Raw genomic sequence first — 55,371 nt, forward strand, 5'->3', positions numbered from 1 at the left:
ACCCTGCCCAAGATCCACGAGCGCTTCGCCACCGGTGTCGACCAGCCCGCACCCCACCGCCCGGTCGGGCAAGGGCAACCGGACACGGTCCGGTACCGCGCCAGCACCACCGTCGACCACATCACCACCGTCATCGACGACGAGCCCCAACCCGGTCAGGTCGCCGCGGTGGTCAGCGGCACCATCGAGATTCTCGACACCCTCGCGATCACCAGCCCCGTCCTGTCACGGAAGGAGATCAACCAGGCCGCCCGAGCCCTGGAATACGCTGCGGTCGCCCGCACCCGAGCCGCCCGCACGGAGGTACGGGCGATGCGCTCGGCCGCCCGCGAACTCCTCTACGCCGGCCCCACCGGCAGCCGGAGTGGCGAAGAAGGCACGGCCGCCGCCACGGCCCTGTCCAGCCTCGTGCTGCTCGCGATCATCATCGCCAAGTGGCACGCCGCCCAAGGTCACCGCCACCAGGCCGACGCCGCCCGCACGGCAGCCGACCACCTTCGTGCCGCCTACACCCGGCACGCCGCCAAACCGCTCGCCCACCTGGACCTCGAAGGCCGGCGCCTGCCCGAGGCCATCCGGGACCGGCAGGAAACAGCGCTGCGCCGCGCTCTGCCCGCCGACCAGGCCAGCGGAGTGCTCGCCGAGGACAGCTGGGCAGCGCTCGCCGCCACCCTTGCCGAAGCCGAAGCAGCAGGCCACGACCCCAACGCCCTACTCGCCAACGCCGCCGGGCGACGCGAACTCGCTACCGCCGACTCACCCGCCGCCGTCCTCACCTGGCGGATCCGCCGCGACGCCCACCTCTCCACCCCCGCACCGGCCGCAACTCCCGACGAACTGCGCACCAGGGCCGCCCGCGCCCGCACGACCAGCCTCACCACCGGAACACCGGCTACCCCGGTCATCACACCGCCGGCGCCGGTCGCACCCGACCAGGTACGCCGGACGCGCTGACCAACCCAGGTGGGCGGGAACGGAGCCTCCGTCCCGCCCACCAATACCGCCCCCAGCGTGGCCGGAGCGCCACAACTACCCTGCAGCACGGCGACGGTGTCGATTCGATGTCCTTCTCACCGGGAGGGATCCATTCCGGCAGTGCACGTCGTATGGTCCCGTGCTGCCCCGCTGCCGACCCGAAGGGACCGCATGACCGACTACGACCACGACGCTGAGGCGCCGACCCGTGTGTTGGTCCCAGCGGTGTTCGGAGCCGTCGCCGCCGCTGACCACAAACACCCCCCGAACCCGCCTACCCGGCGGGCTCCCGCCCCAGCAGCAAGTGCCGCGGTGGTGCGATCGATCACGCCGCTGCAGTGAGTTCCCGCGCCCGCTCCGCGAAGTCCACCACCAGGCGGTGACCGCCGAACGGCTCCATACGGCGCTGGAGGTCCTGGACGGCTTCGATGGCGCGGGAGGACTGCACCTGCTTGGTGAGCGAGAGAGTCCGTACACCGGCAGCGTGCGCTGCTTCAAGGTCATTGCGCTGCAGGTGCGAGACGGCCAGCGCTGCCTGGGACATCGCGCCGCGCCGGGCACGCTTCTGCTGCCTGGCGTGATCGATGGAGAGGCGGGCGTGCTCGGCCGCGTGCTCGGGCTGGCCGAGGTCACGGAAGGTGTTGGCGTGCTCGCCGTGGAGGTAGGCGGCGTCGATGAACTTCGCCCACTCAGGGTCCTGGTCCGGCTGGACCCGCTCGAAAGCGGCCTCGGAGCGGATGATGGCCTGAGCGGCGCCGACCTTGTCGCCGAGCTTGGCGAGCGCGCGAGCTTCCAGCGCCCAGAGATCGGCGAGGCAGGCGGGCGAGGAGACCCCGGAGAGTCCGGCCCGTCCGGCTTGGGCGAGGCGGCGGCCCTCCTCAGGATGGCCGAGAAGGGTGGCCTGGTCGGCCATGCCGGCCAGCACGTGGGCGCCGAGTGCGGGGTTGTGCGACTCCTCGGCGAGGCGGAGGGACTGGATCAGGTAGCGCTGGGCAGTGCCGTGTTCGCCGTTGTCGTAGGCCATCCAACCGAGGAGGTACGTCTGCTCGGCAGCGGCCTCGCACAGCGCCTGCCGAACTTGTTCGGTGTAGGTGCGGCGGAGAAGCGGGTAGACATGAGCGTTCATGTACTGGGCGAGCGCGAGCCGGCCTGAGCCGCCGCCCTGGAAGATGTCCATCTGCTGGAACGCGCCGAACATGTTCCGAACAGCCGTCACGTCTTCCAGCCGTACCTGCGGTCCGGGAGTAGGGGACTGGTCCAGCGTGCTCAGCAGCCAGTCACGCGAGGGCCCGACGCCGGCGACAGCGGCGAACGGTGCCATGGCCAGGAACTTGCGACGGTCCACGTCAGCTCTCCCCAGGTTGGTGACGGCTTCCACGGTAGCCGCGTACGAGGAGTTGTACACCAGTGAGCGATCGGCGGACGGGGCGTCTGCGAGGCCGAGATCGTAGGTGGTGACCCGGTAGCCGAGTTCGGCGGAGAACACGTCAGCCAGGATGTCCGGCACCGGCTGGCGTGGAATCTCGCCTCCCACCCAACGACGGACGCTCGTCGTGTCCGGCGCGATGTGAGGCTGGCCCCACTCCTTCGCCTTCGCACGAACTCGCCTGCTCAGCTCGCCCCGGCTGATGCCGGACTGCTCCAGCAGCTGCTCGAGTTTGGTGTTCACCGGTTTCATCGCCAAGGCCCCCAGCACGATCGGTAGCGGAAGTAACACCCTTCGACACCCCCGCCGACATTACTCCCGATTACTCAACAGCGGTTACCTGGTTGCCCGAAGTGATCTGCACCGCTTGAGGAGTACTCAGTCATGAGGACCGAGAGCACAGCAACTGACGTAACGTCACTCGGTTCTCCGGATGCCTGTCTCAACGCAGGGGAATCGAGCGACCCGCCCGAGGCCGCGAAGTCGACCGAGGGGAGGTGGTACCGCATGGGCCTCCCCCTGGTCCGGCCCGAGCACATGGAACCGGTACGCGAGATCATCCGCGTGCACCTGCGGCTCTGGCGCAAAGCCGAGTTGAGCTTCATGGCCGAGCTCGGCGTCACGGAGTTGCTCACCAACGTCTACAAGCACACCCGCGGTGACTGCGAGCTTGTTCTGTCGGAGACGGACTCCGGCGTCTTCGTCGGGGTCAGCGACTTCGACGCGACCCTTCCGATCATTCGGGAGCCGTCCGACGACGAAGTAGGCGGACGAGGGCTGTTCCTGCTCGCAGCCATGGCGGATGGGTTCGGCACCGAGCCGTGCAGATCAGGCAAGCAGGTCTGGTTCCGGCTCGGCCCCGAGGCGTCAAGGCCCCGCCAGGGGGAGAGCGCCGCATGACGTCGGCATCCACCCTGCCTGTCGCGCCGCCTCTTGGGCTCGGCATGACCCAACCCGGCGTGCTCTACCGGTGCACCTCGTACTTCGACGTGCACGGCACCGAACTGGCCCAGCTCTTCGACTGGGAGGTGCTGCCGAATGCGGAGGCCGCGTACAAGCGCCTGCGGCGAGCCGCTGCCGGCGTCAGCCAAGCACTGAGCAGAGGCACGGACGCCGAGCTTCGAAGGTGGCTGGGCGACCACACCGTCCTTCCGTCCGTGGCCAGGGCGATCGACGGCGGCGGTGGCTACGAACTGGAGCTGTGCGGCACCGGAGTCCGCATGGTGCTCGCCGTTCATCGCATCACCCTGCTTCCTCTGCTGAGTAGACGTCACTTCAGCTGCCCGGCGCTCGCCCTGCGTGGGCGCCGGCTCTGGGCGGACAGCCGCGACAGCGCCGACTGACCCGGTCACCCCGCGTATCGCGGCGTGCGGCAGAGCTTGGTTCTGACGCCTGCGCGTGCTCGACGCTGCCTTCCACACCTCACCACTGAGTCAACGACGTGCCGGTATGCGCCCGAAAAGCCCCTAATGCCCTACGGGCAGCTGATTCGAATGGAGACCCCATGTCCGAGTCCGTGGTGAAGCCCGGTCTGCCGGACCCGCCGTCCGGCTACCGATACCTCGACTTCTTGGGCGGCCCCAGCCACCTTGTCCGCGAGGACACCTGCCGGGGCTGCTTCATGAACCTCGCCGAACGAGAGCTGCCCGACATCCTCGCCCCCGTGTACGACGACGGCGTCATCACCGTCAGGCAGGACGCGGAGTGGGCCGTGCCCGGCTTCATGGTCGTCGGTGTCCGTCCGCACATCGGTGCGCTCGACCAGATGGAACTGCCGCTGGTGGAACGGCTCGGGCGGGTGACGCACTCCGTCCGGCGGGCCATGCGCGAGCGGCTGGGTCTGGCGGCGGTGCAGATGTACCAGGAGGAGAAGCTCGACCGGCCGCATTTCCACGTGTGGATGCTCCCGCTGTGGCCGGACACCATGGCGGCCCACCGCATCAACCCGCGGATCTACGAGTCCAACATCGCCCGCTACCTCACCCTGTTCACCCTCGAATCCCACGAGGCGGAGATCCGCCGCTGCGCGGACGAGGTGCGCGGCTTCCTCACCGGCGTACCCGAGCTCGGCGCTGACACGCGCGCCTGAAGCCGAGCGCACCTCGCCCACAGCCGAACAGCCTGCGTTCCCGGCTCCCGCCCCACTGCAGCGGGCGGCCCGTCGCAACGGCGAGCCGCCGTATCGAAGGAGATCGAACGAATGCGCATCGCACATGTCGCCCCCTTATGGGAGAGCGTCCCTCCCCGGGGCTACGGGGCGGTCGAGTCGCTGGTCGCCGACCTCACCACGACCCAGGTCCTCGACGGGCACGACGTCACGGTCTTCGCCTCTGGCGACTCCAAGGTGGCCGGCAACCTCCACAGCATCGGTACGACGGCTCTGCACGCGGACCCGAGTGTCAGCGAGCCCGAGGTCTACCGGATGCTCCAGCTTCAAGAGGTGCGCGACCGGGCCTCCGAGTTCGACGTCATCCACTCGCACGTCCACTCCAACACCGGGTGTATGGCGATCCCGGCGCTCCACGGACTGCGAACCCCGGTGGTCCACACCGTGCACTGCTTCTTCAACGAGGACAACACGCCGCTCTTCCGCCGGTTCGCCGCCGAGCGCTACGTGGCGATCAGCAGAGACCAGCGCTCCCACCTGCCGGAACTCAACTACCTCCGCACGGTCCACCACGGCATCGACGTGGCAGCCTTCCCCTTCGGCACCGAGGCAGCCGACTCGTGGCCGTACCTGGTGTTCCTCGGCCGGATCCGACCCGAGAAGGGCGTCCACGTCGCCATCGAGGCGGCACGCCGTGCAGGACTGCGCCTGAAGATCGCCGGCCGGATCAAGCCTGGTGACCGGGCGTACTTCGAGCAGCAGGTCCAGCCGCACGTGGATGGCGACCAGGTGTCCTTCCTGGGTGAGCTCGACTTCCGGCAGAAGGTCGCCCTCCTCGCCGGCGCGGCTGCCACCCTGATGACCTCGCTCATCCCCGAGCCGTTCGGGCTCGTGCCGATCGAGTCGATGGCCTGTGGCACACCGGTTGTGTCGCTGCGGGCCGGTGCCGCCCCCGAACTGGTCCGAGACGCCGTCACCGGCTTCCTGGCCGACAGCGCCCAGCAGATGGCCGACGCGATCCACCGCCTGCCCGCGATCGACCGCGCCGTCTGTCGCGCCCACGTGGCCTCGGAGTTCTCGATCCGCCGGATGGCGGACGGCTACCAAGCCGCCTACCGGATGGCCACGCAGGGCTGATCCGCTCGGCTTCGCACTGCTCGACTCACCTTCCCACTAGCGCCAGTGAGGCATCATGCGCAGTGTCATCCTCAGCGCGGGCAAGAGCTGCTTCGTGGCCTGCCCCGGCTGCTACAACTACTTCGGCCGCACGATCACCGAGACGCCCCAAGTGCTCAGGTTCGCGGCCGGCTTACGCGACCGGTTCGGCATCGAGAAGATCACCGTTGGAGGCGGCGACCCGCTCACCCGGCCGGACATCGTCACGTTGCTCACGGGCCTCCACGACCTGGGCCTCCAAATCCACCTGGACACCGTCGGCACCGCCTTCCTCGGCGCGGCCCGGATCCGCTTCATGGGCACGGGCGCCGTCGAGCAGGTCGCCGCCGACGATGTGGCCGCCGTCAGCGACCTGATCGGCATCCCGCTCGACGGAAGCACCGACGCCGTGCAGCAGCAGTTCCGCCGACACGCGACCGTCGCCTCGCAGCTGGCGGTCTTGTCCCTCCTGGAGAAGGCCGGAGCCCGGATCTGTGTCAACACCGTCGTCCACTCCGGCAACACGGGTGACATCGCGGCGATCGCCGGGCTGCTCGGCGGATTCGTCGGCATCGTGGAATGGCAGCTCTTCCAGTTCATGCCGATCGGTCCCTTGGGTCACCGGAACCGCGAGCGCTACCTGATCAGCGAGGACGACTTCCAGCGCGCCGTTGCCATCGCCCGTGACAGTGCGCCCGGACACGTCAGGATCGCGGCCAAGAGCGCGGGCGGACGCAAGCACCGCTACCTGCTGATCGACTCCGCCGGCCTCGTGTGGACACCGGAACAGTCGCAGGAGACCGTCTGGCACAGCGAGGACGCCAATGACCGCCGGCACCTGATCGGCAACGTCGGCGATGCCGACATCCTCGACCGCCTGGCCGCGCTGGAGAACGCCGTCACGGAGGTCCCGGCATGACGGCCGCCGACCTGCTCGTCGTTGTCGCCCACCCCGACGACGAGACCCTGCACTGCGGCGGGCTCCTCCACCGCACCGCCCTTCGCCGCGGCACGACGGTCACCGTCACCCTGACCCGCGGAGGCGCGGGGAGGACCCTCGGCATGTGCACCGAAGAGGACCTGCCTGACGTTCGTGAACAGGAGCTGCGTCGCGCCGCCGAGGCGCTCGGAGTCACCTGCGCCGAAGTGCACGACCTTCCCGACGGCAGCCTCAGCGACCACGAGGAGACCGGGACAACCCTCGTTCTGGAGGATCTGCGTCGCTGGAAGCCCCGTCGAGTGGTGGCCTTCCCGCCGAACGGGATGAACGGCCATCCGGACCACCGCGCCGCACACCGGATCGCCCTCGCCGCGCTCGACCACTACGACGCCAGCCCGGACGTGCTCCTGGTGACCAGCACGACCCAGTACACCGAACCGGCCAGACCAGGCTTCCTGGACCCCAGGCAGGTCGAGGCGATGCGGCTGCCTCCGACCCTGCGGATGCAGCTGGGCGATGCCCTGGAGACGAAGCTGCGCGCCATGGGCCACTACGAGACCCAGGCGCGCAGCGTCGCGAAGATCCTTCGCTGCTACCCGGAGACGCTTCTCACCGAGGCGTTCCACCGGGTGTCCGGCTGACGAGCCGACGGCTCACACAGCGGCGGTCAGCAGCTTGCGGACGTGTTCCACCGCCTCGGCCACCGGCACGGACTGGGTCTCGCCGGTGGCCCGGGTGGTGACCTCGACCGTGCCGTCGGCCAGGCCGCGGGCGCCGACCGTGATCCGGTAAGGAATGCCGACCAGTTCGACGTCGCGGAACTTCACGCCGGGCCGCTCGTCACGGTCGTCCAGCAGGACGTCGACCCGCTCGCCCTGCAGCTGCCGGTACAGGCCCTCGGCCGCCTCAGTCACCTTCTCGTCGCCGGTGCCGAGCATGACGACGGCCACCTCGAACGGGGCGACGGCGACGGGCCAGATGATGCCCTTGTCGTCGTGGTGTGTCTCCACGATGGAGGCCAAGGCGCGTTCCACGCCGATTCCGTAGCTGCCCATGATCGGGACGACGCGCTCGCCGTCCCGGCCGAGCACGGTCACGCCGAGGGTCTCGGTGTACTTGCGACCGAGCTTGAAGATGTGGCCCACCTCGATCGTGACCACCACCTCCAGCGGTGTGCCGCACTGGGGGCAGGGCTCGCCGGAGGTCACCTCGCGCAGGTCAGCCCACCGCTGCACCGCGATGTCCCGCTCGACCGACACGCCGCGCAGGTGGACGCCGTTGGCGTTGGCGCCGGTGGTCATGTCGGTGCGGCCGCGCAGGGCTTCGTCCGCGAGGATGGGCAGCTCGGCGACGCCGACCGCGCCCAGGCTGCCGGGGGAGGCGCCGAGCGCCGCCTGGATCTCCTCGGCGGTCGCGGGCCGCACCGCCGTGGCGGCGAGGGTGTCGATGAGCTTCTGCTCGACGAGGCTGTGGTCACCGCGGACCAGGACCAGGGTCAACTGGTCGTCGACCACGTACACCAGCGTCTTGATCTGCCGTTCGGCCGGCACGTCGTGCTGGACGGACAGCTCCTCGATGGTGCGCGCGTTCGGGGTGTCGAACCGCTCGGGGGCGTCCAGGCCGGGGCCGTCCACCACGGCGGGCAGCGTGGAGGTGGCCTTCTCGGTGTTCGCCGCGTAGTCGCATCCGGGGCAGCGGACCACCAGGTCCTCGCCGGCGTTCGACGGGCTCATGAACTCGACCGAAGCGCTGCCGCCCATGCTGCCGCTGGACGCCTGCACGGGGATCGCGGGCAGGCCCAGGCGGGCGAAGATCCGCTCGTAGGCGGCCTTGTGCAGGTCGAAGGAGCGGTCGAGGCCGCCGGCCTCGATGTCGAAGCTGTACGAGTCCTTCATCGTGAACTCGCGTACCCGCAGCAGGCCGCTCTTCGGGCGGGCCTCGTCGCGGAACTTGGTCTGGAACTGGTACCACATCTGCGGCAGGTCCCGGTACGACTTCAGCTCCTGCGACAGGACGGTGAAGATCTCCTCGTGCGTCATACCGAGCGCCAGGTCCGCGCCCTTGCGGTCCTTGAGCCGGAACATCTCCTCGCCCATCACCTCCCAGCGGCCACTGCGCTGCCAGATCTCCGCCGGGTGGAGGGCGGGCAGGATGAACTCCTGGGCGCCGATCGCGGTCATCTCCTCGCGGATGATGTCCACGATCTTGGCGCGGACGCGCACGGCCAGCGGCAGCAGGGAGTAGTGGCCGGCCATGAGCTGCCGGACGAACCCTCCTCTCACCAGCAGGCGGTGACTCACCGCATCCGCGTCCGCCGGGTCCTCCCGGAGAGTGGGCACGTACAGCTGGGACCAACGCATAGGACCGGAGACCGTCCTCTCGGTGAAACTGCGGAGTGTCGCGGCGGCGCTCACGCCGACATCACGACGGGGAACGCATTCTAGTGGCGGAGCCCTGCCCGAATCGCTCCGTTTTGAGAAGCCCAGGTCAGAGGCTATCCGCAGAGCGGCAGCCCTGACGAAACGAACGGAGGCCGATGGCTGACACACCGGATGAGACGCCTCGCAGCGATCAATCCGTCGACGCCATCCGCCGCTACTACGACACCCTCGGTGAAGGAGAGCACGACCGGCTCTCCAAGGATGTCGCCGGCCGAGTCTCCTTCGAGATCCACCGCCGATTCCTCGCTCCGCATCTGACGAAAGATCAGCTGGTGCTGGAGGTTGGCGCGGGCCCAGGCCGCTTCACGACTGTGCTCGCCGAACACGGCGCCCGCGTAGTGGTCACCGATATCTCGCCCGTCCAACTCCATCTGAACGAAGCCAACGTCGCCGCAGCGGGCTTCGAACGCGCCATCGAAGCGCGCCATGAACTCGATGTCCGCGACACCAGCCGCTTCCCTGACGCCACGTTCGACATGGTCCTCGCTTATGGAGGCCCGCTCTCGTACGCCTTTGAGCAGGAACGCGAGGCCCTCGCCGGCCTCCTCCGCATCGTGAAGCCCGACGGCATCGTGGTCGCCTCGGTGATGTCCCTGTGGGGAAGCTGGCGAGCCCGCTTCCCAGGCACCACCCAACTCGCCATCCGCTACGGCACCGACGTCACGGACGCCGTCATCCGCACCGGCGACCTGCGCCACGTACCTGGCATGGCCCATGTCTGCCGCATGTTCACCTGGGAGCAACTCACCGCCCTCGTTACCGAGTGCGGCGGCGAGATCCTTGCGGGATCGGCGAGCAACTGGGCGAGCCTCGAAGACCCGGACGTCCTGGCGGGCATCGAGGATTCCCCGCAGCTCTGGGAGCGATTCCTCGCCTGCGAGACCGCTGCCTGCGCCAGCCTCGGTGCCCGAGATGGGGGCACCCATATCCTCGTCGCGGCTCGGCGACGCGGCTGAGTTCCCGGACGGGACAGTCACCAGGGAACCCATTGCTCGGGCACTCGCCCGGGCAGCCACACTGGCGGCGCGGCGTGGCAGGCACTCGACGTCGGTGCCACGGAACGAGCCTGGCGCCACTACGAACTGGGTAACAGGACGAGGCCATGAACCGCCTACGTCAGGCGCGGCTCCTGGCCACCCGCACGGGGGGCAGCCCGCCACCGCGCCCGAATCGACCAACTGGTCTGCCCAGCTGTCACTGCCTGCGGGACGCCAGGACATGCAGGAGCGCCACCAGGGTTCCCGAACCCATGAGCTTCCCCTCCGCCATGAGCATCGGGATCTCGGACATCGGCACCCACGCCACGTGGCCGGCCTCCTCACCGTCCTCGGGTGCGCCCACGAGGGTCGCCCCCTGGCCGACGAACACCTCGTGCGGCGAGTCCACCATGCCGACCATCGGCTGGAACGTAACTACGTGATCGAGGCGATCCGGCCGCCATCCGGTCTCCTCCTCGACCTCGCGCAGCGCAGCCCCCAAGCCGTCTTCCCCGGGATCGACGATGCCGCCGGGAAGCTCCCAGCCCCAGGACTGCGGCACGAAGCGGTACCGCCAGAGCATCAACACGCGCTCATCGGCATCCAGCACCGCGGCGATGGCCACGCGCTTCAACCTCACGACGTGATGCTCGAAGCGCTCCACGCCAGGCGGCTCGACGTCCACGAGCGCGAGTTGCACCCATGGGTTGTCATAAACCACGCGCGACCCGTAGATCTTCCACGGCTCGAGCCCATCGGCTTGAGTGCTCATCAGCAATCACATCCTGGGAAGGCGGCAGCGGCCATAGTTGACCACACCTGCCAAGTGGACAGCGCACGTTGAGCGCATGTGAAGCGGCTTCATTCATGGATGATCACTCTCACGCTGGTCGGCCCGAGCGCGCACGGCGCCGTCGATCGCGTCGCTGCCATACCTGGTCCCCTGGCGCCCACTGCCGACCCGATGCGGATGGGTGTCGCTCTGCGAAGCGGACGGGCGTCGCGAAGGTCCTCTGTTGATCTTGGACAACAGCGCGGTGTGTTCCGAGGTCTCCGTGTGCCGTGTCGGCATCGTCCCGGAACGGGACGGTCCAGCGCTCGTTGGTCTGAGCATGACGGACACGATCGGGAGGCATACGCCGCGGGGTTGTCACCGAAGACTCAGGGCGCCGTGCGGAGGTCGGAAACTGCCGTGCCACGGGCCGCGTGCGACCGACGTCAGGGTCAGGCCTGCGGCCGTCAGTAATTGGTCCGTCGGCCCGCCAGGAATTCGGCGTTCCGACTGAATAACGTGGCACCTCGTGCAGCGCCCCATGGATGATCTTGTCGGCGAGGCACGGTACACTGTCCGGCTGGGCACCCCTTGGACGTTGCGCCGGACAACGGCGAGCGCACAACATCCGCGGGCCCTTGGAGGCAGCGATCGACCTTGTTCTCCGAGGTAGACAGTAGATCACTTGATCCCGCCGGAAGATGTGTGATCTCCTGGTGCTCGTTCATCTCGTCTTACGGAGGTTCGCACTGTGCGCAAGCAGCACTACGGGGTGCCTCTGGAGCGGAGCGACTGCCTGGAACTCAAGCGCCACAGGAACAGCTGCACGCCCGAGAACTTCGACAAGTGGCTGAGCGGCTACGGAAGTGGCAAGCGCTTGGCCGTCGACCTGTTCTCCGGCGCGGGTGGACTGAGTCTGGGGTTGGAGCGAGCTAAGTGGACGGTCGCAGCCGCAGTCGACTTCGACGAGCGAGCCCTGCAGACGCACGCCGCGAACTTCCCGGGCATGAGCCTCAAGATGGACCTGGGCAACCCCGACGAGCGTGACCGCCTCGTGGAGCTGCTGGAACCAGCCAAGATCGACCTGGTGGCCGGTGGCCCTCCCTGCCAGCCGTTCAGCAGGGCCGGCAGGAGCAAGATCCGCAGTCTCGTGAGGCATCACGGGCGTGACCCCCACGATCGCCGCAAGGAGCTGTGGAGCGCCTATCTCGACGTCGTGAAGCGTCTCCGGCCGCGTGCCGTCCTCATGGAGAACGTGCCTGACATGGGCCTCGGCGACGACTTCTTCGTGGTGCGCACCATCGAGGAACAGTTGGAGGACCTCGGCTATGCGACGCAGGTGCGCCTGGTCGACGCGTGGCGTTACGGCGTTCCGCAGCACAGGAAGCGTCTGATCCTTCTGGCGAGGAACGACGTCGAGCGGTTCGAGTGGCGCCAGGAACTGGAGCAGGAGAACCGGACCACCCTCCGGGACGCCATCGGTGATCTTCCTGTCCTGCCTGTTGTAGCCACGGAGCGTGTCGGGGAGCGTGTGCTGCCGTACATCAGCCCGTCCAAGCCCTCCAAGTTCGCGCAGGACATGCGCAAGTGGGCCCGCAAGGGCGAAGTCCGGGACCACATGACCCGACGGGTCCGGAAGGATGACTGGGAGATCTTCTCCAGCATGGACTCCAAGACCCTGTACTCGGAGATCTCCCCGGACCTGCAGCGCTACAAGGCCGACCACTTCACGGACAAGTACAAGAAGCTCGACTGGTCGGACCTCAGCAGGTCGATCACCGCCCACATCGCCAAGGACGGCTACTGGTACATCCACCCGGAGCAGCCACGCACACTCACCGTGCGGGAGGCAGCACGGGTGCAGACCTTCCCGGACCGGTTCCGTTTCGCAGGCACGCGTAGTGACGCCTTCCGCCAGATCGGTAACGCGGTGCCGCCACTCCTCGGTGAGGCCGCAGCCGAAGCACTGCTGCCCGTGAGTGACGAGCAGCCGCCCGAGGGCGGACTCCAGCCGCGGTGGCGTACGGTGCGAATGGACCTGACGGCTTGGGCCGAGGGCCAGCGCGAGTCGGAGCACTGGTACCAGCTTCCGGGCGAGCAGGTGTCCGGATTGCAGGCGGCCGTGGTGGCCATACTGTCCGGGACGAAGATGCAGCCCACGCAGCTGGCCGGGATGCTCGAGGTTGTGAGGGGGCGGACGAGCCTGAGCAAGACCGCGCTCACGGCCCTCGCCGCAGCGGCACCCACCGAGGCGGCGAGGAAGCGGGTCGGCCGACTCGCCACCGTGGTCGGTAAGTCGGCTGTCTGGGGTGACGAAGAGAAGGTGCGCGAGCACTTGGAGCTCAAGCCGGCCGAGGCGAGGCTCTACCAGTTGCTCGTCGGTGAGGACCTCCTGTGGGTGGGGCAGGGAGCGCTGCGCGTCGCCGCACGTCTGCACGGTAGCGACTCGGACCGCACGAACAGGCTCAGCGACGGCCGCGTCGACCTTGTGAAGTTGGTCGGGGCTGGCGAGGAAGCGCCGCTGCGCATGGCAGCTCTTCGCCTCATCGGGAGCAGTCTCTGCAGAGCCAAGGAGCCGCTCTGCGACGAATGCCCCCTGAGCAAGTACTGCGTTGCCAGAGACAGCGTCTCGAGCGACCTGTTCACGGACGCGATGAGCGGGACTCACGGTCGGGGGATCGTGCCGGCTCAGGCCCGTGAGGCCGGTTGCACTGCTGAGCCACGCTGAGCGCAGCGTGTTCCGCGCTCTTCCGGATCTCGCACTCCCAGACGCGTACGACGGTCCAGCCAGCCGCTTCGGCGGCCTCGGTGTTGCGGCGGTCCCTCTCCTTGTTGGTCTCGATCTTCGATGCCCACAGGGAGGCGTTAGGGCCACGGAACGACTTCGGACCGTGGACAGGACAACCGTGCCAGAAGCATCCGTCGACGAACACCGCCACGCTGTACCTGGGTAGGACGAAGTCCGCGGTGCAACGGGCAGCCACCTTGCGCTGTAGGCGGAACCTGAGCCCGAGCCGGTGGACAGCCCGCCGGAGAGCCACCTCCGGCGCGGTGTTGCTCGTGCGTCGACCGCGTAGGTGGTTGCTCAGCTCGGTGCTGACCCACTCCGCGTTGATCGTGTCCTCACGTGGTGCCATGCCTCCGGCCAGCCATTCGTCAGCCCTACGAGTGTGAGGGTGCCACACTCGTCCCATGCTTCGGGAACCTGCAGAACTCCGTGTCGACGACCAGGGTCTGGTCGAGCTTCCCATCGGTCTGCTCGCGGAGGCGGGTATCGCCCCGGGGGGCGGACCTCCTCGCCTTCAGTGACGGAGACGGCCGGATCGTGCTCCGCCGCGCCGAGGACGCCGTAAGGGATCTGCTCGAACGCGGGGAGCTCTGAGGGCCGACAAGGAGTCGGGCTTACGGGCCTGGAACGAAGCCGAGGGACAGTGCCTCGTTCCGAGCGTGCAGCGCCTGTACCGCCTGTGCCTCGGGGATCGCCTGGTCCAGTTCGAGCCGCCTGCCGACGTACTGGGCGAGCTGGCGCTGCGACGGGTCGAGGTTGTGCGTCTCCTTCGCCCAGTGTTCGATGGCGAACCACTCGTCGGCGGGGATCGAAGCCAACTCGTCGCTCGCTCCCGTGGCGCCCTCCGCGCCTCCCGCGAGTGCCTGTTCGTCCAGAGGACGGTCACGCAGCTCCGCCTCCAAGTCGCGAGGCACGGACCAGGCCACGCGGGAGACGGCGTCCCAGCAGACGGCCTTCTTGGCCCATTCGCCCACGTGGTTACCCTCACGCGGCCTGGTCACCGCCCTCATGACCCTGGGGCAGAGGTCGTCGATCGCTGCCTCGAGGACCGGGGAGATCCGCTGCTCCCGCCAGATCCTGTCGAGGTCGATGCGTTGCTCCGTCGCGAGCGACAGGCGGGCCATGGTGTACGTCGTGATCATGCTCTTGTAGCTGCCGGCCTCGTGGTTCGCGGCGATGCGGTCGACTGCCTTGAAGAGGACGGCCATGGCGATCACGCGCTGGCAGTACTGGACGTCGACGCGGGGTGGCGCCTCGCCGATCTGGTCCATGAACACGGCGAAGTTCTTCTGCGCACCACGGCTGACCTGGAAGGGAAGGTGGTTCCAGGAGTTCACGTACTTCGCAAGGTCCGCCTTGGTGAACTTCTGCTTCGTCGGGTTGAGCTTCTTGAACGTGCGCTGCTTCGCGGGGGTCCGTGCCTTGGCCACCTCGTCGGTGTACTGGCCGCGTGCCCGCTCGTAGAACCAGTGGGTCTCCTGACCGCTGCCGTCAGTCGCCGGCGCCCACAGGGACCTGGTTATCCGCTGGAGGGCCACGTGGTACTCGTGGTTCGAGCTGAAGTCGACCAACGTCACGCGGTTCTGCGTGTTGGAGTACTCGGAGATCATCGGGACGATCTCCGAGAGGCGCTCCGGAGAGACCTCGGTCAGCTTCATCTGCACCATCACGTGTGACAGGTCGGCCTTGTCGCGGCTGGACGCGTAGTGCAGCGACGCCGTCGTCTGGCCACCGTTCACCACCTGGAGCCCGTGCACCCGGGAGATGCCTGTCGGCCTGCCGTCCGGACCGCAGGCGAAGTCGACCTGCGAGGCAGTTGCAGTGATGCCGTTGTTGTAGGCCAGGAACCTGCCTGGGGAGTTCAGCAGAGTCTCCCGGATACCGCGGTTGACCGACCCACGGGCCTGAAGGAAGGAACGGACGTTCAGTTCGAGGAGCCTCGTGCCGTACTCCCCGTACAGAGCCGCCAGTCTCTGACCGGGGATAACCGCCAGGGTCACCGAGTGGTCCGGCTCGCTGCTGGGTGCCGAGACGCAGGACAGCGGGGGGTCGAACGAGACCACGATGGGCTCGCTGATGCTGCCGGAGGTCGCGTGGCGGTGCAGTCGCGCCAAGTCCCAGACCTCGTGGGTCACGGGGAGCCCGTCGAAGTCGGTGGGCGGGACCACGGTGCCCGTGCCGACACGGTTGCTGAGGAGGAAGAGCCGTATCCGCTGCACCTCGGTGAGCGCCTTTTCCACCGCGGCACACATGTCGTAGACGTCGAAGGACTCGTCGATGTGCTGGCGCAGTCCGTCCCGGCATCGCCGGACGAACGTGAGGAGCCGTTTGAACGCGGTCTCGGTCTGCCCCTTTGTCAGCTTCGACTGCAGGGGGTCCAGCTCGAAGTCCGTGACGAAGAGGTCGAGGCACTCCCCTGAGTCACCTATTCCGTACCCGTGAACCAGATGCCCATGTGCACCGTGATACGCGGTGAACGTGTTGGACGCGATGCCGGCCTGCTCCAAGTCCTCGAACACTCGCCGCGTGAACGTTTCCGGGGTGGTGGTCCCCTCGGCGTCGGCGGTCGCTTGGACGTCCGCGACGAGGTCGCGGGCGTACTGGGACAGGTCGAGCTCAGACATCGATTCCCCCGATCAGTGCGGTCACCTCGTCGGTGCTGGCGCGGTGCTGATCCAGCCCCGAGGTGCTCACGTGGTACGTGCAGTCTCCGACACCTTCGGGAAGATCGGCCTCCACGATTCTCGGGAAGTTCTCCCGTACGTGCCAGAAGCGCAGGTCACGGAGGGTGTAGCGAGGTTCTTCGTACAGGTTGCGCTGTCCGGGGAGGTAGCCGGCCTGCACGAGTCGGCCGTCGAAGGCGGCACGCACGGCAGGGCTGGTGAGGCGCTCCCGAATCCGATCCACCAGGCGGTTGAGGCTCTCTCCCGAACCGCCCCGGCGTTCGTCGAGCATGGCCAACGACAGCAGGAGCGAGGGCGTTCCGGTGTCGTCCAGCTGGCGCTCGCTCGCGATCCGGATGCTCCGGGGTTGCCTGGCGGTGCTTGCCTTCGCCTCCACCGCGACCCCAGGCAGCTGGAAGTCCTGGTTGGCCCCACTCGGCCCTGTCCATGCCTCGACGGCCACAGCCGCGGCGACGACGGGCAGGATGCGGTCGTGCAGCACCAGAAGCTCACCGAAGAGTCCTCGGCGGGCCTCGGGACCGAGACCGTCACTGCCAACAGCACGCAGGAGGTCCTGCCACCGCTCGAACCTCTCCACCGCTGCCGTCAGAGCTGCTGCGGCCCCCGGGGCCTCTCTGACCGTGTCAGCGACGTCCGTGACGAGCGGGTTGAACACCTCCCGGAGCTCGTTGGCGGTGAGGACCACTTGGAGCTCGTACTCGAGACGCGACACAGCGCTCAGGCTCATCTCGAGACCGGCCGCACGGGGTAGCCTGCTCACGGACCGCACGATGTGCTCCGCTGAGCGGGCGTCGGCCCTGAGAACGAGCATGCGCTGCCGTGCCGGGTGGGAGACGGAGAGGTAGACGTCCAACGGGGCGTCAGGATGCAGGCGAATCCTGGACCGACCGGGAGCGTCCTGGGGAGCCTCCAGATCGTGCCACTCGGCCTCGGTGATCGTCACTCCCCGTCCTCCTCGTCGTCATCGAGGGCGTCAAGGCCCTCCTTCTGCCAGATGCTGTTGACGACGTACTCGGTGTCGGACTGGTGCTCAGACTCCGGGAAACTCAACTGGAAGCCCACCAGCGGTGACTGGGCCGGACCGTCCTCGGTCGCCGGCCGCTCGATCAGGTAGACGAGCAGCAGTGCTTGGTCGGGTCGGCGCTGCCAGCGGATCTGCTCGCCCGAAGGGGACTGGGGGACCTTCTCGCGCTTCTTGCGCGCCGCAGCCTCCCGTGTCCTCTCCTTCGCGGCCTCCACCTGCGGGTCGTCCAGATCACGGTATTCGTCGGGCGGACTGAGCAGACGGCGAATCGTGTATCGGCCCTCGGCCTTGACGTCGTTGAGCGCTGTACGCTCCACGGGCCCCACGTTGTAACCAGCGACGTTCTGCCAGTCCTTCGTGGTCCTCTTGCCGACCAGGCGAACTGTCCACTGTGGAAGCTCGCCCACAGCCATGCACTGTTCGATGTACTTGGCGATGAACCGGGGGCGGACTCGCTGTGCCATTCGATCGGTCTCATAGCCGGAGAGGAACTCGACGATGGGGTCGGAGGGCACCCGTCCCCACACCACGCTGGCGCCTGGTGCCTCCTGGCCGGCAGTCGTGAGACCGTCGAGCCTCTGTACGAAGTCTCCGAGGACCTTGAGGTTGTTCTCTACAACTCCGTCGGCCACATTGAAGATCACGGTCTCCGGCCCTTCACCGGAGTAGCTGAGCATCACCTTCGTGCCTTGGCGCATCTTGTTGGCCGCCGTGACCGCGAGGCCCAGTGAGGAGGCACGTACCTTCAGGCCGAAGAGTCGTGGGGTGAGGCCCACTGCAGCCATCTCCTCTACCTCACGCCGCAGTTCATCCGTCGCAGCGGTCACCTCGATGTACTTGGCCTGCAGGTCGGGAGTGGTGTAGAGACGGCAGAGATCCTCGTGCCCAGGCCGGTACCCGAACCAGCGGCCCATCTGCAGCAGGCTGTCGTACGTGCTGGACGTACGCAGGTAGTAGCTGACGGTCAGGCCATCCAGGGTGAGTCCTCGGGAGAGCTTCTGGCCGCCGACTGCGATGACGGAGAGGCCGGCCCTCCGGTGCTCGTAGTAGTCGAGCGCGTCTCGTGAGGTGCCGTTCACCGTCTTGACCACGATCTTGCGTAGTGCGGGAAGGAGCTGGCTGGACACCTCCTCCCAGGTGAGGCGCTGAGCCTCGTCCGCCGTGAAATGCCCCGTGGTCGGGACGAAGTCCCGCTCCCACAGAGCCTGAAGCTCTGCCATGCGCTGCGGAGCCTGTCCGTACCGGTCGCGGAGGGAGTCCACGAGGAGACGCAGGTGGTCGTCCACCTGGTCCTTGACGATCCCCTGGACCGCGGTGAAGCGGGTGACGTGGACCAGCATCGAGTTGTGGACCTTCACCTGCCCCCGTGCCCGTCGCGCTGCACTGGCGAGGACGAAGGAGGCAATCGCTTCGCGGAGGGAGGGAGGAAGGTCGTCGGAGGGGGTGTAGGAGGACTTGTGCTTACTGGGAATCCAGCTCTCCGCGTCTTCCACCAGGCGTACGAGCGGAAGAGGCGGCACGTCCTCCTCGTCGTCGGCGTCGACCTGGAGCCCGAACACCCGCTCTGGGCCGAGGTAGTTCGTCGGAGACGGCAGGGTGCGGATGAAGCTGTCGGGAAAGAGGTCGGCACCGAGTTCGGCGTGGTCGACGTCAGGGTCGATGTAGATGTTGGCGAACGGGGTGGCGGTGTACCCGACGTACGCCGACTTCTCGAAGCTCCTCATGAGTTCGCGGATCGCACCGTTGGTCTTGGTGGGATCCGCGTCAGGATCACGCTCGGTGTTGATGGAGGCGTTGTCCGCCTCGTCGTCGATGATGAACAGTGGGATGTCGCGTACGACCTTGTTCCCCGTCTCGTCCTCCGTCCCCTGGACCTCGGTCACCCACGTACGCAGGTACTCGAGGATCTTCCAGTGCTTCTTGACGACGAGAACCACGGGGAATCGACCGAGCGGGAAGTTGACGGCGTTCGCCGCCTGTCGGCCGAAGTCGCCCTTCTCCGAGCTGTTGGTGGGGGACGCGATGTCGAGCTTCTTGGCACCGGGCATACGGCCGGCGCCCATGAGGCGGGACTTGCCGTTCTGGTTGGACCGCTGCTGGTGTTGGGTGTCGAAGCCGAGCAGCCCCTCGTCGACGCGCAGCTGGGTCTGGCTCCGGAGGTCGTTGTGAATGCCGGCGAGGATCACCACGAACTGGTACCCAGCGTCCACGGCCTTCGCAGCGAGTCCGATGTACTGCCCGGTCTTGCCCGACTGGACCTGGCCGATCACGAGGCCGGTCCGGCGCCAGGAGCCGACCCGGCGCGGGTCCTCGAGCTGACTCAGGACGTCGTCCGTGCTCTGGTCCAACCGACGGACGACGAGCGGGGGAAGGTTGCTGACGTCCTCCAGGTACCGGCGGTAGCGCTCCCAGAAGTCCCAGGACCGGTCGTTCTTGGCCTCCGGTAGCCAGGGCTCGTGTCCGCTGCTGCTCTCCAGCCCGGAGGAGCCCTCCTGGAACACGGCGGTCAGGGCCTCGATGTCCTTGGCTAGCTGGTCACGGTCGAGCACCTCGCCCTGGCCGGCCAGCATCCCGAAGATGACGGTGACCGCGTTCTGCACCTCGGCTGGTGTCGGCTGACGGTCCTGCGACAGAAGTGCGAGAACCAGGCGACGGGCCTTGGCAAGGGACTCAAGGGAGTCCTCGGGGGTGGAACTCACGCTGGACCTCCGACTGGGCGGAAACGGCTGGGGGCGGGCTAGGGTCGGCTACTGACACATCATCCGGTTCACCCGGTCCAGAAGCCCTCCAGCTGGTCGAAGGGGGGCATCGTCCGAAGGCGTTCGCGAGCGGCGGCCGGCGAGCGGCCGTCGGAGACCAGCGCCTCGTAGATCCGCTGTGCGACCTCTGCTGCCTCTGCATCGGCGACTCCGGGGCCACCGAAGGGTTCGGGGTCGTCGCTCGTGTCGGTCTCGTGCATCACCCGTAGGGCGGTGACCGGCACGGTCTCCTCGAGCAGACGGATCAGTGCACGCACGTCGGCTGAGCTGGCACTGCCAGGACGCAGAGCCGCCTTCACCAGCGGATGCCCGCGGTTGATCCTGCAGGTGACCCGGTCGTCGGCACGACGGACGTTCCACGCGTACAGCAACGGGTCCCCATGCGTTCGAGCTGCGATCTGCCCACGGTGGCGAAGGACGTCAGCGGCCCTTCTCCTGGCCTGGAGGGCGATGCGGCGGAGATGAGAACGCAGGGCGACAGGTGGGACGACGCTGGACTTCCGGACATCGACCCCCCACTCGACATCCGTCTCGACAGGGATGTCGACAGCGATCCGCGCCAGGTTGTACTTCTCCTCGCGACGCAACCCGCGCTGCCCGAGCCAGTCGCCAGCCAGGATCAGACGGTCCCGGCGGTACACGTAGAACCCCTGCTGGTCGAGCCAGCCACGTGGGCCGCCAGCCTTCTCGTACTCGTCCTGACTGAGCCTCTGTGCGCTGGGGAGGACGAACGCCTCCACCCGCACGGAACCTGTTCCCAGTGGCAGACGCTCGACGGGAAGTGGCTGTACGGACGGGTGGCGGGACAGGAACGGGTCCCAGGGCTCGACGAGGCTGCCGGAGACCCGCAGGTTGCGGCGTCGACCTCCGGTGAGGAAGCGGGCGAAGACCATGCCCAGATGCGACTCCGTTCGGGTGGCCTCCGCGTAGAACTGCTTCTGGGTCCGCTCGTCCTCCATCGCCACCGCATCGGTGTGGTAGCCGTTGAGACGTCGCCAGAGCACGACGGTGCCGTGCTCTGCCGTACCCCGGATCGTTTCGAGCAGCTCGGTGGTCTCCTCATCCGCACCGTGCAGCAACCGCCACTCTCCGGTCTCCTCGACGACGTCGAGGTCCCACGTGCGCACGTGCCACATACCGGAGGTCGCGGTGGCGACGGTGAGCTGGCGGGCCTGCGAGAAGGAGGCCGACTTGAGACCGACACCGAAGCGTCCCAGGTCCGTCGCACTGCGGGGTGTCCCAGGTCCCCGGGCCGCCACGGTCATGGCGGTCACGAGCCCGTCTGCGGTCATCCCGGTACCGTCGTCGACCACGGCGATCCACGAGTCCCGTCCAGCCCAGGTGAATTCGACGTCGATTGTGGATGCCCCGACGGAGATGCCGTTGTCCACGAGATCTGCGATGGCGGCCGGCAACGAGTACCCGAGCGAGCTGAGGGAAGCGACCATGCCCGCAGGTTCGGGGGCGGCGATGTCGTACATCATGCTCGGTTCTGGTCTCGCTTCCCGTTCTGACTACTACTCAGTGCGCGCCCATCCGGGGGAACCGGACGAGCGAAGGTTGCGGGGACTGCGCACACGGAGCATCGGCACCGCCCGCTCTCGCCCCCGTCCCAAGGCACCCCAGGCAGATGGTAGTAGGGAGTCGAAGCATTGGCTGCTACACCTGTCAGATCGGTGCATCATCCACCGGTTGTCCAGCCGTCACCACACAGCACAGGTGATCCGCTGAGCCCAAGCCGCAGCGCGGCCGCCGAGCGGTCCTCTTCTCCGCGGGTTTGATCAATTGACTTGTGCTGGACGGAAGCGAGGCGGTACCACGTGTCGGCGCTCTCCCAAAACCGTGGTTCTGGATCACTTTCCGCGGAAAGTGATCCAGAACCACGGTTCAGCGACCGCCGACACTGCTACCCCCGGGTCCTTTCGGACATCACACTCCCAGATACGGATGACACGCCAGCCGGCGTCCCGCGCGGCCTGGGCGTTGCGGCTGTCCCGTTCCTGGTTGGCCGTGATCTTGTCTCTCCAGAACTGTGCGTTGGGCCCTCGGAGCTCGCGGGCCCCGTGTTGTGGGCAGCCGTGCCAGAAGCAGCCGGCCACGAACACTGCGCGTGCCAACGGGGCAGCTCAGGACGAAGTCGGGTGTGCATCGTGGCGCGACAGTGCGGTGGAGACGGAACCGGAGCCCGAGCGCGTGGACGGCCTTCCGCAGTGAGACCTCGGGGCGGGTGTTGCGGGTGACCCGTCCCCGGAGGTGGCTCCCGCGCTCCGTGCTGACCCACTCCTGCTCTTCCACGTCAACCACAACCTCAACACTCGGCTACCGGAACCTGGGTTGCCACTGGTACGGGGACATTCCGATCGTGTCCAGGTGTACCAGACGGGGCCCGATGCGGATGGTCTTCCGGGTGATCTGGAAGTGCACGCCCTCGGAGGGGAGGACTGGCTTCCTCAGAATGTCCACCACCTGCGGCAACGCGGACGGCCTGCCCAGGCCGTGCAGGTACCTCAGGGAGGTCGAGAACATGTCGGGCACGGGTAGCGGTCGGAGACACAGCTGCTGAGGCGTGCCCACGCACCAGGTCCAGTCGATGCCGTCGAATGGTGGCCAACCAACGGGTAGGTCGACGGTTGCCATGTTCGACCGAAGTTCTCCCCGAAGGCGGTCGAGTTGCCTGGCGGCCGAGGTGGCCCAGTTCTCGATCTTCACGACCTCCGTGGAGGTTACTGCGTCGATCGGCCACTTGATCTCTACGCAGAGCCCGACACGTCGCACCGGGTCAACGGCGATGACATCCAGGTCACCAGCCAGCTTCCCATCAGTTCGGTACGCGGGCACCTGGTCAGCAACCAGCGCCCCGGGCACACCCCCGAGCCACTCCGTCCAAGCAACTGCACGCTCACCCAGCTCACGCCCGACGGGACCGAAACGGCGGAAGTCGGACGCAGCCGATCGAAGCACGATGGGGTCGATCGTCCGAGGCGTCAACAGAGGCGGACAGAGGATGATCTGCTCACCGTGTTGCACGAGTGGCGAGGTCCTGCTGGAACGTCCCGGTCGGAAGATCAGCCGTTCCACGGTGAGGATCCTCTGCTCCTCCGGGACCGTGGGACACAGCTCGGCGAGGACTGCGTGGAGCCTGGCCAGAGGCATGTGGGCGAGAGTGCTCTCCAGACGGGAAAGCCGGATCGCCGTGTGCTCGCAAAGGGAGGCCAGCCCCATGAGTACGGCCATGACGCGCGCCATGCCCCCCACGGTCAGACCATCACCGAGAGCGAACGAATCCGGCAGGTGGCCCTCCGGCACGGCCTGCCGGTATGCCGCTATCTCGGCGGCGGCTCGTTCGACGGCGGCCGCAAGGACCTCGATGGGGGGTCCGCCTCGTGAGTCGACAGGCCTTGTGGAGATCCACCGCAGCTCGATCTCGGACGGATCCGGGACGGCGCGGGGTGTGGCCCGCCGCTCGAGGTGGATATCGGCAACCTCGACGGCAGGATCCCAGCGGTGGCGAACGCGGAAGATGTTCCGCGACCGACGGACCTCGTAGGCTCCCGCCCGGATGCTGGTCTCCAGGGAGGCGAGGCGGGAGATGTCAGCCGCGGCTAGGGCAATCTCGAGGGCGGCCTTCTCGGAGCATTCGTCGTCACCGAACGGAAGCTCGTGGTGCCAGCTGATCAGTTGTGCGAGGACGCTCTCCCACGGCACGTCAGTGTCCAGGCCCGCCGTGATCTCCATCGCGCGTAGTCTGGTGGCGGTCCGGAGGAGGACGTAGATCCGATCCGGGCCCGAGTTCCAGGCTGGATTGTCCCGGACCTGGCGGCGTCGGTACGTGATCGCGTCCAGGAGCTCCTCTTCTGGTGTCACTGGGATCGGGGCTCCATATCGTGTTGGGTCAGGCTGTGGCTGAACATGGTGAGGGAGGGGCCTCAGGGGCCCCTCCCTCACCTCAGAGGGTGGGGTCCCAATAGCCGATGCGGTCTCCGTCGGGTGAGCCGAACAGGTGCCACCGGGAGAGGTTTCGGTTCCAGAACTGGCATGCAGTCTCAGGAAGTTGGAGACATCCGTGATCCGCCCCCTCGTTCGTGAGCATGCAGTTCGGGTCGTACAGGCACGAGTCGTTGTCGACTGCACGGGTCACGACCGCATCCAGGTTCTGCTCGAGGACAGTACGTAGGGCGCCGAGGCTGAAGTCGCTGCCACCGTTCGGGTAGATCGCGAAGGCGAGATCGTGAGGGAAGAGGTACTCCGAAAGGCTCGTCTCGCTGTAGCCACTGTCCACTGCCAACGCGCGAAGAAGCTGGTGCGACAGAGAGTGCAGCAGCCCGAACAACTCGTGGACCGGCAGGTCCGGATCGTCCTTCGCAGGTCGGCTCTCACGCCGCACTGACTCTCCGTCGCTCCGCCCGAGCTGGTGCACCAGCCACTGCGCGACGCCACCAGCCTCCTCGAGATCGGCCGCGGGGACCAGACTGTTGCGGACCAGCCAGCGGCTCACTCTCTTTCTGTCCACGGGAAAGAGCAGGGCCTCGGCCTGTGTCGGATGTGCGTAGAGGAGGGTGTTGACCGATGCGCCCCGTGATGCTCGCCCGCGGTACGGGACAAGGTCGGCTTCCTCGGGGCTGAACCCGGTCCGGCTGTAGCCGATAGCCAGGTAGGTGACTGGTAGATCACTGACCAGACAGGTGGATTCGTCTAACCCGGCTCCGGCCAGAACGTGTGGGTAGCGCTCGTAGAGTGCGCGACGGTCCGGGTTCCGAGCTTCACGAACGAGGCGGGGAATGCTCAGGCGGTCCAGGTTGAGCACCCGTCGGTAGGTGTGGAGCTCGGCAGCGAGAGTCTGCGCTGCCTCGCTGGCGGTGTCGAGGGACAGGCTCTTGCTGACCCGTTCTCGTAGGCTGTCCACCTCCACCGGCATGAACCGGGACCTCAGGGCACGGGCCTTCTCCGTCAGGCCGGCCTCCTCCATGGCCTGGATACTTTCCACAACCTCCACGGGGACGTCTACGGTGTGTCCGTCGGTGAGCCTACGGAACTCGTCCTCACTGATCTCCCCGAGCCACCAGCCCAGGACGGCGGTGGTGTAGACGGGATTCCTGAGTCGCTGGGCCTCCTGGGCGCTGGTGACGTTCACGAGCGTGAGGCCTTGGCCCACATGGGCAGCCCCTGCGGTGTGCAGGAGCGGGCTCATGTACTTCTCCGGATACCGGCACGACGGGTTGTTGCAGTTCCACTGCACCGGGAGGTGGAAGCCGCACCCCATGCACTCCCAGCGAAAGTCGCGGAACCGGCTGGGGCGGTCGTCAAGTTTGAACCGGTTGTGCCCGCGCGGGCAGCCGCGGGGAGGGTGCATCTGCACGACCTCCCCACAGCGGTGCGCGAACACGAACTGGAGCTGCCGGTTCCCCGTGTTGTTACCGCAGGCGGGGCAGGCAGGTGGCCAGTCGTCACTCCCTGGTCGCGGATCGCCTGCCGTCCACACGTGCCCGCATCGTCCACTGGAACAGCGGACGACCTGAGGCCAGACGCGACAGAAGACCTTACCTGGGACGACGACCTCGTAGTGGCGCGCGGCCAGTGGGCCGCTCGGGAACTCCGGAGCCCGGTCCGCGCCTTGGGCCACGGAACTTCCGGCGCTGCGCCACCGCCGCACGAAGCGCATGGCCTCCGTGACGAGATGATCGCTGTCCAGGGACGGTCCGTCGAAGGCGTCGTCGCGACCGTACTGGACCACCTGGGCCGTGTACCCGGCCCTGTGGTCGAAGGTCTGGCCAGGGCGGTACCGGTAGAGGACCTGGCCGCGGTCACGGGCCATGTCGTCGCTCCTGGGGTTGAACGCCATCACGACTTCCTGTCGGACTGTACGTAGAACGGGAGGCCCTCGGAGACGTCCCGGAGGCTGGTCATGGGCCTGTGCTCAAGCCCCAGGTAGTCACCGGTGGCGCGGTACCCGCGGGAGCCGCCAGCCGCTATCCCCGCCGCGGCTCCGGCTGACCTGATACTGGCGAGTGCGTGCTCGACCATCTCCTCGAGGTCGCTGCGGAGTTCCTCGGCCTCGGGCCGGCTTGAGTGGAAGACGGCGTGCAGGGACTCCAGCAACCGGGTGAGCTGGAGGGAGCCCAGACCTCCCTGGCCGGTGTCGCGGAGTGCCGACTGCATCCGGGACAGGTCGTGGAGGTGCGTGGGCGCATTCCCGGTGAACCACCAGTCCCGATTGGCTACTTGGAGAACCTGACCCATGAGGATTCCCGGCAGTGTCCGGCGGACAGCGAACCGGCTCCACCGGTTGATGGCCACGGGTTCGACCATGCGGTCCAGATACTCGTGGAACTTGCCGTGGTACCGGTAGTGCGACCGGTCCCGCTCTCGCACGGGATTGAACAGCATGAACACGAGGCCGTGGTACGTACGCCCAACCCGCGACGATGCCTGGATGTACTCCGCCATGGACCTGGGCATTCCGTTGAACAGCATCATGTTCAGTCGATCGACGTCGACACCATGGCTGACCATGCTCGTCGCGACCACCATCCTTGTGGAGCCGCCCGAGGTCCCGACGTCGTCCAGGACGGTGCGCACCTCGTCCAGGGGCGTCTCTCCCTTGAGCTCCGCGATCTGCAGGTCCGGGAATCCCTCCCTGCGGAGGGCCTCGTTTACCTGCGTGTCAAGGGAGCGCCGAATCTTCCCGAAGTCCACGAGCGTTGTCGCATAGGTCAGGCTCGTGCGATACAGATCCACGGTGCTCTGCAGCTCCTGCGGTGACCAGGCAGCGAGTTGGGCCGGGAGCTCCTGGCCCAACTCGATCTTCCAGAGGGCACGGTGGGCCGACGTCAGGATCCTCACAAGCGTCATCTCCGCGGTTCCCCGCGTTGGCATCACCCCGACGAACCGACGCAGTGGCAGGCTGCGGTCGAGCCGCCAGTAGAAGCTCTCGTCAAGGTTGGGGCCTGGGAGCGGCACCACAACAGACCGGAGACCGAACAGATGCTCGCACTGCCTGTCCTCGCCACGGATCGTGGCCGTCGTCGCCACTACCTTCATCCTCACCCCTCTCCCGTCGGGGCGTTGCCGTGACGACAGCGTGCGCTGAACCTCAGCAAGCAAGCCCTCGTAGTGCCCCGAGAAGGCGCCGAGCTCCTCGTTAACCATGTGGAGTTCGTCGATGATCTCCAACGACGGCGACGGGTCGTACAGAGGTTTCGCCAGGCGCTCCGGAGGGGACTTCGGGTGCCCGGGTGCTTGGCGCTCGTGACACTTGCCGCCGCGGCCGTACCCGTGAAGGGGGCACTTACAGTCCACGTCACCGAACAGGGCCCCGAAGCGGTCCGAGAGGCCGATGTTGGCCAGTTTGTCCAGCGTTCCCACGACGACCGTGGGCAGGTAGCGGTAGATCTCCGTGTCGACCACCATGATGGGCAACGTCTGACCGCACTCCGAGTTCGTGCACACGTGCCTGAGTCGCAACTCGGATGGGTCGGGAGGGGGGATCTCCACGGACCTCTCGCCGCAGTACGGGCAGTCGTGAACGAGGCGGTACTTGTGCCGAGCTTCCGCACTGGAGCGGAGCCTGGCGAGCATACCCGGGTCGCTCGTCAGGGAGTTCGGGGTGTTAGCGGCGCCGGCGTAGAAGCCGATGAAGAACGGCCATCCGGGGCCACCGCCAAGCTCCCGCAGTACTTCCTCGTTCCTTCGCCGCACCGTGTCGGCCGCTGCCACCACGTTCAGCTGCCGTTGCGTCTGCTGAAGCGTCAGCAACCTGAGCGGGAACCTACACCAGGCGGAAACCCCGATTCCCTTGCCACGGGCCCGGTCGTAGAACATGCAGACCAGAACCAGGCCGAGGTATGCCTCGGTCTTGCCACCACCGGTCGGATACCAGACGACGGTTGCGGCCTCGGTGGGGTCGGCGTTGTCCTCTTCACCCCATAGCCCCGGGGTGAAGAGGTGCTCAGGGTGTTCCCGCCAGGCCAGAGCGCCCAGCTGACTAACGATCGCGACCAGTTGGAAGAGACGCCAACCAAGGTTCCTGCGCTTGCTTCGACGATTGACCTCCACCATGGTTTCGTTCGCGAGACGGAACGCGGCCAGCAAGCGCGGGTCCCGGCGCAGCCAGGCCACACCATCTCGGAAACGGGCGACCTCACGGGCGGATGCCTCACGGTCAGCCTCCTTCCGCCGCGCCAGGTTGGGCCTGTCCGCCAGATCGTCGGCACGCCAGACAGGACTGTCCAGATATGCCTCCATTTCCTCCGCCAAGCCATCCAGGACCGGTAGGGGGTCCGAACTGAGCCGCTCGTACCCCCACTGTTCGTCGGTCCTCGCCACCGCCCGATGGGTGTCGTGAACAGGAACTGGCACGCTACGGACCGCAATGAGCTGGGAGCCGTGCCAACGGGGCTCGACACCGCAGTTGTTGGCGTAGGCGGCAAGTTCACCGGAGTAGCGGTAGGCGTCCGCACCCAGGTCCATCACGATGGGAAGCAGTCGGTCGCCCTCGACCTCCAGGCCGGCCTGGAACAGGAAGTTGTCCCTGGACTCGTCCCGACGGGTCCGGCCGGCGTTGCGGCCACGCCCCTGCACGGTCACTACGGCTTCCTCGGCCATGTTCTGCAGAGTGGCGGTGACCCGGAGCCGCCGAGTGGATACCGGCCTCACGGTGAGTAGAACGCGCGCGTCTGGAGCGGGGACTACTGGAGCGCCGGTGACCTCAGTTGCCAGCCACCTCTCGAAGCTGCTGTCATCTGCCATCGCCGTCGGTGGCACCATCCGCTCGCGGCGGTCGTCACCAGTCCGCCGGTCGATCCGAGGGTCCCTGAGTGCCTGCTGCACCGCCTCCTCGAACGAGCTGTGGAACTCCTGGCGCAGTACGTCCCGGACACGAGCCTCGTGGTCCAGCACCACCTCCACCGGCCCGACTTCCACCGTGAGCTGGCGGAACAGTGGCGCGAGCCGATATGGCTCGTCGCGGGGGCCAGCCCACTCCAGCTGCTGCATTCGGGTAGGCAGAGCGGAGTAGTAGAAGGAGGCGCGGGCCTTCACCGTCACACTGCTGGAGTTCTCTGCCTCGAACTCGAACCCGAGACTGTCCGGCGTGATGCGGCCGAGCCTGACGGTAGCGCCTGCCGAGTCCGCGTTGTGGGGCCCGAGACTCTCCATGAAGTAACGCGCGTTGGGCGGCTCACCCAGGCAGATGTCCCCCTGGGACTCCCCGGTGGCGTCGGCCACGACGGCGCGGACGAGATGCTCGACGATCGCCGTCTGTTGGGCGACGCTGGGCTCGAGGACCGGCGTGGTCATCGCGCCTCCCGGACGGACGATCCTCGGGTACGGCCAAGGTCCGTGGCTGAGACACCCGACCTCGTCAGGTGGGCCGTTCGAAGACGCCACGTGCGCTGTGCGGGCGGTCGGTGGAGGGCAGCCGTCGACCCAACTCCTGTGCTGTGTGGGATTGCTACCCGATCAATGGAGTAGAGCAGTCGACGGGAGGGCGACGGCGCCGGCGGGTACGCCGAGCCGACCCCCAGGACAGGGGTGTCCACGGGATCTCCAGGTCCGCGAGCCAGAAGCCGCCATGGCACGGCGCCATGGCCGGACACCTTCCGCTCATCCGGACCACAGAAGCATGAGAGGCCAGGACCGCCGGATTCAAGCCCTCACACACAGGTGGGCGAGTTTGTCTCGATCTAGCGCATCTATAGCCAAAACACCGTCAGCAGCGTTCGAATCAGCCGGAGGTGATGAGTGCGTGACTGGAATGTGCACGCCCCTGCGCCTCGATGGCACACTGATCGGGTGATGAGGGAACCTGCCGAGGCGATGCTGGACGAGGACGGGTCCGTCGAGATCCCGCTGGGAGTGCTGGCCGAGGCTGGCCTCGATCCTGGGTCTCGGGTGGTTGTCTACAGCGACGGTGACGGCCGCATCGTCCTGCGCCGTCAGGAGGATGCGATCCGAGACCTCATCGAGCACGGCCACCTCTGAGGCTGCCACTCAACAATCGGAACCCTTGTCACAGCAATGCTGATGGGAAGACCACGCGCCCGAATGCCGAGAGGCGGACAGGCTCAGCGCCGGCCGGGGCCTCGGCTCCTGCCAGCTCATCCCACGCCTCCTGCACTCGTTCGTACAGGTTCGGCAGATTGCCCGCATGCACAGCTCCGAGCGATCGACTCTCTGCGAGCCGCCTACGGCGCCACTGGCCGTCGTGCTGCCGTCGCCGGCTGTTGAGAGGGGGCTGTGCGTGCAGCTGCATCTGGTGCTCAAGCACCAGACCGCAGACCTTGGGTCCAAGTTCCTTGGCCTGCTGTTGTTCCTGACGCGGCAGTTGCCCCAGGAGGTTGGGCCACTGTACGACGACGACGCGCTCCCAGATTTCGGGGGGAACGGTGTTCGCCAGGTGGTGACTCTCGCCGATCGGGAGGTCGCGCAGCCGCCGACCGCTCTGTTCGGTCTGGCCTACGTATGCCAGACCGGTTCCAGCCAGGCACACGCCGTAGAGGACGGGACCGGTCATCGGCTTCTGACCCGAGTGCTCAGCTGCCAGAAGCTCACCGACACGATGGGCGAACTTGTAGCGTTGGTCCTGCCACGCCTCCAGTTCCCTCGCCCCACCGGTAAGGATCTTCAGCGATGCCCGCCAGGCTGCGGCCGCATGTCCGTCTGCTGTAGTCACCACAGGGCAGATCCCCTCTTGCTGGCGTATCCAGGCAGGACCGCCCGGGACTCTCTCGGTGCAGAGCCTCGGCAACGGGGCGTCGCGAGACTGGCAGATCTCCCGCTCTGGCGGCCCCCGCGCGAGCTGTATGCCCGAGCGGGGTGCGAAGTGAAAGGTGGTGTTGAAATGCGACCCTCTGGTCTCGGCCAGTAGAATGCAATCGAAAATCTGACGTTCACCGCAGAGGAAGCTGGCTATTCTGGCTCATCTGGAAGAATGAAGTCAGGCTGCTGAAAAATCCGATCGAGGGCAGCATCCGCATCAGGGTCATCAAAACCCATCCTGCCGACCTGCCGGTTGAATCGGTTCACGAGTACCTGCGGCCAAGGCGAGGCGAGGCCGGCGACTCTCTCGTATTCGCCCACCTCGTCTGCCGCAGGTGTCTGAACGTGCTGCAAATCCACAAGCAGGTCCGGAACAGTGATGAACTTCGGCAAGTGGAAGAACCGATCCATCTTCCCAAGTAGGATCATCTTGCACTTTCCCCGAAGATTCTTGGCGGCATTAACCAGGGTTGCAGATGGAGCGCCATGCAACGCTGCACGGGACCTTTCGGTCTCTGCCTGCCGCCAAGATCGGAAAGCTTCGATTTCCAGGACAGGTGAGGCCGATACGAGCAGGTGCCTCTCGGCCTTCCCGTTGGCGAGATCGCACGATGGAGTGAGTTGAACCCAGTATCGGCCGGTAGCGGCGTCTCGCAGGAGATCTCCTGTGTCGAACTCGTCCCCCATTGGTGGAAGAACGTAGATACGTGAAGGGTGCCACTTGCTCGGCTTTGCGAGGGCGCGCCCAATGGGGCCAGAGAGTCTGGACTCGCCTTCAACCGCAAGCGTCAGCTCGAGGGACCGCACCAGCCTGGCCACGAGCAGCGTGGTCTTCTCCTCCGCACCGTAGTCGCTCAAGGTCCCCCACTGTTTCGCAAGGTCATCCCAGAGATACTCACGGACTACTTCACGGACGTGATCCAGGAGCCCGCGCACTGCCACTGGCAGCTTGCTCTCGAAGGCTGCTCGTACCGCTTGGACTAGCACATCGGTGTGTTCGTCTTTTCCGACGACCTGGACCACCGGGTCCTGGGCGAGCCATGCCACCCGTTCAGCATAAGCCGTGAAGAAAACGACTGGAACGAATCGGATGAGTTTTAGCTCTTCCAGGAGAAGCTCGCCGGCGTCGTCTCTGCCAGAGGTGTCATCCCGAACATCAAGAACTACTACGTCGATGACCTCAGTGGAAAGTATCTTCCCCGCTTCGGAGAAATCGCCCACGAGTATCACCCGGGGCGCTGCCCCGTAGGCGACGTCAGAATTTCTCAGCTGCTCGCCTATGTCCTTTCGGTAGTCGTCATTGTCCTCGACCACGAGAACAGTCCACTCCGACAAGGTGCCACCAGGTCCCGGTTCCACTTTTTTCCTCGTTCAAACTCGTCTGTTGAATGTCACGCAGAATGCTGCCCCGCCGAGCTCGCTCTCCACGAGCTCGAGGGTCCCCCCATAGGCATCACCCACGCGCTCGCCGACGATGGAGAGTCCGAGACCAGTGCCTTCGGGCTTGCTGGAAAAATAGGGCTGAAAAATACTCTCGCGGATCTCATCCGGTACGCCAGGCCCGCTGTCGTCCACAACCAGCGTCAGGGAACCGTCGTCAAGGCGCTCGACCTTCAGGTCAATATGGCGAGACCCCTGAGGTACCTGGCCGACCCAGTAGAGTGAGTTGTCCAGAAGGTTGATCACCACTTCTTGGAGCTCGGCTGGATCGATGGTCACATTCTCGTCAGTGCCACTGACGGTCACCAAAGCCCCTACTTTTTCGATCCGGCTCTGGAGGACGTCCACGGCGGTACGCAGCGTTTCGAACACACCCACCTTCTTGGGCCGCCCCCGCCGTCGTCCCCCGAAGGGGGCAATTCGCTTGAAGAGCAGAGCCAAGTAGTCGCCCTGCCGGTCGGCAGCATCAACAAGGCCGCGTGCTTGGTCTCGAACGTCACACTCCGGTGCTTGGTTCAGCAAGGCGCCCGCATCACGAGTGACACGCCTGATCCGGCCCACCGAGCTTTGTCCGTCGTGAACCACCTGGTTCACCAGCATTCCGAGCGTCGCAAGGCTCTGATATCGAGAAAGGACCTCTCGGACTCGGCCCACCCCGACACTGATCCTGCGCTCAGCATTGGCAACGACCGCAGCAAGTGCCTTGTCATTCGGGTGTGAACGACGGACGGCTTCAGAAATATCGTCCAGGTTCAGGTCGTCGAAGAGGCCGTGGCCCTTGGGTAGGTCTGGGCTGGAGTTCCGCCTCTTGAGCTCGAACCTTCTGGTCTCCAACTCTGCAATGATCTCAACGGCGACGGAACGAAGCGCATCGTAGGCAGGACCCTGTAGAAGACCTTCTCGGTTGGTCTGGTCTCGCAATCCGGGGTTCGCCTCAGCTGCGATCGAGACAGTGCCAATGACCTGCGAGTTGCTGAGGCGCATGGCAGGACTGTTGACCCGTCGGGAGTCAAGGGTGAGCCAGTCGTCACCCTTTTCGCCGAAGGGAAGCACGCGGAACCCGTCGCGGTAGACACTCACACCAGCTCGTTGGTTGAGCAGATCGCGGAACCCTTTGGTGGACAGACTCAATGAACCGTCCGAGATCAGCTGAGCAATGGAGTCCCGGTCGCGATCATAGGCCCGCAAGTCAATGGAGAAGGGCCCACAGGCCAGCACCCCCAACTCGTCCCGGTGCTCATGGTTCCTGTCGAGTTCCACTCGAACATGCTGGGCGTCTTGGTCAGGCAACGAGATCTGAAGGTCTGCTGTGCCGTTGGCTGCGACCATTCCAGTCAACCTGTACGGCGGGTTCATCAACTCATCTGGAGGATCAATGGAGCCGGCCAAGTGATCGAATTCTGGCGGCAGGTCGAGTACGATCTCGAAGTCACGATTTCCATCCTGGCCAATGGGTGTGATCAGCCGGGACAGATCTCGCCTCAGCGCCACGATATCCGGTTCGCCCCAGGCTCGTGTGAGGCCATTGAGGAGCATTAGGGTGCCGTGATCCTTCGGATCGAGATCGCTCCGTCTCCAAAGGGATGCCACTCGCCCATCGCTGGCATAGTCTGTGGGCGGCTGCTCTGCCACGCTGATTGAGATCTCGTCCAGATATGCTTCTGGATTACGGAAGAGTTGCCAGTCAACGTCAACGACGACTTGGGGCCCTCCCGCTTCCGGCCTGCTGATGAGTGTCATCGAGTCGGCCAAACGAGCAGCGGCGAACCGGCCGACCCCCTTCTCCCCGAGCACGCGTCGTCCTCGCCGGGTCGTCCTCGTCTGTGAGCGGTACGGCGTGGCGATCTCAAGCCACACGCCAGCCACGGTTTCACTGGTCATGCCGGAGCCGTCGTCCAGTACGGACAACTGCCCGTCCCCCTGCTGCAACTCGCCGGTGAAGCTCAGCACGACGCAGCTCGCGTCCGCGTCGTAAGCGTTCTTGACCAACTCGACGACCGCAACAGTCTCGCTACTGATGAGTTCCGTACCGATTGTGTGCAGCAGCCTCGCGCGAGGGCGGAGCGTCGGCATAGTGGCCTCCCGCAGCCGATAATAGGTTATGTCTGATGGATCAGGGCCACCTTCAGGTACATGAACTGACGTGGCGCCAGGTATCGGAGCTCGAGGCTCCGCAGGGTTCGTGCACATGATCGGGTAGACGGCATGTGACCCCGGCTCTACGCGCTTGCCACAGCTCGTGCTGACGGGGTACGACGGCAGCATGCTTCGTTGGTCACCTCTCAATGAGCGTCAGCTCTCTCTTCTGACCCGCGTCGGCGGCGATGGGAACCCGGTCACCTCGGATGAGTCTGAACTCGCCCACAGCGCCCGTGCTCTGAAGGAGCGCGGGCTCATCAGCATGCCGAAGGCCGAGGGGGTGAAGTGGCGAGCGGAGATCACCGACGCCGGCCGCTTCTACCTGGAGCAAGGGCATCACCCGGACCGCCCGGCTCCAAAGCCCAAGACCACGGTCCGGGCTCCCGCCGACACGGCGTCGAAGAGCGGACCCACGGAGATGGACCCGCCGCGCGACCAAGCCGCCACCCAGGCGCCGGCAGAGCGGCAACGGCCGAAGCAGCCGAAGGAGTCCAGGGCCGTGAGCGGCCCGGCGCTGATCGAGCAGGTCCAGCAGGCGGGACGCTTCCTGACGATCCCCGATCCGGCGCCGGAGGAGCGAGCAAGGCTGCGGCGCTCTTTCGACGCGGCGCGAACCTGCGCGCCTGACGGATACCAGCTGAAGTACAGCGGCCGGGAGAAGGGCGACTTCTTCCTCGGCCTCCTCCGTGACAACGGGCTGGACGACACCGAGTGGAACCGGATCCGTCTTCAGCGCAGCCGGGTCCTCACGGACGTGGACGCTCTGATCGCAGCTCTGGAGGCCGACCACAGCGCCTTCGAGGTCTCCGATGAGGTGCTGCCTCGGATACTGGCGATCGTCCGTCTCATCGCGCAGGAGGCGCTGTCGCGCCATGGTGACGTGACGGTGTCCAAGAAGCGGAAGCAGCCGCGTCCGATGCTCTCCGTTCACGGCAGGACCTGGGAGTTGAGCTTCAAAGAGCGGCAGAAGCAGGTCAAGTACGTGCCCCAGGCCACGGGACGGCGCAAGACGCACGACTGGCAGCGGGTGACTCCCGCTTATCGGTCCGAGCCGTCCGGTGAACTCGACCTGCACGTGATCGAACCGCACCCCTACGGCTACGGGCACAGCGGTGGCTGGAAGGAGGACTACGCCGATACTCCGAAGCGACCGCTGGAGGAGCAGATCAGTTCACTCTTCCGGGTGTTGAAGACCCGCGCTGAGGAACAGGAGCGCCTTCAGCTGGAGCGCGAAGCAGAGCAACGCCGACTGCGGGAGGAACGGGAGAAGGCGGAGGCCGAGCGGCAACGGCAGGCGGCCGAGAGGAAGGAACGCCAGCAGCGGGACTGGCAGGCCGCGGTCGCCGCGGCCAGGGGCAGGGCCGTCGAAGCCTCACGCCTCGAACGGTTCGGTTCAGCTCTGGAGCGCTGGCAGGGAGCACGGGAGATCAGGGAGTTCTGCGCGGCGCTGGACGAGGCCGCGAGCCGGGCCGACGATCCGGTAGAGGCACAGCGGTTCCGTGAGTGGTCCTTCTGGGGCAGAACCGAGGCGGATCGGATCGACCCGACAGCGCCCGGGAGCGGGCTCGGCGTCGAGGTCTTCGAAACCGAACCCTCGGGCGACGCGCTCCGGCCTTTCCTCAACGGGTGGAGCCCGCATCGGCCGGAGAAGGAGGCGCCGCCTGCTGAGCCCGGCCAGTCACGTCAGCAGGACGATCAGTGGCGCGATGTCAGCGCCGCACCTCGGGACCAAGGCTGGAGATACGGACCCCGAGGTCGCGCTCAATGGTGGAGGCGATGACGCCGTGCCCTCGGTCGCGCAGGGCTTTCACAGCCCGTTCGACGACGGTGCCGAGCCGCTCGACCTCGGCCCGTAGGGCGAGCAGCTCGTCGAAGCGCTCAACCCGCTCCTGACCGCACCACTCCCGGACCGTCCGGAGCATGTCGTCGTCCGCCTGCAGCTTCCGGTCGTCACGGCGGTTCCACGATTGCCATGATGGTTGCGCGCGTTCCTGGTCGAGGACTTCCTGTCGGCGTTCGACCTCCGGGAGGATCTCCTCGGCCAAGACCTCTGCGGCCCGTCGTGCGATCCGCTCCGTGACCGGCCAACCCGTCAGGAACAGGCCGGTCCGGGTCTCGTGAACCATCGGATCGGCACGCAGCTCGACAGCATCGAGCCCGAGACGGTCAGCGGTGGCATCGAGAGCGGTGAGCTCCAGCAGGCCGGCATCGGCCGTCGTCGTGCGCAGCCGCACTTGGCTCTTGGGGCGGACGAAGCCGAGAACCATCCGAGCGGTCTCGAACTCCGCAGTCTTCCGTACGTGCCGGGATGCCTCGACCAACGCCAGTTCAGCGGCATCATCGCTTCGGAAGACCGCGACGTCGTCCCACAACGAGACCAGGGATGCGGGGGCGACCCAGTCCTGCAGGCCGGCGTCCTCGCCTTCGAGGAATCGGATGTGCACCTGAGTGGCCCGGCGCGGCCCGCCGACCCGGACGATTTCCACCCGGCGGACCGCACTGCCGAGCACCTTGGGCTGGGCTCGGTACGCCCAGTTCTCGCCGATCTCCGTCCTGCTATTGAGCCAGGTCAGGTCGGGGTCTCGCTACCACTTCTCTGCAGTTCGTGGTGGTCAGGGGCGCCGGAACAGGTGGGTGGCGGAGCCGGGTATAACGGCTCCGCCACCCACCTGTGGCGTGATCAGTTCGCGTCGGCGGGGATGGTGCCGAGGCGGCCGGCCTGGAAGTCCTCCATGGCCTGCTGGAGCTCGCGGTGGCTGTTCATGACGAACGGGCCGTAGTGGGCGACGGGCTCGCGGATGGGCAGGCCGCCGAGAAGGACGACCTCGAAGTTGGCCTGGCGGGAGTCCTGGGTCTCGTCCGCCCGGATGGTGAGGGAGTCGCCCTCGCCGAAGACCACGGACTGGCCCATGTGGAACGGACGCCGCTCTTCGCCCGCCGAGCCAGTGCCCGCCAGGCCGTACGCCAGGCCGTTGAAGTCAGCCCGCCACGGCAGGGTGACCTGGGCGCCCGGGTTCACCGACACGTGGATCATCGTGATGGGCGTGTGGGTGGCGCCGGGGCCCTGGTGGCCCGCGATGTCACCGGCGATCAGCCGCACCAGCGCGCCGCCGTCCGAGGAGGCGAGCAGCTTCACGTTCGTACCCCGGATATCCTGGTACTTGGGCGCGATCATCTTGTCCGCAGCGGGCAGGTTCACCCAGAGCTGCAGCCCGTGGAACAGGCCGCCGGACATGACCAGGGACTCCGGCGGGGTCTCGATGTGGAGGAGGCCGGAGCCGGCCGTCATCCACTGGGTGTCGCCGTCGGTGATGACGCCGCCGCCGCCGTGGGAGTCCCGGTGGATGAAGGTGCCGTCGATGATGTAGGTGACCGTCTCGAAGCCCCGGTGCGGATGCCAAGGGGTTCCCTTCGGCTCCCCAGCGGCATAGTCCACCTCACCCATCTGGTCCATCATGATGAACGGGTCAAGGTATTTCTGGTTGATCTTGGCGAAGGCGCGGCGGACGGGGAAGCCTTCACCCTCGAAGCCCTCGGGGGCGGTGGAGACGGCCAGGACGGGGCGGGCGACAGAGCCCTCGGCGGGGGCCGCGATGCGCGGCAGGATCAGCGGGTTCTCAACGGTCACGGCAGGCATGCCGGCCTCCTCGGTTGGGTTGGATTGCGATGTTCGTCCTGCGTCTTCGCAGGTCAGGGCCCTGTTGCGACTAGTCCCCCAACTGGACTAGCTTTTCGGCTCCCCGGCGGCGTACTCCACCTCGCCCATCTGGTCCATCATGATGAAGGGGTCGAGGTACTTGGTGTTGACCTTCGCGAACGCGCGGCGGACCGGGAAGCCCTCGCCCTCGTAGCCTTCGGGGGCGGTGACCACCGAGAGCACGGGACGGGCGACGACGGGGTCGGGGGTGGCGACGCGCGGGAGGATCAACGGGTTGTCGACGGTCACGGCGGGCATGTCGGCCTCCTTCGGGGTTTCCTCTGGCCTACGTCCACGAGATTAGTTCAATTCTCAACAAGAGGCAAGTTGAATTTTGAACCATCTGGTCGGGGCGGAGCCGCGGCCTCCCGCGCGCCCCTCCTAGCCGTACATCCGGCGCATGGTGAAGTCGACCATCTGTTCGACCGCCTTGGCGTCGAACACCATCCGGTGCTCGCCCTCCATGTCCAGTGCGAAGCCGTACCCCGTCGGCAGCAGGTCCAGGACCTCGGCGCCGGTGACGGTGAAGTGCTTGGAGTCCTTGCCGGCGTACCGGCGCAGTTCCTTCAGCGAGCTGAACATCGGGATCACCGGCGTCGGCGTGTTGTGCAGCGCCAGGAAGCCGGGCCGCTCGCCGCGCGGACAGTGCACCTTGGAGGTGATGAAGATGGCCTGGAAGTCCTCCACCGCCATCGAGCCGGTGGTGAAGGCCCGGACGGCGTCCGCGAGTGAGGGCGGCGACGGTTCCGGGTAGAGGGACTGCTGTGCGCCCGGCGGCTGCTCGCCGTACGGGCCGGGGCCGGGCATGCCGTTCATGCCCGGCTGCGGCCCCGCCTGCTGGTAGGGATCGCCCGGGTATGCGTTCTGGTCATAGCCGTACACACGGACAGGCTATCGGGAGCGCGGCCACCCGTGCGGGCGCCGATCCTGACAAGGAGTGGTCGGTCCGGGTTGTGGGACGTGACCACGTTCATAGCGAATTCCTCCGAGGATTCCCCGGTGAGGGCTTGAAACAAGTTACCGCCGGGTAGCATCATGATGCGTACTGGTGGGTACGGGGCGCCCGAACGCGGCGGTCTCCCGGAAGCGACGAACCGGAGAAAACGGCGATGGGTCACTACAAGTCCAACCTGCGGGACGTGGAGTTCAACCTCTTCGAGGTGTTCGGCCGCGAGCAGGTGTACGGCACCGGACCGTTCGCGGACATGGACGTCGAGACCGCGAAGAACATCCTGAGCGAGATCGCGCGCCTCGCCGAGAGCGACCTCGCCGCGTCCTTCACCGACACCGACCGCAACCCGCCGGTCTTCGACCCGGAGACCAGCACCGCGCCGATCCCGGCCGCGTTCAAGAAGAGCTACCAGGCATTCATGGACGCCGAGTGGTGGCGCCTGGGCATCCCGGAGTCGATCGGCGGCCAGGTCACGCCGAACTCGCTGATCTGGGCGTTCGCCGAGCAGATCCTCGGCTCGAACCCGGCCATCTGGATGTACTCCTCCGGCCCGGCCTTCGCCGGCGTCATCGCCGAGGAGGGCACCCCGGAGCAGTTGGAGGTCGCCAAGCGGATGACCGACCGCCTCTGGGGCTCCACCATGGTCCTCACCGAGCCCGACGCGGGTTCGGACGTGGGCGCCGGCCGCACCAAGGCGATCAAGCAGGAGGACGGCTCCTGGCACATCGAGGGTGTGAAGCGCTTCATCACCTCGGGCGAGCACGACATGTCCGAGAACATCATCCACCTGGTGCTGGCCCGCCCCGAGGGCGGCAAGCCGGGCACCAAGGGCCTGGGCCTCTTCATCGTCCCGAAGTTCGACTTCGACTGGGAGACCGGCGAGCTCGGCGAGCGCAACGGCGTCTACGCCACCAACGTCGAGCACAAGATGGGCCTCAAGGCCTCCAACACCTGCGAGATGACCTTCGGCGCCAAGCACCCGGCCAAGGGCTGGCTGCTCGGCGAGACCGTCGACGGCATCCGCCAGATGTTCAAGATCATCGAGTTCGCGCGCATGATGGTCGGCACGAAGGCCATCGCCACCCTCTCCACCGGCTACCTGAACGCCCTGGAGTACGCCAAGGAGCGCGTGCAGGGCGCGGACATCTCGCAGTTCCTGGACAAGACCGCCCCGCGCGTCACCATCACCCACCACCCGGACGTGCGCCGTTCGCTGCTCACCCAGAAGGCGTACGCCGAGGGCATGCGCGCCCTGGTGCTCTTCACCGCGTCCACCCAGGACGACATGGCCGCCGCCCGCCTGCGCGGCGAGCACGACGAGGCCGCCGAGCGCCTCAACGACCTGCTCCTCCCGATCGTCAAGGGTTACGGCTCGGAGAAGTCCTACGAGCAGCTCGCCCAGTCCCTGCAGACCTTCGGCGGCTCCGGCTACCTGCAGGAGTACCCGATCGAGCAGTACATCCGGGACGCCAAGATCGACACCCTCTACGAGGGCACCACGGCCATCCAGGGCCAGGACTTCTTCTTCCGCAAGATCGTCAAGGACGGCGGCCAGGCGCTCACCGCCCTGTCCGAGCAGATCCAGAAGTTCCTCGCCTCGGCCGAGGGCGGCGACGCCCTGGCCACCGAGCGCGAGCTGCTCGCCAAGGCCGCCGGCGACCTGGAGGCCATCATCGGCAAGCTCCTCGCCGACCTCTCCTCGGTCGAGCAGGACGTCAAGAACATGTACAAGGTGGGCCTCAACACGACCCGCCTGCTGATGGTCTCCGGCGACGTCGTGGTCGGCTGGCTGCTGCTCCGCCAGGCCGCGGTGGCCCTGGCCAAGCTGGAGGCCGGTGCCCCGGAGAAGGACGTCGCCTTCTACCAGGGCAAGGTCGCGGGGGCCCGCTTCTTCGCGAAGAACATCCTGCCGACCGTCACCCCGCAGCGCCTGATCGCCGAGGGCATCGACAACGAGATCATGGACCTCCCGGAGGAGGCGTTCTGACGCCGCCCGCACTGACCGCCTGACCCCACCCTCACGCCGAAGGGCCCGGTGCACCCGGGCCCTTCGGCGTACCCGGTTCCGGCGGGGCAGCCCCGGCGGGGCGGGCGCGGAGGCGGACGGTAGCCTGACGCCGAGCCATCGGGGCGGGCGTCAACTCCCCTGCGGCGGCCGGACCCGCCGGGTCCGGACTTCCGTCCGGCCGTCAGTTCACGGTTGCGTCAGCGTTCTGCATCCGTTGGGCTGCTCCGAGTGTCATGTCCGTGTACGGGCATATGCTCAAGGTGCGAAGCCGTTCCCCCATTTCGGCTCCGGCCCTCCCTCGACCCAGGAGCAGCATGTCGACCGCCGCCCGCCAGGCCTTCTTCGACCGGACGCACACCGATGACCTGATCGCCTTTCTCGGAACCTCGCCGTCGCCCTACCACGCGGTCGCGAGCGCTGCCGAGCGACTGGAGAAAGCGGGTTTCCGGCAGGTCCTGGAAACGGACGCCTGGGACGCGACGACCGGGGGCCGGTACGTGGTCCGGGGCGGCGCGCTGATCGCCTGGTACGTCCCGCACGGCGCGGGCCCGGAGACACCGTTCCGGATCGTGGGCACCCACACCGACTCGCCGAACCTGAGGGTCAAGCCGATCCCCGACACGGGTTCGGCGGGCTGGCGCCAGGTCGCGGTGGAGATCTACGGCGGAGTGCCGCTCAACACCTGGCTCGACCGGGACCTCGGCCTCTCCGGCCGGCTCACCCTGCGTGACGGCAGCAAGCGGCTGGTCCAGCTGGACGAGCCGCTGCTGCGCGTGCCGCAGCTGGCGATCCACCTGGACCGGCAGGTCAACGAGGGCATGAAGCTGGACAAGCAGCGTCACCTCACCCCGATCTGGGGCCTCGGGCCGGTCGACGAGGGCTCGCTGATCGAGTACGTCGCCCGGCGGGCCGGGGTCGAGGCGGCCGACGTGGTCGGCTGGGACCTCATGACGCACGACGTCCAGCCCGCCTCCTACCTGGGCCGGGACCGCGAGCTGCTGGCCGGTCCGCGGCTGGACAACCTCCTCTCGGTGCACGCCGCCGCCGTGGCACTGGCCGCCGTCGCCACCGCGGCCGAGACGGACGGCGTCGAGCTGCCCTACATCCCGGTGCTGGCCGCGTTCGACCACGAGGAGACCGGCAGCGAGTCGGACACCGGCGCGCAGAGCCCGCTGCTCGGCAACGTGCTGGAGCGCACCGTGTACGCGCGCGGCGGCGGCGTGGAGGACCGTGCCCGGGCGCTGGCCGGCACCGTCTGCCTCTCCTCCGACATGGGGCACGCCGTCCACCCGAACTACAGCGAGCGGCACGAGCCGGGTCACCACCCGATGCCGAACGCCGGGCCGATCCTCAAGGTCAACGTCAACAACCGGTACGCGACGGACGGCGTCGGCCGGGCCGTCTTCGCGGCGGCCTGCGAGAAGGCCGGCGTGCCGTGGCAGACCTTCGTCTCCAACAACGCCATGCCCTGCGGTACGACGATCGGCCCGATCACAGCAGCCCGGCTCGGCATCCAGACCGTGGACTGCGGCATCGCCGCGCTCTCCATGCACTCGGCACGCGAACTGTGCGGGGCGGACGACCCGTACCTTCTGGCCGGCGCGATCAAGGCCTTCCTGGAGGGCTGACGCGCCACAGCGCGACGGCGCCGCACGACGGCGCCGCACACGGAAGGGGCCCGGCGGATTCGCCGGGCCCCTTCCGCAGGTCGGGCCCCTCGGGCCCCGGTCGGGCCGGTGCCTACTCCAGGCCCGCCAGCACCAACGGCAGCCGGCGCGCGCCGTCGGCGCCGAGCGTCACCGGCACACCCCAGTCCTGCTGGTGGACGTGGCAGGCCGGGTACTCGACCGCGGGGTCGTCGTCGCAGGACGCCGCCATCGCCGAGACGTGCAGCACGCCCTCGGTCACCCGGTCGGAGAGGACCAGCTCGCGGGAGAGCGCGGTGTCCGCGCCCGCGCCGGAGACCAGCAGCTCGGGCGGGGTCGCGCTGACCAGCAGCCGGGTGGAGGGGCCGTACCGCTCGTCCAGCTTCTGGCCGGTGGGCGCCGAGAAGACCACGTCCAGCCGGAACGCGCCCGGTGCGACCTCGGTGGCGGCCCGCCGGGTGCGGTGCGCGACCGCGTCCACCTGGACGGCCTCCTCGGGCAGCCGCAGCCTGGTCAGCCGGTGCCGGGCCGACTCGATCACCACGATGTCGCCGTCGACCAGGACGGCGCCGGACGGCTCGCGCAGGTCGGTGGCGAGCGTGGTGACCTCGCCGCTCGCCGGGTCGAAGCGGCGCAGCGCGTGGTTGTAGGTGTCGCTGACGGCCACCGAGCCGTCCGGCAGCACGGTGACGCCCAGCGGGTGCTGGAGCAGTGCCTGCCCGGCCGCGCCGTCCCGGTGCCCGAAGTCGAACAGGCCGGTGCCGACGGCGGATTGCACGGTCTTGGTTTCACGTGAAACCCAGCGCAGCGCCGAGGTCTCCGAATCGGCGACCCAGAGCCGCTCGCCGTCCGCCGAGACGGCCAGCCCGGACGGCTGGGCGAACCAGGCCTCGGCGGCCGGTCCGTCGACCAGGCCCTCGTTGGTGGTGCCCGCCGCGACGCCCACCGTGGCGGTGGCCGGGTCGTACGACCAGAGCTGGTGGACGCCGGCCATGGCGATCCACACCCGGCCGTCGAACCAGGCGACGTCCCACGGCGAGGAGAGGTCCACCTCACGGGCCGGACCGTCGGTCGCGGACCCCTGCCACCACTGCTTCCCGGTGCCCGCCAGGGTGGTCACCCCGCCGTCCGAGAGCCGGACGCCGCGCAGCGCGTGGTTGACGGTGTCGGCCACGATCACGTCGTACGCGGAGCCGGCCGGCAGCAGCGCCAGTCCCTGCGGCTCGCTGAACCGGGGTGCGGTGCCGTCCACCAGCCCGCGCACGCCGTCGCCGATCCGGCGGACCACGGTCTCGCCGTCCGCCTCCAGCTCGACCAGCGAGTGGTGGCCGGAGTCCGCCACCAGGAAGTGGCCGTTCGGGAGCAGGACCGCCTTGCCGGGGAACCGAAGGTCCCCGGCGGTCGGCTCGGGCGCCACGTACGGGCCGTCGCCGCGCCGCAGCGTCCCCTTCGCCGCGTGCTCCGCCTCCAGCTCCTCGACCAGCCGCGCGATGGCGTGCGCGTGCCCCTCGCCGGCGTGCTGGGCGACGACGTACCCCTCGGGGTCGATGACCACCAGCGTGGGCCAGGCACGCACCGCGTACTGCTTCCAGGTGACGAGCGCCGGGTCGTCCAGCACCGGGTGGTGCACCTCGTACCGGGCGACGGCGTCGACCACGGCCCGGTGGTCGGCCTCGTGCACGAACTTGGGGGAGTGCACGCCGACGATCACCACGGTGTCGCGGTGCTTCTCCTCCAGCTCGCGCAGCTCGTCCAGGACGTGCAGACAGTTGACGCAGCAGAAGGTCCAGAAATCCAGGATGGTGATCTTGCCCCGGAAGTCGGCGAGGGTGAGTTCCTTGCCGCCGGTGTTGAGCCATCCACCGGCGCCGACCAGTTCGGGGGCGCGGACACGTGCACGAGAAGCCATGCCCCAATCAAACATCACGGGCGGTGTCCGCATTCCGGAGCAGGGTTCATGCCGTGGAGCGGGGCCTGCGCTGATGCTTGGCGGCCTTGTAGGCATCGACGGACTTGCGTGACGAACGCCAGACTCCGTCGGTGCCCTGTGCGGCGTTCAGGCGGCCGCGCTGAGCCGCCTGCCGGAGCGCGGCGAGGGACAGCTCTTCGTCGACGAGCGCGGCGAGCGGGACCATCCTGGCCGGGCCGGCCACGTTGGGGACGATGAAGCGGTTGAGATTGTCTTCCATCGCTCTGGCGATCAGCTCGCCGAGGGTGCCGCAGTCTCCTGCGTCCGCCCTGCGCAGCGCGGTCAGGTACGCGTCCCGCTGCCGCTTGAAGATGATGATCGGCGGGTACCCGAGGCGGACGAGGACGAGGTTCATGACCAGTCGCCCGGTGCGGCCGTTGCCGTCGAGGAACGGATGGATCCGTTCGAACCGGTTGTGGATGCGGGCCAGTTCCTCGGGGAGCGGGCGGTCGGTGTCCGAACCCTTCTCGACCATCTGGCCGAGAGCGCAGACCTCGGTGACCCACTGCTCGACCTGCGCGGGCACCAGCGGCCAGCGAGGCGGCGTCATCCCCTCGGCGAAGGGGGCGATGTCGTGTTCGCGGAAGTTGCCGGGTCCTTCGCGGTCGCCCGCCTCCGGATGGGGTGCGACGTTCCAGACCGGGGTCATCGCGGCGTGGTGGATATGGCGAATCTCGCCGAGGGTCACGAGACGGCCATCGTGCCAGGCGTCGGGTTCGAGTGCCTGGCCGTAGACCCAGCGGGCGGCGTCGGCGTATCCCTGGACCTCGTTGTACTCGCTGAGCGGCTTTGCTCCGACGGCTCGCCCTCGGTCCAGGAGCGCTTGCACTTCACGCAGGACCAGCGTGTTGCCTTCGAGCGCGGTGGAGTGGTGTGCTTCCTGGTGCCAGATGTCGTCCCAGATCTCCCGCGCTTCTCTGGGGTTGGGGAGTCCGCCGAAGCGCTCGTTCAGCTCGGTCAGCGCGCCGGCGAGTCGGTTGTAGACGGTACTGCGGCTGGGCCTGCCTCGTCCGGCCAACGTCGCTCTCCCCAGAGTTGATACATGCCATGAGTGGCTAATTGAACTTATCAACTTTAGGAGCCGCCGAAGGCTTGACCCGTTCATGTAGGCCCTGTGGCGGAGAGATCCCGGCGGAGGCGGAAATCCAGGGCTGTGGTCCTGCTCCGGAAGGCGGCGAGGGCGTCCGCGCCGACTCTGCCGTGCCGTCCGCTCCACGGACGGGGTGGGCGGGGGTGGAGCGGACGGGGGTGGGCGGGGGCTACCGGGGGCCGCCGGCGAGGGCCGGGTCGGTCCGGGGCTCGGCCTTCGGCGCGGTGCCGGTACCGGTACCCGCCTCCACGGCCGGGTCGGCCGGGCCCTTGCGGGCGGCGCGGGCGTCGAACCACTTGATCAGGCGGCGGCCGACCTCGATCATCGGCGTCTCCACGCGGCGGTGCAGCGCGTCGGCGGCGAACAGGGCGACCAGGCAGGCGGCCGTCGCGAACAGCGGGGACTGCCCGGAGATCCACGGCGCCAGGGTGACGGCGACGGGCACGGCCGTGGCCTGGAGCAGGTACAGCCCGTAGGAGCGTTCGCCGACGAAGACGAGCGGGCGCAGCGAGAGCACCCAGCGGCCCGGGCCGGGAGCCATCAGGGTGGGCAGCAGGAGCGCGACGCCGACGCCGTACAGGAACACGGTGGGCCGTTCGTCACCGAAGTGGGCCGTGATGTCGGGGATGTGCTGGTGCAGGACGACGAATCCGGCCCCGGCGACCACGCCCACCACCGGGTGGGTGAGCGGACTCAGCAGGGCGAAGCCCAGGCGGTGGTGCAGCACGACGGCGAGCAGGGCGCCGGTGAGCAGCACCGAGTAGTGGATGCCCATCCCCTCCCAGGTCGTGTTGTACGGGATCAGGACGAGCACGATGGCGGCCACGGCGAGGGGCGTGCGGAGCTTCTCGGAGATCAGGCCGACCAGGATCAGCGCGAGCGGCCAGACCAGGTAGAACTTCTGCTCGATGCCGATGGTCCAGGTGTGCAGGTACGGGGTGTCGCCGGCCAGCTGGTACTCGTTCATGAAGCCGAGGAAGTGCGGCAGGTGGTTCATCAGGACGTTCCAGCTGTACCCGGACCGGTAGACCGCGAGCATGGTGATCAGCAGCCCGACGTAGTACAGCGGCACGATCCGGAATATTCGCCGGATGTAGAAGTTCCGCAGCGAGATCCGCCCGGTCCGGTCCTTCTCACGCAGCATCAGGGTTGTGATGAGGAAGCCGGAGAGGACGAAGAAGGTGTGGACGCCGATCCAGCCGGAGAGGAACTTCGACTGCGGGCCGCCGTAGTGGAAGAAGACCACGATCACGGCGGCGATCGCGCGCAGGCCGTCCAGTGCGTCGAACCTCCTCATGGCGAGGAACTCGGCGTGGGTCAGTCTGCGCATGGCGGGTCTCCGGGACGGTACGGGCAGGGTCGGTGCGGGGAGGGCGGTACGAGGGGCGTACGGGGTGGTGCGGGGCGCGTCGGGGCAGGTGCCGTCGGCGCGGCACCCGGGAGGGCCCGCTCGATCGGGGCACCCGACATCATGACCGACCGTGCCCGTTCTTGACCATCCTGTGCCGGGCGTGAAGGTTCCGTGTACCGAGGGCCGCCGACGGGCCCGTCCTAGACGATGACGTGCGGGAGGAAGCGGGCGCCCTGGTGGGTGATCGGGCTGTCGTCGGTCTCGCGGATCCCGAGGCCCGCCGACTCGCCGTCCACCACCCAGGTGCCGAGCACCGGGCGGTTGCCGTCGAAGTCGGGCAGCGGGTGCAACTGCTGGTAGCAGTGGCCCTCGGCGCCGTAGCGGTCCGGGTCGCCGGCCCACTCGGCGAGGCGGGTCTCGCGGCCGCCCGGTTCGACGATCCGCACGCCGGCGCCCTCGCGGCCGAGCAGCGGCTTGGCCGCGTAACCGGGCCCGTCCGGGTCGGCGAGTTCGCGCGGGCCGTCCAGGTAGGCGGGCAGCAGGTTGGGGTGGCCCGGGAACAGCTCCCAGAGCACGGCCAGCAGCGCCTTGTTGGAGAGCAGCATCTTCCAGGCCGGCTCGATCCACAGCGTGGAGCCGGTGGAGCCGCCGTGGTCGATGACGTCCAGCAGCTGGGGGCCGAACTCGTCGGAGGCCAGCCACTCCCACGGGTAGAGCTTGAACGCGGCGCGGACGAAGTGGTGTTCGAGATCGACGAAGCGGCCCGAGAGAGGATCCCAGCCGATGTCCTCCATGGCGATGCCGACGGTCTCGATGCCGGCCTGCTCGGCGCACTCCTGGAGGTAGAGGGTCGTCATCCAGTCCTCGCCCTCGGTGTCGCCGCGCGAGTGCGCGAAGTGCACCGGGCCGGGTGGCAGCAGGTGCTTCTGCCGGGTCCAGGAGGCCACCAGCCGCTCGTGCAGCGAGTTCCACTGGTCGGCGCCCGGGAACCGCTCCTCCATCCAGAACCACTGCGGGCCGGCCGCCTCGATCAGCGAGGTCGGGGTGTCGGCGTTGTACTCGAAGAGCTTCGCCGGCCCGGTGCCGTCGTACGCGAGGTCGAACCGCCCGTAGAGGGCGGGCTGTTCGTCGCGCCGGCGCCAGGACTCGGCGACCGCGGCGGCCAGCCGGGGGTCGGTGATGCCGTAGTCGGCGAACCGGCCGGTGCGGACCACGTGGTCGGCGGCGGCCAGGCACAGTTCGTGCAGCTCCTCGACGACCTCCTCCAGCGCCTCCACCTCGGGCAGCGAGAACTCGTAGTACGCGGACTCGTCCCAGTAGGCGTGCGGGCCGCCCTGGTTGCAGGGGTCGGAGCACATGGCGTAGATCAGGCCCTGGCTCTCCACGGTGGCCAGCCAGTCCGGGCGCGGGGTGACGGTGCGGCGGCGCACGGCGGATCAGCCCCCGCCCGAACCGCTGGAGCCCGACGGGCAGCCGAAGCCGCCGCGCTTGGTGGCGGCCTTGTCGAACGTGCCGCCGAGGGCGGTCGCGGAGCCGGAGCCGCAGTAGTACCAGCGGCCCGCGGTGGCGGTGCCGGTGCCGGTGCAGGCGTGCCGGTCCAGCACCTTGAGGGTGCCGGGGTCGACGCAGCGGCTCGGCGGGTTGCTGCCGGAGGAGGACGAGCAGCCGGACAGGGCCAGAGCGAGCGTGCCGACCATGCCGAGGGTGACGAAGCCCGAGCGGCGGCGCCCGGCCGGCGCCACGGCGGAGGGCGTGGTGGCCGGCTCCGCGACGGCGGGGGGCGGGGCGGCGTCCGGGGTCCCGGCGTCCGGAATCCGGGCGGGTGCGTCCGGTCTCGGAGCGGGGGCGGCGGGCAGGGACTGCGTCATGGCGCCCGATGGTACGCGCGGTGCCGGATGTTACGGGAGGGGGGCCCGTTCCCCGGCCGCGGCCGGGTCCGATGGGATATCTTTTGCCGATCCTTGACCGTGGGACCGCGCCGGACGGCGGTCGGCCCAGCGACACACGTGCAACCGGGGGACGGACATCCATGAACGACATCCTGAACGGTCTCGGCGCGGCTGCCGCATTCGGCGGGGTCGGCGTGGTGCTGCTGCTCCTCGGCATCCTCCTGGTGGACCTCCTGACGCCGGGCAAGCTCGGCCGGCAGATCTGGGTGGAGCGCAACCGCAACGCCGCCGTGCTGCTCAGCTCGGCGCTGCTCGGCATCGGCGGCATCGTCTTCACCGCGATCCTCTACACGTACGAGGACTTCGGGAAGGGCCTGGCCTCGACGATCAGCTTCGGCGTGCTGGGCCTGGTGCTGATGGCCGTCGCGTTCTGGGTGGTGGACGTGCTGACGCCGGGCAAGCTCGGCGCGATCCTGGTCGACCCGGAGCCGCACCCGGCGGTCTGGGTGACCGCCAGTTGCAACCTCGCGGTGGCGGCGATCGTGTCGGCCTCGATCGCCTGACGTCCGCCTGACTGCTTGCCCGTCCGTGCGCCGGTCCTGACGGCCGCCCCTCCGATGTGACCGCCCGTTCGTCCCGAGTGGGCGGGCGGCGCGGGCACGCCCGGGCGCGCGGGCTCCCGGGCGCGTGCCCTCAGGCCGGCAGCGGGCCCGGCACGGCGTGCGGGTCGGCGCCCAGGACGTGCTCGCGCCCCCAGGCGCCGAGCGGGGCCAGCGCCTCGTTGAGCCGTTCCCCGACCGCCGTCAGCGAGTACTCGACCCGCGGCGGCACCTCGTCGTACGACTCGCGGTGCACGACACCGTCCGTCTCCAGCTCGCGCAGGTGGGCGGCGAGCACCTTCTCGGTGATCCCCGGTACCCGGCGGCGCAGCTCGCCGAACCGGCAGTCCGGCCGCTCGGCCAGCGCCCAGAGGATCAGGACCTTCCACTTGCCGCCGATCACGTCCATCGCGGCGTCGATCCCGCACACGTACGCGCCGGGCCTCGGTACGGTCGCCATGCCCCCACCTCTCCGACCTGTTCGCTCACCCCAGGGTAACCACCCACTTCGAAGTGCGTACTTGAGCGTTCCGGCGCCCGGGGGCGAGCCTGACCGGCATGACAGAGAACGCAGCCGACACCGTTTCGAAGACCCCCGTCACCCTGCTCGGCCTCGGCGCGATGGGCACCGCGCTGGCCGACGCCTGGCTCGCCGCCGGGTACCTGCTGACCGTCTGGAACCGCACCGCCGCCCGCGCCGAACCGCTCGCCGCCCGGGGCGCAGCGGTGGCCTCCACCGCTGCCGCGGCGGTCGCCGCCAACCGGCTGGTGGTGGTCTGCCTGCTCGACGACGCCTCGGTCGAGGAGGCGCTCGCCGACGCCGACCTGACGGGCAAGGACGTCGTCAACCTGGTCACCGGCACGCCCGGTGAGGCCCGGGCCCGGGCCGCCTGGGCCGCCGGTCGCGGCGCCCGGTACCTGGACGGCGGGATCATGGCCGTCCCGCCGATGATCGGCGTCCCCGCGGCCGGGCCGTACGTCTTCTACAGCGGCTCGCGCGCGCTGTTCGAGGACCACCGGGAGGTCCTGGCCGCCCCGGCGGGCACCGACTACGTCGGCGAGGACGCCGGGCTCGCCGCGCTGCACGACGTGGCGCTGCTGAGCGCGATGTACGGCATGTTCGCCGGCGTCGCGCACGCCTTCGCGCTGGTCCGGTCCGAGTCCGTCGCCCCGGGCGGGTTCGCGCCGCTGCTCACGTCGTGGCTCACCGCCATGACCGGTTCGGTGGCGGCGACCGCCGCGCAGTTGGAGGCCGGCGACTACACCCGGGGCGTCGTCTCGAACCTCGCCATGCAGGTGGCCGGGGTGCCGACCTTCCTGCGCACCGCCGAGGAGCAGGGCGTCAGCCCGGAGCTGCTGACGCCCTACTTCGCCCTGATGCAGCGGCGACTGGCCGAGGACGGCCGGAACGGCGGCGAGGACCTCACCGGCGTGATCGACCTGCTGCGGCGGTAGTGGCGGGCCCGGCCGGCGCGGCGGGCGCGCTGGGCGTGGCGGGCGTGGCGGCGGGTCAGCCCGCCGCCGGGCGGTCGGTGGCCGGACGGCGGCGGAGGGCCGGGTCGGTGAGGGCGGGCGGCCGCCAGACGCCGTCCGGGTGGTAGAGGTCGGTGCCGGGCGGGACGACGGCGTCGATCCGGTCGAGGGCGGCGTCGTCCAGCACGAGGTCGGCGCCCTTGAGGGCCGACTCCAGCTGGCCGAGGGTGCGCGGGCCGATGATCACCGAGGTGACCGCCGGGTGCGCGAGCGGGAAGGCGATGGCCAGCTCCGGCAGGGTGCGGCCGAGGCCCTCCGCGACGGCGGTCAGCTCCTCGACGGCGTCCAGCTTGGCCGCGTTGACCGGGAGCGACGGGTCGAACCGGGCCGGGGTGAGGGCGGCGCGGCCGGTGCTCAGGTCGATCGGCCGGCCCTTGCGGTAGCGGCCGGTGAGGAAGCCCGACGCGAGCGGGGACCAGGTCAGCGCGCCCATGCCGAGCCGTCGCACGGTCGGCAGGACGTGCCGCTCGACGCCCCGGGCGAGCAGCGAGTACGGCGGCTGCTCGGTCCGGAAGCGGGGCAGGCCGCGCCGCTCGGACACGTGGTGGGCCTCGACGATCTCCTCGGCGGGGAAGGTCGAGCAGCCGAAGGCGCGGATCTTGCCGGCCCGGACCAGGTCGCCGAGGGCGGAGAGGGTCTCCTCGACGTCGGTGCGGTGGTCGGGCCGGTGCACCTGGTAGAGGTCGATCCGGTCGGTGCGCAGCCGGCGCAGGCTCTCCTCGACCTCCCGGACGATCCACCGCCGGGAGTTGCCGCCCCGGTTGCGGCCCTCGCCCATCGGGAAGTGCACCTTGGTGGCGAGGACGACGTCGTCGCGGTCGCCCCGGGCCTGCAGGGCCCTGCCCACGATCTCCTCGGACTCGCCGCCGGAGTACATGTCGGCGGTGTCGACGAAGTTGATGCCCGCGTCGAGGGCGGTGTGGATGATCCGGGCGCAGTCGTCGTGGTCGGGGTTGCCGACCGCGCCGAACATCATGGTGCCGAGGCAGTAGGTGCTCACCTCGATGCCGGTGCCGCCGAGGATGCGGTAGCGCATGGTTCTCGTCCCCCTGGTGACGGGTGGTGGTGCGTGCTTCGGGAACGGCGGTGTGTCGGGAACGGCGGTGCCGCCCGTTCCGCCCGGCGCCCTCGGTGTCGACGCTACGGGCTGGAGCGCGCTCCAGGGCAAGGGACGGGCGCGCGTCGGGGACGGCGCGGCGAGGGCGGAGCGTGGCGGCGCCGCCGGTGGCGGGCTCCCCCGGTGGGGGGAGCGGGTTCGTCCGGGCGGGGGAGGTCCGGGCCGGGGGGCCGGTGCGAGCGTGAGGGCATGGCGACGACGAGCGGGTGGACGACGCGGCGGGGGCCGGCGAGGTGGGTCACCGACGGGCGGGCCGCGGCCGGGTGGGGCGTCGCGTACACGGCGCTCGGTGTCGGCTGCGCGGTGAGCGGGACGGCGCTGTTCGGTGCCGGCTGGGTGGGGTGGGCGGTGGCGGCGGTCGGCCTGGCCGCGGCGGTGACCGGCGCGGCGGTGGCCGTGTCCGGGCCGCGTCCGGTGCTGCGGACGGCCCTCTGGGTACTCTGCGCATCGGCGGGGGCGGGGGCGTTCAGCCTGCTGATGGACGTGGTCACGCTGCTCTTCGGCCAGGGTGTGGACAGCGTGCCGGGTGCGGCGCAGCACGTGCTCGCGGCGCTCGGGGCGGTGCTGCTCGCGGGGACGGCGCGGGCCGGGGCGGCGGCTCCGTCGTCGCGGGGCGTCCCGTCGGGGCCTGCCGCGGTTGGGCAGGCAGCGCCCCCGGTGGTCCAACTGGCGGCCTGGGCCGGGACCGTGGCATTCCTCCCGTACGTCGTGATGAAGCTGACCTGGGCGTTCGGCGGTACCTTCGCCGGGGTGAGCGGCGCCGCGATGCGGGCCGCGTCCGAACGCAACGGTGCCTCCGGGCTCTGGCTGGCCCTGGAGTCCTGGGGCCTGGATCCGACCGCGCTGCTCGCGGCGCTCGGGGCGTTCCTGCTGTGGGGCCTGGTCCGGCCCTGGGGGCAGGTCTTCCCGCGCTGGACCCTGCTGCTGAGCGGCCGTCGTGTGCCCCGTCCCCTGCCGCTCCTCCCCGCCCTGCTGGGAGCCGGGACGCTCGCGCCGTACGGCGTGGTCGGCGTGGGGTACGCCGCACTCGCCACGGCGGGCGTGGTCGAGGTCCGGCCCGGGGACTTCCCGACGGCGGGTGACGCCCTGCTGGTCTGCTGGATCGGCCTCGGCGCCTTCGCGGTCTACGGGGCGGCGCTGGCGGTGGCCGCCCGCGACTACTGGCGGCGCACGCGCTGAGCGCCCCGGCGCCTGTTGCGGAAACGGCAACGAAAGTTGCCCGGTGGGCACCGTTCACCGCAGCCTGGCGGTGGAGGTGATCGCCGTGAGCGACCAGCAGATCAGTCCGGGGGCGGAGAGCCGCCGGGACCGGACCGACCGTGCCGACGGGACCGACGGGACCGACCGTACGGACGGCTTCGAGGGATTCGAGGGCTTCGCGGGAGCCGACGCCGTCGGTGCCGGGGGCCGTGACCCGGGGGACTACGACGTGGTGGTGGTCGGCGCGGGCGCGGCCGGCCTGAACGCCGCGCTGGTGCTGACCCGGGCGCGCCGCCGGGTCGCCGTGGTGGACACCGGCCGACCGCGCAACGCGCCCGCCGCCCACTTGCGGGGTTTCCTCTCCCGGGACGGGATGTCCCCGGCCGCGCTGCTGGCGGTCGGCCGCGAGGAGGTCGAGGGGTACGGGGGCGACCTCCTCGATGCCCGGGTGGACCGCGTCGAGCCGGTCCCGGGCGTCCGCCACGGCGCCGGCGCCCCGTTCGCGGGCTTCCTCGTCCACCTGGCCGGCGGCCGGGTGCTGCGGGCCCGCCGGGTGGTCGTCGCCACCGGCCTGCGCGACGGACTGCCGGATCTGCCCGGCCTGGCCGAGCGGTGGGGCCGCGACGTGCTGCACTGCCCGTACTGCCACGGCTACGAGGTCCGTGACCGGCCGCTCGGCGTCCTGGGCACCCACCCGGGCTCGGTGCACCAGGCGCTGCTCGTCCGGCAGTGGTCGGCCGACGTGGTGTTCTTCCCGCAGGCAGTGGAGCTCTCCGAGGCCGACCGGGCCCGGCTCGACGCCCGGGGCGTGCGCGTCGTCGAGGGTCCGGTCGCGCGGGTGGTCGTCGAGGACGACCGGCTGCGCGGCGTCGAACTCGCCGACGGCCGGGCGGTGCCCCGCGAGGCGGTCTTCCTCTTCCCGCAGATGGTGCCCCGGGACGCGCTGCTGTCGGACCTCGGCTGCGAGCGGGACGCCCAGGGCTGGGTGACCACCGACGGCGCGGGCCGCACCGGCGTGCCGGGCGTCTGGGCGGTGGGCAACGTCGCCGACCCGCGGGCCCAGGTGGTGACCGCCGCCGGGGCGGGGGCGGCGGCCGCGTTCGCGATCAACCACGACCTGGTGGACGAGGACGTCGAGCGGGCACTCGCCGCCGTCCCGGTCCCGACCACCGCCATCGCCGCCACCGCCGCTGTACCGCAGTGAAGCCGACCACCGACGGAACGGAGTACGCCATGCCGCACGACCACTCCCACCAGGACCCCGGGCACCGGGAAGGGAACGGCCGGGTCCACGGTCCCGCCGACACCCCCACTCCCACCCACGGCCACGGCCACACCCACGGCCACGGCCACGGCCACGGCCACCACCAGGGCCCCGGAACGGACTTCGACTGGGACGCCCTCGCCGCCCACCTGGAACGCGAGGCCGAACTCCGGGCCCCCGCCGTCACCGAGGCCGCGCACTGGCTCCGCGGGCTGCTGGACGGTGTCGCGGTCGACCGGGTGCTCGACGTCGGCAGCGGCCCCGGGGTGATCGCCGGCCTGCTCGCGGACGCCTTCCCGTCCGCCGAGGTGGTCGCCGTCGACCAGTCCGCCGCCCTGCTGGACCGCGCCCGGGCCCGCTCGGCCGGTCGGATCACCACCCAACAGGCCGACCTGCCCGACGACTTCACCGCCCTGGGCGCCGCCGACCTGATCTGGTCCGCCAACGCGATCCACCACCTGGGCGACCAGCAGGCCGCGTTGACCGCCCTGGCCGGGGCGCTGCGCCCGGGCGGTCTGCTGGCCGTGGTCGAACGCGGTCTGCCCGCGCGCTTCCTCCCCCGCGACCTCGGGCTCGGCCGCCCGGGCCTCCAGGCCCGGCTGGACGCCGCCCACGAGGACACCTTCAGCGGCATGCGGGCCGAACTGCCCGGCTCGGTCGCCACGGTGGAGGAC

43 protein-coding genes and 1 pseudogene (1 of these 44 running past the window's edge) are annotated in these 55,371 nt (G+C 68.6%); 18 read left to right on the top strand and 26 right to left on the bottom strand.

The window, feature by feature from the left end:
* Window positions 1-954, top strand: the 3' portion of a protein-coding gene (locus PUR56_RS18235; protein ID WP_329949708.1) for a relaxase/mobilization nuclease domain-containing protein. It extends 801 nt beyond the left edge of the window; only the last 954 of its 1,755 coding nucleotides appear in the window; its start codon lies beyond the left edge, outside the window; its stop codon occupies window positions 952-954.
* 346 nt (window positions 955-1,300) lie between these two features.
* Here PUR56_RS18235 and PUR56_RS18240 read toward each other — a convergent pair whose 3' ends face one another.
* On the bottom strand, window positions 1,301-2,653 hold the full coding sequence (locus PUR56_RS18240) for a transcriptional regulator (protein WP_329949749.1): 1,353 nt from the start codon (window positions 2,651-2,653) through the stop codon (window positions 1,301-1,303).
* Window positions 2,654-2,908: 255 nt separating this feature from the next.
* On the opposite strand from PUR56_RS18240, the gene PUR56_RS18245 reads away from it, so the two are divergent.
* The 6 genes from PUR56_RS18245 (at window position 2,909) to PUR56_RS18270 (ending at window position 7,244) form a co-directional block, all read left to right on the top strand.
* Window positions 2,909-3,301, top strand: coding sequence for an ATP-binding protein (locus PUR56_RS18245; protein WP_329949709.1), 393 nt, complete (start codon window positions 2,909-2,911; stop codon window positions 3,299-3,301).
* Between the two features lie 44 nt (window positions 3,302-3,345).
* The gene (locus tag PUR56_RS18250) at window positions 3,346-3,744 is read left to right on the top strand and encodes a hypothetical protein (RefSeq protein ID WP_329949710.1); all 399 of its coding nucleotides are present in this window, start codon (window positions 3,346-3,348) and stop codon (window positions 3,742-3,744) included.
* A 161-nt stretch (window positions 3,745-3,905) separates the two neighbouring features.
* Complete coding sequence (locus PUR56_RS18255) at window positions 3,906-4,490, top strand: hypothetical protein (protein WP_329949711.1); 585 nt, start codon at window positions 3,906-3,908, stop codon at window positions 4,488-4,490.
* Window positions 4,491-4,601: 111 nt separating this feature from the next.
* Entirely contained in the window at window positions 4,602-5,645 is a 1,044-nt protein-coding gene (locus PUR56_RS18260; protein WP_329949712.1) for a glycosyltransferase family 4 protein, read from the top strand.
* Window positions 5,646-5,700: 55 nt separating this feature from the next.
* Window positions 5,701-6,582 (top strand): radical SAM protein, encoded by an 882-nt coding sequence (locus tag PUR56_RS18265; protein WP_329949713.1) that lies wholly within the window; start codon window positions 5,701-5,703, stop codon window positions 6,580-6,582.
* Complete coding sequence (locus PUR56_RS18270) at window positions 6,579-7,244, top strand: PIG-L deacetylase family protein (protein ID WP_329949714.1); 666 nt, start codon at window positions 6,579-6,581, stop codon at window positions 7,242-7,244. The genes PUR56_RS18265 and PUR56_RS18270 overlap by 4 nt, the downstream gene beginning before the upstream one ends.
* A 12-nt stretch (window positions 7,245-7,256) precedes the next feature.
* Here the strand turns inward: PUR56_RS18270 and PUR56_RS18275 are convergent, their stop codons facing one another.
* Window positions 7,257-8,963, bottom strand: coding sequence for a proline--tRNA ligase (locus PUR56_RS18275; protein WP_329949715.1), 1,707 nt, complete (start codon window positions 8,961-8,963; stop codon window positions 7,257-7,259).
* 176 nt (window positions 8,964-9,139) lie between these two features.
* Between PUR56_RS18275 and PUR56_RS18280 the strand changes: the two genes are divergently transcribed.
* On the top strand, window positions 9,140-10,000 hold the full coding sequence (locus tag PUR56_RS18280) for a class I SAM-dependent methyltransferase (protein WP_329949716.1): 861 nt from the start codon (window positions 9,140-9,142) through the stop codon (window positions 9,998-10,000).
* Between the two features lie 238 nt (window positions 10,001-10,238).
* On the opposite strand, the gene PUR56_RS18290 is transcribed toward PUR56_RS18280, so the two are convergent.
* Entirely contained in the window at window positions 10,239-10,793 is a 555-nt protein-coding gene (locus PUR56_RS18290) for an NUDIX hydrolase (protein ID WP_329949717.1), read from the bottom strand.
* Between the two features lie 751 nt (window positions 10,794-11,544).
* Between PUR56_RS18290 and dcm the strand changes: the two genes are divergently transcribed.
* On the top strand, window positions 11,545-13,521 hold the full coding sequence (gene dcm, locus PUR56_RS18295) for a DNA (cytosine-5-)-methyltransferase (protein WP_329949718.1): 1,977 nt from the start codon (window positions 11,545-11,547) through the stop codon (window positions 13,519-13,521).
* Here dcm and PUR56_RS18300 read toward each other — a convergent pair.
* From PUR56_RS18300 to PUR56_RS18340, 9 genes are all read right to left on the bottom strand, one after another.
* Window positions 13,436-14,044, bottom strand: coding sequence for a very short patch repair endonuclease (locus PUR56_RS18300; protein WP_329949719.1), 609 nt, complete (start codon window positions 14,042-14,044; stop codon window positions 13,436-13,438). The genes dcm and PUR56_RS18300 overlap by 86 nt on opposite strands.
* 151 nt (window positions 14,045-14,195) lie before the next feature.
* On the bottom strand, window positions 14,196-16,205 hold the full coding sequence (locus PUR56_RS18305; protein ID WP_329949720.1) for an AIPR family protein: 2,010 nt from the start codon (window positions 16,203-16,205) through the stop codon (window positions 14,196-14,198).
* Complete coding sequence (locus tag PUR56_RS18310; protein WP_329949721.1) at window positions 16,198-17,208, bottom strand: PD-(D/E)XK motif protein; 1,011 nt, start codon at window positions 17,206-17,208, stop codon at window positions 16,198-16,200. The genes PUR56_RS18305 and PUR56_RS18310 overlap by 8 nt, the downstream gene beginning before the upstream one ends.
* Complete coding sequence (locus PUR56_RS18315) at window positions 17,205-19,988, bottom strand: Z1 domain-containing protein (RefSeq protein WP_329949722.1); 2,784 nt, start codon at window positions 19,986-19,988, stop codon at window positions 17,205-17,207. Before PUR56_RS18315 ends, PUR56_RS18310 begins: the two co-directional genes overlap by 4 nt.
* Window positions 19,989-20,056: 68 nt before the next feature.
* Complete coding sequence (locus tag PUR56_RS18320; RefSeq protein WP_329949723.1) at window positions 20,057-21,532, bottom strand: ATP-binding protein; 1,476 nt, start codon at window positions 21,530-21,532, stop codon at window positions 20,057-20,059.
* A gap of 445 nt (window positions 21,533-21,977) precedes the next feature.
* Entirely contained in the window at window positions 21,978-22,352 is a 375-nt protein-coding gene (locus PUR56_RS18325; RefSeq protein ID WP_329949724.1) for a hypothetical protein, read from the bottom strand.
* Window positions 22,353-22,367: 15 nt separating this feature from the next.
* Complete coding sequence (locus PUR56_RS18330; protein ID WP_329949725.1) at window positions 22,368-23,912, bottom strand: hypothetical protein; 1,545 nt, start codon at window positions 23,910-23,912, stop codon at window positions 22,368-22,370.
* Between the two features lie 82 nt (window positions 23,913-23,994).
* The gene (locus PUR56_RS18335; RefSeq protein WP_329949726.1) at window positions 23,995-25,887 is read right to left on the bottom strand and encodes a hypothetical protein; all 1,893 of its coding nucleotides are present in this window, start codon (window positions 25,885-25,887) and stop codon (window positions 23,995-23,997) included.
* Window positions 25,887-29,342, bottom strand: a complete 3,456-nt coding sequence (locus PUR56_RS18340; protein ID WP_329949727.1) for a helicase-related protein — start codon at window positions 29,340-29,342, stop codon at window positions 25,887-25,889. Before PUR56_RS18340 ends, PUR56_RS18335 begins: the two co-directional genes overlap by 1 nt.
* Before the next feature lie 498 nt (window positions 29,343-29,840).
* Between PUR56_RS18340 and PUR56_RS18345 the strand changes: the two genes are divergently transcribed.
* Entirely contained in the window at window positions 29,841-30,026 is a 186-nt protein-coding gene (locus PUR56_RS18345; RefSeq protein WP_329949750.1) for an AbrB/MazE/SpoVT family DNA-binding domain-containing protein, read from the top strand.
* 28 nt (window positions 30,027-30,054) lie between these two features.
* Here PUR56_RS18345 and PUR56_RS18350 read toward each other — a convergent pair whose 3' ends face one another.
* From PUR56_RS18350 to PUR56_RS18360, 3 genes are all read right to left on the bottom strand, one after another.
* On the bottom strand, window positions 30,055-30,717 hold the full coding sequence (locus tag PUR56_RS18350; RefSeq protein ID WP_329949728.1) for a hypothetical protein: 663 nt from the start codon (window positions 30,715-30,717) through the stop codon (window positions 30,055-30,057).
* A 236-nt stretch (window positions 30,718-30,953) separates the two neighbouring features.
* Window positions 30,954-32,138: a hypothetical protein gene (locus tag PUR56_RS18355; RefSeq protein WP_329949729.1), complete on the bottom strand. Its 1,185-nt coding sequence runs from the start codon at window positions 32,136-32,138 to the stop codon at window positions 30,954-30,956.
* A 36-nt stretch (window positions 32,139-32,174) separates the two neighbouring features.
* Window positions 32,175-34,316: a sensor histidine kinase gene (locus tag PUR56_RS18360; protein ID WP_329949730.1), complete on the bottom strand. Its 2,142-nt coding sequence runs from the start codon at window positions 34,314-34,316 to the stop codon at window positions 32,175-32,177.
* 154 nt (window positions 34,317-34,470) lie between these two features.
* Between PUR56_RS18360 and PUR56_RS18365 the strand changes: the two genes are divergently transcribed.
* Window positions 34,471-36,162, top strand: coding sequence for a PE-PGRS family protein (locus PUR56_RS18365; protein WP_329949731.1), 1,692 nt, complete (start codon window positions 34,471-34,473; stop codon window positions 36,160-36,162).
* Here the strand turns inward: PUR56_RS18365 and PUR56_RS18370 are convergent.
* The 4 genes and pseudogenes from PUR56_RS18370 to PUR56_RS18385 all read right to left on the bottom strand — a co-directional run bounded on the left by PUR56_RS18370 (window position 36,092) and on the right by PUR56_RS18385 (window position 38,961).
* Window positions 36,092-36,928 (bottom strand): PE-PGRS family protein, encoded by an 837-nt coding sequence (locus PUR56_RS18370; protein WP_443034525.1) that lies wholly within the window; start codon window positions 36,926-36,928, stop codon window positions 36,092-36,094. The genes PUR56_RS18365 and PUR56_RS18370 overlap by 71 nt on opposite strands.
* 134 nt (window positions 36,929-37,062) lie before the next feature.
* The gene (locus PUR56_RS18375) at window positions 37,063-38,019 is read right to left on the bottom strand and encodes a pirin family protein (protein ID WP_329949733.1); all 957 of its coding nucleotides are present in this window, start codon (window positions 38,017-38,019) and stop codon (window positions 37,063-37,065) included.
* Between the two features lie 93 nt (window positions 38,020-38,112).
* A pseudogene (locus tag PUR56_RS18380) lies at window positions 38,113-38,337 on the bottom strand (pirin family protein); the annotation flags it as partial.
* Between the two features lie 123 nt (window positions 38,338-38,460).
* Window positions 38,461-38,961 carry an SseB family protein gene (locus PUR56_RS18385; protein ID WP_380354552.1) on the bottom strand — a complete coding sequence of 167 codons (501 nt, stop codon included), beginning with the start codon at window positions 38,959-38,961 and terminating at the stop codon, window positions 38,461-38,463.
* Between the two features lie 227 nt (window positions 38,962-39,188).
* Here PUR56_RS18385 and PUR56_RS18390 point away from each other — a divergent pair, with 227 nt between their 5' ends.
* Together PUR56_RS18390 and PUR56_RS18395 are read left to right on the top strand one after the other, a co-directional pair.
* Entirely contained in the window at window positions 39,189-41,018 is a 1,830-nt protein-coding gene (locus tag PUR56_RS18390) for an acyl-CoA dehydrogenase (protein ID WP_329949734.1), read from the top strand.
* 335 nt (window positions 41,019-41,353) lie between these two features.
* On the top strand, window positions 41,354-42,667 hold the full coding sequence (locus PUR56_RS18395) for a M18 family aminopeptidase (RefSeq protein WP_329884665.1): 1,314 nt from the start codon (window positions 41,354-41,356) through the stop codon (window positions 42,665-42,667).
* Between the two features lie 112 nt (window positions 42,668-42,779).
* Here PUR56_RS18395 and PUR56_RS18400 read toward each other — a convergent pair whose 3' ends face one another.
* The 5 genes from PUR56_RS18400 to PUR56_RS18420 form a co-directional block, all read right to left on the bottom strand.
* On the bottom strand, window positions 42,780-44,594 hold the full coding sequence (locus PUR56_RS18400) for an NHL domain-containing thioredoxin family protein (RefSeq protein ID WP_329949735.1): 1,815 nt from the start codon (window positions 44,592-44,594) through the stop codon (window positions 42,780-42,782).
* 46 nt (window positions 44,595-44,640) lie between these two features.
* On the bottom strand, window positions 44,641-45,672 hold the full coding sequence (locus tag PUR56_RS18405; protein WP_329949736.1) for a Fic family protein: 1,032 nt from the start codon (window positions 45,670-45,672) through the stop codon (window positions 44,641-44,643).
* A gap of 241 nt (window positions 45,673-45,913) precedes the next feature.
* Window positions 45,914-47,074 (bottom strand): acyltransferase family protein, encoded by a 1,161-nt coding sequence (locus PUR56_RS18410; RefSeq protein WP_329884649.1) that lies wholly within the window; start codon window positions 47,072-47,074, stop codon window positions 45,914-45,916.
* 221 nt (window positions 47,075-47,295) lie between these two features.
* Complete coding sequence (locus PUR56_RS18415) at window positions 47,296-48,525, bottom strand: glutathionylspermidine synthase family protein (protein ID WP_329949737.1); 1,230 nt, start codon at window positions 48,523-48,525, stop codon at window positions 47,296-47,298.
* A 6-nt stretch (window positions 48,526-48,531) separates the two neighbouring features.
* On the bottom strand, window positions 48,532-48,963 hold the full coding sequence (locus PUR56_RS18420) for a hypothetical protein (RefSeq protein ID WP_329949738.1): 432 nt from the start codon (window positions 48,961-48,963) through the stop codon (window positions 48,532-48,534).
* Window positions 48,964-49,124: 161 nt separating this feature from the next.
* On the opposite strand from PUR56_RS18420, the gene PUR56_RS18425 reads away from it, so the two are divergent.
* The gene (locus PUR56_RS18425; RefSeq protein ID WP_329884643.1) at window positions 49,125-49,547 is read left to right on the top strand and encodes a DUF350 domain-containing protein; all 423 of its coding nucleotides are present in this window, start codon (window positions 49,125-49,127) and stop codon (window positions 49,545-49,547) included.
* A 130-nt stretch (window positions 49,548-49,677) separates the two neighbouring features.
* Here PUR56_RS18425 and PUR56_RS18430 read toward each other — a convergent pair whose 3' ends face one another.
* Window positions 49,678-50,043, bottom strand: coding sequence for a winged helix-turn-helix transcriptional regulator (locus tag PUR56_RS18430; RefSeq protein WP_329949739.1), 366 nt, complete (start codon window positions 50,041-50,043; stop codon window positions 49,678-49,680).
* A 98-nt stretch (window positions 50,044-50,141) separates the two neighbouring features.
* On the opposite strand from PUR56_RS18430, the gene PUR56_RS18435 reads away from it, so the two are divergent.
* Window positions 50,142-51,038 (top strand): NAD(P)-dependent oxidoreductase, encoded by an 897-nt coding sequence (locus PUR56_RS18435; RefSeq protein WP_329949740.1) that lies wholly within the window; start codon window positions 50,142-50,144, stop codon window positions 51,036-51,038.
* A gap of 55 nt (window positions 51,039-51,093) precedes the next feature.
* Here the strand turns inward: PUR56_RS18435 and PUR56_RS18440 are convergent, their stop codons facing one another.
* The gene (locus tag PUR56_RS18440) at window positions 51,094-52,152 is read right to left on the bottom strand and encodes an aldo/keto reductase (RefSeq protein ID WP_329949741.1); all 1,059 of its coding nucleotides are present in this window, start codon (window positions 52,150-52,152) and stop codon (window positions 51,094-51,096) included.
* 270 nt (window positions 52,153-52,422) lie between these two features.
* Between PUR56_RS18440 and PUR56_RS18445 the strand changes: the two genes are divergently transcribed.
* From PUR56_RS18445 to PUR56_RS18455, 3 genes are all read left to right on the top strand, one after another.
* The gene (locus PUR56_RS18445; protein ID WP_329949742.1) at window positions 52,423-53,412 is read left to right on the top strand and encodes a hypothetical protein; all 990 of its coding nucleotides are present in this window, start codon (window positions 52,423-52,425) and stop codon (window positions 53,410-53,412) included.
* A 250-nt stretch (window positions 53,413-53,662) separates the two neighbouring features.
* A complete protein-coding gene (locus PUR56_RS18450) occupies window positions 53,663-54,637 on the top strand; it encodes an NAD(P)/FAD-dependent oxidoreductase (RefSeq protein ID WP_329949751.1) in 975 nt (324 codons plus the stop codon).
* A gap of 29 nt (window positions 54,638-54,666) precedes the next feature.
* A partial coding sequence (locus PUR56_RS18455) for a class I SAM-dependent methyltransferase (RefSeq protein ID WP_329949743.1) occupies window positions 54,667-55,371 on the top strand: 705 nt, incomplete at its 3' end.

This window comes from Streptomyces sp. BE303 (assembly GCF_036290945.1).
GTDB lineage: Bacteria > Actinomycetota > Actinomycetes > Streptomycetales > Streptomycetaceae > Kitasatospora.

Bases quoted from the DNA above. Each gene is read 5' to 3' on its own strand.
- PUR56_RS18240 (WP_329949749.1), bottom strand. From the start codon at position 2,653: ATGAAACCGGTGAACACCAAACTCGAGCAGCTGCTGGAGCAGTCCGGC.
- PUR56_RS18245 (WP_329949709.1), top strand. From the start codon at position 2,909: ATGGGCCTCCCCCTGGTCCGGCCCGAGCACATGGAACCGGTACGCGAG.
- PUR56_RS18250 (WP_329949710.1), top strand. From the start codon at position 3,346: ATGACCCAACCCGGCGTGCTCTACCGGTGCACCTCGTACTTCGACGTG.
- PUR56_RS18255 (WP_329949711.1), top strand. From the start codon at position 3,906: ATGTCCGAGTCCGTGGTGAAGCCCGGTCTGCCGGACCCGCCGTCCGGC.
- PUR56_RS18260 (WP_329949712.1), top strand. From the start codon at position 4,602: ATGCGCATCGCACATGTCGCCCCCTTATGGGAGAGCGTCCCTCCCCGG.
- PUR56_RS18265 (WP_329949713.1), top strand. From the start codon at position 5,701: ATGCGCAGTGTCATCCTCAGCGCGGGCAAGAGCTGCTTCGTGGCCTGC.
- PUR56_RS18270 (WP_329949714.1), top strand. From the start codon at position 6,579: ATGACGGCCGCCGACCTGCTCGTCGTTGTCGCCCACCCCGACGACGAG.
- PUR56_RS18275 (WP_329949715.1), bottom strand. From the start codon at position 8,963: ATGCGTTGGTCCCAGCTGTACGTGCCCACTCTCCGGGAGGACCCGGCG.
- PUR56_RS18280 (WP_329949716.1), top strand. From the start codon at position 9,140: ATGGCTGACACACCGGATGAGACGCCTCGCAGCGATCAATCCGTCGAC.
- PUR56_RS18290 (WP_329949717.1), bottom strand. From the start codon at position 10,793: ATGAGCACTCAAGCCGATGGGCTCGAGCCGTGGAAGATCTACGGGTCG.
- PUR56_RS18300 (WP_329949719.1), bottom strand. From the start codon at position 14,044: ATGGGAAGCTCGACCAGACCCTGGTCGTCGACACGGAGTTCTGCAGGT.
- PUR56_RS18305 (WP_329949720.1), bottom strand. From the start codon at position 16,205: ATGTCTGAGCTCGACCTGTCCCAGTACGCCCGCGACCTCGTCGCGGAC.
- PUR56_RS18320 (WP_329949723.1), bottom strand. From the start codon at position 21,532: ATGATGTACGACATCGCCGCCCCCGAACCTGCGGGCATGGTCGCTTCC.
- PUR56_RS18335 (WP_329949726.1), bottom strand. From the start codon at position 25,887: ATGGCGTTCAACCCCAGGAGCGACGACATGGCCCGTGACCGCGGCCAG.
- PUR56_RS18340 (WP_329949727.1), bottom strand. From the start codon at position 29,342: ATGACCACGCCGGTCCTCGAGCCCAGCGTCGCCCAACAGACGGCGATC.
- PUR56_RS18345 (WP_329949750.1), top strand. From the start codon at position 29,841: ATGAGGGAACCTGCCGAGGCGATGCTGGACGAGGACGGGTCCGTCGAG.
- PUR56_RS18360 (WP_329949730.1), bottom strand. From the start codon at position 34,316: ATGCCGACGCTCCGCCCTCGCGCGAGGCTGCTGCACACAATCGGTACG.
- PUR56_RS18375 (WP_329949733.1), bottom strand. From the start codon at position 38,019: ATGCCTGCCGTGACCGTTGAGAACCCGCTGATCCTGCCGCGCATCGCG.
- PUR56_RS18390 (WP_329949734.1), top strand. From the start codon at position 39,189: ATGGGTCACTACAAGTCCAACCTGCGGGACGTGGAGTTCAACCTCTTC.
- PUR56_RS18395 (WP_329884665.1), top strand. From the start codon at position 41,354: ATGTCGACCGCCGCCCGCCAGGCCTTCTTCGACCGGACGCACACCGAT.
- PUR56_RS18400 (WP_329949735.1), bottom strand. From the start codon at position 44,594: ATGGCTTCTCGTGCACGTGTCCGCGCCCCCGAACTGGTCGGCGCCGGT.
- PUR56_RS18410 (WP_329884649.1), bottom strand. From the start codon at position 47,074: ATGCGCAGACTGACCCACGCCGAGTTCCTCGCCATGAGGAGGTTCGAC.
- PUR56_RS18420 (WP_329949738.1), bottom strand. From the start codon at position 48,963: ATGACGCAGTCCCTGCCCGCCGCCCCCGCTCCGAGACCGGACGCACCC.
- PUR56_RS18425 (WP_329884643.1), top strand. From the start codon at position 49,125: ATGAACGACATCCTGAACGGTCTCGGCGCGGCTGCCGCATTCGGCGGG.
- PUR56_RS18430 (WP_329949739.1), bottom strand. From the start codon at position 50,043: ATGGCGACCGTACCGAGGCCCGGCGCGTACGTGTGCGGGATCGACGCC.
- PUR56_RS18435 (WP_329949740.1), top strand. From the start codon at position 50,142: ATGACAGAGAACGCAGCCGACACCGTTTCGAAGACCCCCGTCACCCTG.
- PUR56_RS18440 (WP_329949741.1), bottom strand. From the start codon at position 52,152: ATGCGCTACCGCATCCTCGGCGGCACCGGCATCGAGGTGAGCACCTAC.
- PUR56_RS18445 (WP_329949742.1), top strand. From the start codon at position 52,423: ATGGCGACGACGAGCGGGTGGACGACGCGGCGGGGGCCGGCGAGGTGG.